The organism is Clostridium sp. AF23-6LB, assembly GCF_003461085.1.
Taxonomy (GTDB): domain Bacteria; phylum Bacillota; class Clostridia; order Lachnospirales; family Lachnospiraceae; genus Coprococcus; species Coprococcus ammoniilyticus.
The window spans coordinates 174314-231984 of record NZ_QTWK01000002.1 but is presented as its reverse complement, the minus strand read 5'-3'; the positions used below and the strand labels follow the sequence as shown (position 1 = coordinate 231984).

The 57671-nt window shown below is 39.9% G+C and carries 56 protein-coding genes and 3 tRNA genes (2 of these 59 running past the window's edge); 50 read left to right on the top strand and 9 right to left on the bottom strand.

Annotated features, from left to right (window positions below; translation table 11 throughout):
• The 7 genes from mnmG to rpmH form a co-directional block, all read right to left on the bottom strand.
• Window positions 1-1521, bottom strand: the 5' portion of a protein-coding gene (mnmG, locus tag DWY07_RS05565; protein WP_117822439.1) for a tRNA uridine-5-carboxymethylaminomethyl(34) synthesis enzyme MnmG. The gene continues 378 nt to the left of window position 1, outside the view; the window shows 1521 of its 1899 coding nt (coding positions 1-1521); it begins with the start codon at window positions 1519-1521; the stop codon falls past the left edge of the window.
• 12 nt (window positions 1522-1533) lie between these two features.
• On the bottom strand, window positions 1534-2913 hold the full coding sequence (gene mnmE, locus DWY07_RS05560; protein WP_117822438.1) for a tRNA uridine-5-carboxymethylaminomethyl(34) synthesis GTPase MnmE: 1380 nt from the start codon (window positions 2911-2913) through the stop codon (window positions 1534-1536).
• Between the two features lie 275 nt (window positions 2914-3188).
• The gene (gene jag, locus DWY07_RS05555; RefSeq protein ID WP_021944268.1) at window positions 3189-3833 is read right to left on the bottom strand and encodes an RNA-binding cell elongation regulator Jag/EloR; all 645 of its coding nucleotides are present in this window, start codon (window positions 3831-3833) and stop codon (window positions 3189-3191) included.
• Window positions 3833-5230 carry a YidC/Oxa1 family membrane protein insertase gene (locus tag DWY07_RS05550; protein WP_117784571.1) on the bottom strand — a complete coding sequence of 466 codons (1398 nt, stop codon included), beginning with the start codon at window positions 5228-5230 and terminating at the stop codon, window positions 3833-3835. Before DWY07_RS05550 ends, jag begins: the two co-directional genes overlap by 1 nt.
• An 11-nt stretch (window positions 5231-5241) precedes the next feature.
• Window positions 5242-5454, bottom strand: a complete 213-nt coding sequence (gene yidD / locus DWY07_RS05545; RefSeq protein ID WP_084770674.1) for a membrane protein insertion efficiency factor YidD — start codon at window positions 5452-5454, stop codon at window positions 5242-5244.
• Window positions 5455-5456: 2 nt separating this feature from the next.
• Window positions 5457-5810, bottom strand: a complete 354-nt coding sequence (gene rnpA, locus DWY07_RS05540) for a ribonuclease P protein component (RefSeq protein ID WP_021944266.1) — start codon at window positions 5808-5810, stop codon at window positions 5457-5459.
• Window positions 5811-5873: 63 nt separating this feature from the next.
• Window positions 5874-6008, bottom strand: a complete 135-nt coding sequence (rpmH, locus tag DWY07_RS05535) for a 50S ribosomal protein L34 (RefSeq protein ID WP_004852723.1) — start codon at window positions 6006-6008, stop codon at window positions 5874-5876.
• A 690-nt stretch (window positions 6009-6698) separates the two neighbouring features.
• Here rpmH and dnaA point away from each other — a divergent pair.
• From dnaA to DWY07_RS05415, 24 genes are all read left to right on the top strand, one after another.
• Complete coding sequence (dnaA, locus tag DWY07_RS05530) at window positions 6699-8063, top strand: chromosomal replication initiator protein DnaA (RefSeq protein ID WP_021944265.1); 1365 nt, start codon at window positions 6699-6701, stop codon at window positions 8061-8063.
• A gap of 272 nt (window positions 8064-8335) precedes the next feature.
• Entirely contained in the window at window positions 8336-9442 is a 1107-nt protein-coding gene (gene dnaN / locus DWY07_RS05525) for a DNA polymerase III subunit beta (protein WP_021944264.1), read from the top strand.
• 23 nt (window positions 9443-9465) lie between these two features.
• Entirely contained in the window at window positions 9466-9675 is a 210-nt protein-coding gene (locus DWY07_RS05520; RefSeq protein WP_117822437.1) for an RNA-binding S4 domain-containing protein, read from the top strand.
• 26 nt (window positions 9676-9701) lie between these two features.
• A complete protein-coding gene (recF, locus tag DWY07_RS05515; RefSeq protein WP_117822550.1) occupies window positions 9702-10784 on the top strand; it encodes a DNA replication/repair protein RecF in 1083 nt (360 codons plus the stop codon).
• Between the two features lie 35 nt (window positions 10785-10819).
• Window positions 10820-12736: a DNA topoisomerase (ATP-hydrolyzing) subunit B gene (gyrB, locus tag DWY07_RS05510; RefSeq protein ID WP_117822436.1), complete on the top strand. Its 1917-nt coding sequence runs from the start codon at window positions 10820-10822 to the stop codon at window positions 12734-12736.
• A 17-nt stretch (window positions 12737-12753) separates the two neighbouring features.
• Window positions 12754-15312, top strand: a complete 2559-nt coding sequence (gene gyrA, locus DWY07_RS05505) for a DNA gyrase subunit A (protein WP_117822435.1) — start codon at window positions 12754-12756, stop codon at window positions 15310-15312.
• 78 nt (window positions 15313-15390) lie between these two features.
• Complete coding sequence (locus DWY07_RS05500; RefSeq protein ID WP_021944260.1) at window positions 15391-15696, top strand: hypothetical protein; 306 nt, start codon at window positions 15391-15393, stop codon at window positions 15694-15696.
• Window positions 15697-15713: 17 nt separating this feature from the next.
• Window positions 15714-16556: a fumarate hydratase gene (locus tag DWY07_RS05495; RefSeq protein ID WP_021944259.1), complete on the top strand. Its 843-nt coding sequence runs from the start codon at window positions 15714-15716 to the stop codon at window positions 16554-16556.
• Between the two features lie 93 nt (window positions 16557-16649).
• Window positions 16650-17219 carry a Fe-S-containing hydro-lyase gene (locus tag DWY07_RS05490; protein ID WP_117822434.1) on the top strand — a complete coding sequence of 190 codons (570 nt, stop codon included), beginning with the start codon at window positions 16650-16652 and terminating at the stop codon, window positions 17217-17219.
• Between the two features lie 206 nt (window positions 17220-17425).
• Window positions 17426-19087, top strand: a complete 1662-nt coding sequence (locus DWY07_RS05485) for a hypothetical protein (protein WP_117822433.1) — start codon at window positions 17426-17428, stop codon at window positions 19085-19087.
• A gap of 243 nt (window positions 19088-19330) precedes the next feature.
• Window positions 19331-20641, top strand: coding sequence for a fibronectin type III domain-containing protein (locus DWY07_RS05480; protein ID WP_117822432.1), 1311 nt, complete (start codon window positions 19331-19333; stop codon window positions 20639-20641).
• A gap of 238 nt (window positions 20642-20879) precedes the next feature.
• On the top strand, window positions 20880-22127 hold the full coding sequence (locus DWY07_RS05475) for a fibronectin type III domain-containing protein (RefSeq protein WP_021944255.1): 1248 nt from the start codon (window positions 20880-20882) through the stop codon (window positions 22125-22127).
• Between the two features lie 90 nt (window positions 22128-22217).
• Window positions 22218-22305, top strand: a tRNA-Ser gene (locus tag DWY07_RS05470).
• 77 nt (window positions 22306-22382) lie between these two features.
• Window positions 22383-22454: transfer RNA gene (locus DWY07_RS05465), tRNA-Asn, on the top strand.
• Window positions 22455-22485: 31 nt separating this feature from the next.
• Window positions 22486-22556, top strand: a tRNA-Cys gene (locus DWY07_RS05460).
• A gap of 147 nt (window positions 22557-22703) precedes the next feature.
• Entirely contained in the window at window positions 22704-24230 is a 1527-nt protein-coding gene (locus DWY07_RS05455; RefSeq protein WP_021944254.1) for an FHA domain-containing protein, read from the top strand.
• Between the two features lie 12 nt (window positions 24231-24242).
• Entirely contained in the window at window positions 24243-26219 is a 1977-nt protein-coding gene (locus DWY07_RS05450; RefSeq protein ID WP_117822431.1) for a hypothetical protein, read from the top strand.
• Window positions 26220-26249: 30 nt separating this feature from the next.
• Complete coding sequence (locus tag DWY07_RS05445; RefSeq protein WP_117807976.1) at window positions 26250-27485, top strand: FtsW/RodA/SpoVE family cell cycle protein; 1236 nt, start codon at window positions 26250-26252, stop codon at window positions 27483-27485.
• 14 nt (window positions 27486-27499) lie between these two features.
• Window positions 27500-29434: a L,D-transpeptidase family protein gene (locus DWY07_RS05440; protein WP_181983887.1), complete on the top strand. Its 1935-nt coding sequence runs from the start codon at window positions 27500-27502 to the stop codon at window positions 29432-29434.
• A gap of 11 nt (window positions 29435-29445) precedes the next feature.
• A complete protein-coding gene (locus tag DWY07_RS05435; protein WP_117807980.1) occupies window positions 29446-30300 on the top strand; it encodes a hypothetical protein in 855 nt (284 codons plus the stop codon).
• Between the two features lie 221 nt (window positions 30301-30521).
• A complete protein-coding gene (locus tag DWY07_RS05430) occupies window positions 30522-31154 on the top strand; it encodes a helix-turn-helix domain-containing protein (RefSeq protein WP_021944249.1) in 633 nt (210 codons plus the stop codon).
• Between the two features lie 473 nt (window positions 31155-31627).
• On the top strand, window positions 31628-33238 hold the full coding sequence (locus DWY07_RS05425; protein ID WP_117784730.1) for a HAMP domain-containing sensor histidine kinase: 1611 nt from the start codon (window positions 31628-31630) through the stop codon (window positions 33236-33238).
• Window positions 33216-33905, top strand: coding sequence for a response regulator transcription factor (locus DWY07_RS05420; protein ID WP_008399752.1), 690 nt, complete (start codon window positions 33216-33218; stop codon window positions 33903-33905). Before DWY07_RS05425 ends, DWY07_RS05420 begins: the two co-directional genes overlap by 23 nt.
• 88 nt (window positions 33906-33993) lie before the next feature.
• Window positions 33994-34695 (top strand): RluA family pseudouridine synthase, encoded by a 702-nt coding sequence (locus tag DWY07_RS05415; RefSeq protein ID WP_021944247.1) that lies wholly within the window; start codon window positions 33994-33996, stop codon window positions 34693-34695.
• A 2-nt stretch (window positions 34696-34697) separates the two neighbouring features.
• Here DWY07_RS05415 and DWY07_RS05410 read toward each other — a convergent pair whose 3' ends face one another.
• Window positions 34698-35393, bottom strand: coding sequence for a hypothetical protein (locus DWY07_RS05410; RefSeq protein ID WP_021944246.1), 696 nt, complete (start codon window positions 35391-35393; stop codon window positions 34698-34700).
• Window positions 35394-35692: 299 nt separating this feature from the next.
• Between DWY07_RS05410 and proS the strand changes: the two genes are divergently transcribed.
• From proS to DWY07_RS05305, 19 genes are all read left to right on the top strand, one after another.
• Window positions 35693-37129, top strand: coding sequence for a proline--tRNA ligase (gene proS, locus DWY07_RS05405; protein WP_117784559.1), 1437 nt, complete (start codon window positions 35693-35695; stop codon window positions 37127-37129).
• A 429-nt stretch (window positions 37130-37558) separates the two neighbouring features.
• The gene (locus tag DWY07_RS05400; RefSeq protein WP_117822429.1) at window positions 37559-38899 is read left to right on the top strand and encodes a CCA tRNA nucleotidyltransferase; all 1341 of its coding nucleotides are present in this window, start codon (window positions 37559-37561) and stop codon (window positions 38897-38899) included.
• Window positions 38900-39081: 182 nt separating this feature from the next.
• Complete coding sequence (locus DWY07_RS05395; protein ID WP_021944243.1) at window positions 39082-39444, top strand: VOC family protein; 363 nt, start codon at window positions 39082-39084, stop codon at window positions 39442-39444.
• A 130-nt stretch (window positions 39445-39574) separates the two neighbouring features.
• A complete protein-coding gene (locus DWY07_RS05390; protein ID WP_117822428.1) occupies window positions 39575-40720 on the top strand; it encodes a hypothetical protein in 1146 nt (381 codons plus the stop codon).
• Window positions 40721-40833: 113 nt separating this feature from the next.
• The gene (locus DWY07_RS05385; RefSeq protein ID WP_117822427.1) at window positions 40834-41481 is read left to right on the top strand and encodes an esterase; all 648 of its coding nucleotides are present in this window, start codon (window positions 40834-40836) and stop codon (window positions 41479-41481) included.
• 6 nt (window positions 41482-41487) lie between these two features.
• Window positions 41488-42288, top strand: coding sequence for an MBL fold metallo-hydrolase (locus DWY07_RS05380; RefSeq protein ID WP_021944240.1), 801 nt, complete (start codon window positions 41488-41490; stop codon window positions 42286-42288).
• A gap of 112 nt (window positions 42289-42400) precedes the next feature.
• On the top strand, window positions 42401-42670 hold the full coding sequence (locus DWY07_RS05375) for a DUF6796 family protein (RefSeq protein WP_117822426.1): 270 nt from the start codon (window positions 42401-42403) through the stop codon (window positions 42668-42670).
• 251 nt (window positions 42671-42921) lie between these two features.
• Complete coding sequence (locus DWY07_RS05370) at window positions 42922-43878, top strand: hypothetical protein (RefSeq protein WP_021944239.1); 957 nt, start codon at window positions 42922-42924, stop codon at window positions 43876-43878.
• Window positions 43879-43950: 72 nt separating this feature from the next.
• Window positions 43951-44220 carry a nucleotidyltransferase domain-containing protein gene (locus DWY07_RS05365; RefSeq protein ID WP_173783762.1) on the top strand — a complete coding sequence of 90 codons (270 nt, stop codon included), beginning with the start codon at window positions 43951-43953 and terminating at the stop codon, window positions 44218-44220.
• Window positions 44204-44605: an HI0074 family nucleotidyltransferase substrate-binding subunit gene (locus DWY07_RS05360; protein WP_021944237.1), complete on the top strand. Its 402-nt coding sequence runs from the start codon at window positions 44204-44206 to the stop codon at window positions 44603-44605. The genes DWY07_RS05365 and DWY07_RS05360 overlap by 17 nt, the downstream gene beginning before the upstream one ends.
• 145 nt (window positions 44606-44750) lie before the next feature.
• Window positions 44751-45431 carry a DUF3990 domain-containing protein gene (locus tag DWY07_RS05355; RefSeq protein ID WP_021944236.1) on the top strand — a complete coding sequence of 227 codons (681 nt, stop codon included), beginning with the start codon at window positions 44751-44753 and terminating at the stop codon, window positions 45429-45431.
• Window positions 45406-46047 (top strand): helix-turn-helix transcriptional regulator, encoded by a 642-nt coding sequence (locus DWY07_RS05350; protein ID WP_021944235.1) that lies wholly within the window; start codon window positions 45406-45408, stop codon window positions 46045-46047. Before DWY07_RS05355 ends, DWY07_RS05350 begins: the two co-directional genes overlap by 26 nt.
• A gap of 233 nt (window positions 46048-46280) precedes the next feature.
• Window positions 46281-47648: an MATE family efflux transporter gene (locus tag DWY07_RS05345; protein ID WP_117822425.1), complete on the top strand. Its 1368-nt coding sequence runs from the start codon at window positions 46281-46283 to the stop codon at window positions 47646-47648.
• A gap of 280 nt (window positions 47649-47928) precedes the next feature.
• Entirely contained in the window at window positions 47929-48528 is a 600-nt protein-coding gene (locus DWY07_RS05335) for a YitT family protein (RefSeq protein ID WP_021944233.1), read from the top strand.
• 378 nt (window positions 48529-48906) lie between these two features.
• Window positions 48907-49101, top strand: a complete 195-nt coding sequence (gene thiS / locus DWY07_RS05325) for a sulfur carrier protein ThiS (RefSeq protein ID WP_118482982.1) — start codon at window positions 48907-48909, stop codon at window positions 49099-49101.
• A 3-nt stretch (window positions 49102-49104) separates the two neighbouring features.
• A complete protein-coding gene (gene thiF, locus DWY07_RS05320; protein ID WP_117822421.1) occupies window positions 49105-49758 on the top strand; it encodes a sulfur carrier protein ThiS adenylyltransferase ThiF in 654 nt (217 codons plus the stop codon).
• 11 nt (window positions 49759-49769) lie between these two features.
• Complete coding sequence (locus DWY07_RS05315; RefSeq protein ID WP_117822420.1) at window positions 49770-50534, top strand: thiazole synthase; 765 nt, start codon at window positions 49770-49772, stop codon at window positions 50532-50534.
• Between the two features lie 13 nt (window positions 50535-50547).
• Window positions 50548-51807 (top strand): 2-iminoacetate synthase ThiH, encoded by a 1260-nt coding sequence (thiH, locus tag DWY07_RS05310; protein ID WP_117822419.1) that lies wholly within the window; start codon window positions 50548-50550, stop codon window positions 51805-51807.
• 19 nt (window positions 51808-51826) lie between these two features.
• Entirely contained in the window at window positions 51827-52381 is a 555-nt protein-coding gene (locus DWY07_RS05305) for a thiamine phosphate synthase (RefSeq protein ID WP_242997309.1), read from the top strand.
• Here DWY07_RS05305 and DWY07_RS05300 read toward each other — a convergent pair.
• Window positions 52368-52955 carry a GNAT family N-acetyltransferase gene (locus DWY07_RS05300; protein WP_117822417.1) on the bottom strand — a complete coding sequence of 196 codons (588 nt, stop codon included), beginning with the start codon at window positions 52953-52955 and terminating at the stop codon, window positions 52368-52370. The two genes, DWY07_RS05305 and DWY07_RS05300, sit on opposite strands and share 14 nt — an antisense overlap.
• Before the next feature lie 330 nt (window positions 52956-53285).
• Between DWY07_RS05300 and DWY07_RS05295 the strand changes: the two genes are divergently transcribed.
• From DWY07_RS05295 to DWY07_RS05265, 7 genes are all read left to right on the top strand, one after another.
• Complete coding sequence (locus tag DWY07_RS05295; RefSeq protein ID WP_117822416.1) at window positions 53286-53906, top strand: TetR/AcrR family transcriptional regulator; 621 nt, start codon at window positions 53286-53288, stop codon at window positions 53904-53906.
• 86 nt (window positions 53907-53992) lie between these two features.
• Complete coding sequence (locus tag DWY07_RS05290; RefSeq protein ID WP_117822415.1) at window positions 53993-54922, top strand: acyl-CoA thioester hydrolase/BAAT C-terminal domain-containing protein; 930 nt, start codon at window positions 53993-53995, stop codon at window positions 54920-54922.
• 349 nt (window positions 54923-55271) lie between these two features.
• Window positions 55272-55664 (top strand): hypothetical protein, encoded by a 393-nt coding sequence (locus DWY07_RS05285; protein ID WP_117822414.1) that lies wholly within the window; start codon window positions 55272-55274, stop codon window positions 55662-55664.
• A gap of 31 nt (window positions 55665-55695) precedes the next feature.
• A complete protein-coding gene (locus DWY07_RS05280) occupies window positions 55696-55974 on the top strand; it encodes a type II toxin-antitoxin system Phd/YefM family antitoxin (protein ID WP_008399788.1) in 279 nt (92 codons plus the stop codon).
• Window positions 55975-55976: 2 nt separating this feature from the next.
• Complete coding sequence (locus tag DWY07_RS05275) at window positions 55977-56294, top strand: type II toxin-antitoxin system RelE/ParE family toxin (protein WP_021944224.1); 318 nt, start codon at window positions 55977-55979, stop codon at window positions 56292-56294.
• A 118-nt stretch (window positions 56295-56412) separates the two neighbouring features.
• Window positions 56413-57399 (top strand): hypothetical protein, encoded by a 987-nt coding sequence (locus DWY07_RS05270; RefSeq protein ID WP_242997308.1) that lies wholly within the window; start codon window positions 56413-56415, stop codon window positions 57397-57399.
• Between the two features lie 103 nt (window positions 57400-57502).
• A protein-coding gene (locus DWY07_RS05265) for a phospho-sugar mutase (RefSeq protein WP_021944177.1) crosses the window boundary here: on the top strand, window positions 57503-57671 show its start. 1583 nt of this gene lie beyond the right edge of the window; 169 of the gene's 1752 nt are visible here — the first part of the coding sequence; it begins with the start codon at window positions 57503-57505; its stop codon lies beyond the right edge, outside the window.

The following is a 57671-nucleotide window of genomic DNA, read 5'->3' as shown; positions in this document are numbered from 1 at the left end:
TGTCTTTAACTCCGTTGTCTCCATAGAACGTAAGAATTCCTGAATCTTACTGTTTCCGCCAACCATCGTTTCATTTAAACGCTTTGTTTCTTCTTCGATCATTGTACGTTTCTGACAGAATTTCTCATATCTCTCATCGTCGATCAGACCGATTTCATGACCGATATCGGTCAGTCGAAGATCCGCATTATCCTGTCTTAACAGCAGACGATATTCTGCTCTGGAAGTCATCATACGGTATGGTTCTTTTGTCTCCTTTGTAACCAGATCATCGATCAATACACCGATATAAGCCTGTGAACGATCCAATACAACAGGCTCCTTTCCAAGTACCTTTCTGGCTGCATTGATACCTGCCATAAGACCCTGCGCTGCTGCTTCCTCATAACCGGAGCTTCCATTTAACTGACCTGCGCCAAATAAACCTTCCACATCCTTAAATTCCAGTGAATGTTTCAAATTGATCGCACTGATACAATCATACTCGATCGCATAAGCATTTCTTACAATCCTGACATTCTCAAGTCCTTTCATGCTCCGTATCATCTTATACTGAACATCCTCCGGAAGAGAGCTAGACATTCCACCCATATACATCTCATTTGTAAATTCACCTTCCGGCTCTATAAAAATCTGATGTCTCGTCTTATCCGGAAACTTCATAACCTTGTCTTCGATTGAAGGACAGTATCTTGGTCCTGTACCCTCAATCACACCGGAAAACAATGGAGAACGGTTGATATTCTCACGAATTATCTCATGTGTCTCCTCATTTGTATAACAAAGCCAGCAGGATACCTGATCCCGCTTGATATCTTCTTCTGTATTTGTAAAGGAAAATGGAATGATATGCTCATCACCCTTTTGTTCCTCCATCTGAGAGAAATCGATTGTCCTCTTATCCAGTCTTGCAGGTGTACCTGTCTTAAACCGGCGGATACCGATTCCGGCTTCTTTCATGGAATCAGACAAATAATTGGCTGCCATAAGTCCATTTGGTCCTGTATGATTTACGACATCTCCATAGATACATCTTGCTTTCAAATAAGTACCTGTACAGAGAACAACTGCCTTTGCATAATAAGTTGCACCGGAAAATGTCTTAACACCCTTAACAACGCCATCTGTTACCATCAGCTCTGTTACCTCAGCCTGACGTAATACCAGATGATCGGTATTCTCTAATGTATGTTTCATTGTACGGGAATAATTTGACTTATCTGCCTGTGCACGAAGAGAATGAACAGCAGGTCCTTTTGATGCATTTAACATTTTGGACTGAATATAAGTCTTATCAATATTCTTACCCATCTCTCCACCAAGTGCATCCAGTTCTCTTACCAGATGTCCTTTTGAGCTTCCTCCTACATTTGGATTGCAGGGCATCATGGCAACACTGTCCATACTCACTGTAAACAGAATTGTTTCAAGTCCAAGACGGGCAGAAGCAAGTGCAGCTTCACATCCTGCATGACCGGCACCCACAACTACCACATCATAATTTTCTTCAACCACTGGCATTTATCCATCCTCCTATTTACCCATGCAGAATTCTTCAAATATCTTATCTGCAAGATCATCTCTGTTCGTTTCTCCTATAATAAGCCCCAGATGTTCATAAGCATCCATCAGGTCGATTGAGAAGAAATCCTCCTCCATACCCATATCAATGCTTTCTCTTACCTTTAAAAGGCTTTCTCTAGTCTTCATCAGTTCTTCTTTATGTCTCGCATTTGTAATGTACAACTGGTCATTATACTCCAATTCGCCGGAAAAAAATTTGTCATCTAACAGATCATATAATTTTTCTTTTCCATCTCCTGTAGAAGCAGATAACTCTACAATATCACAACCAAGCTCGCATGTTATCCACATTTTATCCACAACTGTTTGTAAGTCATTTTTATTCATAATGGCAATAACATTTTTGCCCTTAATCTCTGATATTATCTGCTTATCGTTGTCATCTAACGGTACAGATCCATCGATCACATATAAGATCAGATCTGCCTGTGATGCAAATTCCAGTGCCTTATCCACACCCATCTTTTCCACAATATCTTCGGTATCCCGGATACCTGCTGTATCCACAATGTTCAGTATAATACCATTTATGTTGACAACTTCCTCTAAGGTATCTCTTGTCGTTCCTGCAATATCCGTAACGATTGCTCTGTTTTCTCCCAGAAACATGTTGAGAAGTGAGGATTTTCCTGCATTTGGCTTACCTACGATAACCGTCTTGATTCCCTCTTTTAAGATCCTTCCATTATCAAAAGTTTGAAGTAATTTATCCACATTATCACCCAACTTATCCACAATTGTCTGTAGTTTCTGTGGGTAACCATCCAGACTGTAATGTTCCGGATCATCAAGTGCTGATTCTATAAACGCTACATTATATAAAATCTGTTCTCTCATATCTATGATCTGATTCTTCAGATCACCACGAAGCTGCATAAGAGAAGATTTCACCGCAAAATCATTCTTGGCACTGATCAGATCCATGACGGATTCTGCCTGTGACAGATCGATCCTTCCATTTAAGAATGCCCGCTTGGTAAATTCTCCCGGTTCTGCGAGTCTTGCACCATTTTTAATTACTGCAGCAAGTACATTTCTTAATACAACCATTCCGCCATGACATTGTAACTCACATACATCTTCACAAGTATAAGTATGTGGAGCACGCATCAGAAGCAGAATACCCTCGTCCAGCTCTTTATCGCCATCATATACCTGTCCAAATGCTGCTGTGTAGCTTTTCATGATTTCTATTTTTTTCTCTTCATTTGCCGGCCTGAACACCTTTGAAGCGACTTCAACTGCATTCTTACCACTGATCCTTATAATACCAACCCCGGCATTTCCCATACCGGTTGCGATTGCTGCGATCGTATCATTTACAAGCATATGATTTCTCCTGTTTCTATCTGATCAATATTCTATATATCATTCACTGACATAACAAATAACATATATTATCATATCACTTTATTTATACTAACATACTTTTAGATAATACACCTATACATACTTTTTTTCTATCCCTAAAAAAAATTTCCGGAAGCCGATTCATCAGAGCCGTTACCCTGATTCTTCATTTTCCGGAAATCATATTTTTCAGAAATTCATATTTACATATGTTTTTCTGTTTTTATACAAGTATCTGTTAGCAAAATACTTTATTATTTGTTATTTCTGTCGTATTTCTTTAAATATACAATAACCTTACGATATGGTTCTTCACCCTCGCTTCTTGTAGATACATACTTATCATTCTGTAAAGTAGCGTGGATAATTCTTCTCTCATAAGGATTCATTGGTTCAAGTGCAAATGAACGCTTTGTTCTCTTTACCTTGAATGCAATGTTCTTGGCAAGATTTTCAAGAGTTTCTTTTCTTCTTGCTCTGTAATTCTCTGTATCAAGCTTTACTCTGATATAAGAGTCGCTCTTCTTGTTTACTGCGAGGCTGATCAGATACTGAAGTGCATCTAATGTCTGACCTCTCTTACCGATCAGAATACCCATCTCAGGACCTTCTACATCGATATCAAGAAGATTTTCTGTCTCGTTAAACTCGATCTTGATGTCAGCCTGAATATCCATAGCCTTGAATAATGTTTCAAGATATTCTCTTACATCATCCACAAATGTTTTCTTCTTTCTGGCACTGATGACAAATGGCTTTGAACCGATCAGTCCAAGAAAACCTGTGCTTCCCTCACTGACTACATTATATTCCAGGTCTGTACTGGCACATCCAAGCTCAACGCTTGCCTGCATAAGTGCCTCATCTAAAGTTTTACCTTTAAATTCTACAAACTCCATTATTTATTTCCTCCCTTATCATTACTCTTATTCTGATACTGAAGCATGATATTTGCTTTGGAACCAATGCTTCCAGATTTGTAATGAACATTGTTTTCTGACTGTTTCACTTCATCAACTGTCGGATTCGTATAACTTTTCAGTCTTGAAGATGCCATTTTGTTAATACTTTCAGACTGGGTGCTATCTGAACTTACATTACCATTCTGAGCGTCCATCATTTTCTCATAAAATGACTTCTTACCGGGATGCTTTGCTTCTTTCTTTGCCTGCTTCTTAGCTGCTTTTACTCTACATTTCTCAAGAACTGCTTCTTTATCACACTTCTTATAATAATTGTTGATAATAAGCTGTGTAATAATCGTGATAACAGAACCTATGATCCAGTAAAGACCAATAGCGATTGGCAGATTAATACAGATAAATAATGACATAAGCGGCATACCGTAAGTCATCATATTCATCATACTGTTTGCCTGTGCTGCTGTAGGATCATTTGAATTTGTGTTAGAAGCACTCATGCTGATCTTTGAAGATACAAACTGCAATACTGCTGACAGGATTGGAACGATCAGTGCTGCTGAAAGCTTCAGTCCGGGAGCATCTGCGATATTCAGATTAAATAAAAATCTGTTCATATTTTCAAAGTTATGAATATAATCTGCTTCTTTTCCACTTGTAAATCCAAAAATATCCTGTAACTGCGACCAGTCATGTGTGGATATCTTATCCAGTACATCGATAACTTTATTATCTGTAAGATTACCTTTTGATACTGCATCCATCATCTGATTGGAAGCTGTAACAGCTGTAGATACCCTGCCATCTGAATCACTTGCTACTGCATTGATGATATCATAATAATTTGCACTAGAATCAAGCTTAATTGAACTTAATTTAGAAGCATCAATCTTATCAATAGCCACTTTCTGCATACTTTCTACAATATACTGGTACTTATCCTTCATATCTCCTACATAAGCAGGGATATTCTGGATAACACGGTACAAACCATAGAATACAGGAAGCTGGATCAGAGTTGGCAGACATCCGGATGTAAGACTTACACCATACTTCTTCTGGATTTTCTGTGTCTCCTGCTGCTTCTTCATCAGGGATTCCTGATCTGTTTTATTGTTATACTTCTTTGTTGCCTTATTAATCTCCGGCTGGATAAAACTCATAATCTTAGAAGATTTCTGCTGCTTGAAATTCAATGGAAACAAACAAGCTCTTATGAAAAACGTAAATAAGATAACGCAGATACTAAGATTAACATATCCTATTCCCATGCTGTTACTGATAATCTCGATCAATTTATACATCAGATCGAAAATCTTACCGAATAACCAACATATCGGTCCTAAGATCATACCGTCTTCTACTGTTAGAAACATCTTGTCCTCCTTTATGGAACGGGATCATATCCTCCTTTAGAAAAAGGATTACATCTAAGTATTCTCCATACAGCCAGGAGGCCACCTTTTATCACTCCATACTTTTCCAAAGCTTCGATCGCATATTGTGAACAGGTTGGAAAATACTTGCAGGTAGGATGTCCTTTTAACATGGACAAATACCTCTGATAAAATCTGATTAAACCAATTAACATTCTTTTCATTTTTAATTTTCACCATCTCTGACTATCGTCAGCTTCTTCAGCCTGAACAGATGCATCATAGCACTTTCTATCTCATGATACCCCTTGTCCTTCGCTGTTACTCTGGCAACGAACACAATGTCATAACCACTGCAAATACAGTCTTTGTTTAATCGATAAGCTTCTCTAATCAATCTGGTTACCCTGTGTCTTACCACACTGTTACCAACTTTTTTACTAACAGAGATTCCAAGTCTATTGTATTCCAAGCTGTTGGCTCTCAGATACATAACTAAATATTTATTGGCCACCGAATCCTTTGTGTTATAAACACTGCCAAACTCTCTGCTGTTTTTTAACGTAATAAAATTACTCATAACATAACCACCAAATCATTGATTGAAAATTAGAAAAACTAAAAAAGGCCACAACCTTGTGACCTATGCTGATAATTTCTTTCTACCCTTAGCTCGTCTAGCGGCCAATACCTTTCTGCCATTAGCAGTGCTCATTCTCTTTCTGAAACCATGAACCTTTGATCTCTGTCTCTTTTTAGGCTGGAAAGTCATCTTCATATCTACACACCTCCTTTATTTATTATGACCATTATTTATCCACATCCATTCGTTTCCTCTGTTTATAACAGACTCAAACGAACACATACAGATACCTACAAAGTCCTTGCATATTATAAATAAATAACCCCATACAGTCAAGTTTTTTTTGAATTTTTCCTTTAAAATCAAGGGTTTTCATATCATAAAACACTTAGTTAGAAAAATGTGATTTTATATTTTTCAAAAATTGGTGTCTATATAATTTTCAAATACAAAATCTAGTGGTTTTTCTTTTTCTCCACATTTATCCATTGATATGAACTTTACCATAATCAATTTACATAATGTTATCCACAAATTGTGAATAACTTGTGGATAACATCTTGATTCATTGTTTTCTTTCTTCCATAAATCCATATTTTATCTTATTTTTTGATGTTCACAATTTATAAGGTAACATTTTTTTTACTTAACATAACAATACTTTTTCATAATTATTATGTAACTTATACACCTTCTTTTTCAAAACAGTTTTTTAACATATATCAAAATGAGTTTCTTCCTATTATATAAAAAATTTTTCTCATATGTCTGTCAGAGGGTAATAAAACTTGAAAAAATGGTCATTTTGTTATAAGATATAAATACGTGGTTCTATGCCTATAACTCCATAGACACAACGACTGGACGGAAAGGATTTTCGGAAGAATGGAAGAATTAATTTTATCAAAATGGGACGAGATACTCTCTCTTCTCGAGACAGAACATGGATTATCCCCTATTGTTGTTAAAACATGGATCAAACCTTTGAAGTTATATTCTGTCGAAGGAAAAAAACTGTATTTTGCAGTTGATGATAGTATGGGTTCAAGAGCCATCGATTTTATTAATAAAAAAATGTACGATATGTTCCTGGTTACTTCTATAAAAGAAGTGCTGGATGACGATTCTATCGAGATTGTAATTGACGTAGAAAGTAATCTGAACAAAACCTCCAAAGAAGAGGTTACCAAAGAAGAATACAACGAAGCGATCACCAAGAGCAATCTCTATCCAAAATATACATTTGATACATTCGTTGTAGGTGAGAGCAATAAGCTCGCTCATGCAACATGTCTTGCTGTCGCAGATTCACCGGGACTGGACAAATTCAACCCACTGTTTTTATATGGTGGAGCAGGTCTTGGCAAAACACATCTGATGCAGTCTATTGCACATTATATTTTACAGCATAATAAGAATATGAAGGTTCTCTATGTACCTTCCAATAAATTTACAAATGAAATCGTAGAAGCGATCAAGAAAAACAAAACCGACGAGTTCCGGGAAAAGTATAGAACCGTTGATGTATTACTGATCGATGATATTCAATATCTTATCGGTAAAGAGAGTACCCAGCAGGAGTTCTTTGATACCTTCAATGCACTTCACGATGAAGGAAAGCAGATCATTCTGTCATCGGATAAGCCTCCTAAAGAAATTAAAACTCTGGAAGAGCGTTTCCGTTCCAGATTTGAATGGGGAGTGCCGATCGATATTCATGCTCCTGATTATGAAACCAGAATGGCAATTCTCAAAAATAAAGTTGAGATGAACGGATACAAGAATATCAGTGACAACATTCTGGAATATATTGCAAATAACGTTACCTATAATGTAAGAGAACTGGAAGGAGCATTAAACAAGATCAGTGTATATGCCGAACTTGGAAATGTTACGATCACAGAGGATCTTGCAAAGAACATATTAAAAGATATGATATCCAAGGAAACCAACGTTACGATCACACCTGATCTTATCATTAATACCGTTTCCGAACACTTAAATATCAGTGTTGATGATATCAAATCTTCAAAACGTAGTCAGGATGTAGCCAATGCAAGACAGATATCCATGTATCTATGCCGTAAGTTTACAACAAAGGGATTAAAGAGCATCGGAGATGTATTTGGCGGTAAAGACCATTCGACTGTTTTAAGTAATATCAACAAAGTAGATAAGAGGATTGAAAGTGATCCTGAATATGCAGAGACGATTGATGTCATTATCAAAAAGCTCAGTCCTCACAGCTAATGTTATTTATATGTGGATGAATGTCTGTACTATTGTTATGAAATGTTAGTATCTGACAATTCAATCAATTCAGACGATTTTCAAATGTTTATAAGTCCACTTACAATAACATTGAATATCAGGAAAATTAACATAGACACATAATTGATTTCATAAGAATTAATAAGGATATTTTGAAGTTTCAACAAATCCACACCTACTACTACTGTTATTACTACTTTTATTATTAAATATATATCTACAGACAACCGGGAAAGGAGTTTATAAACAAAATGAAGATTTCGTGTATGAAGGGAAAATTGATGCAGGGAATTAGTAATGTATCAAAAGCTGTATCTACAAAAACCACACATCCAATTCTCTCATGTATTTTCATTGAAGCTGAAAATGGAAATATAAAACTCACAGCAAATGATATGGAAATTGGAATAGAATCTTATGTTGAAGGAACTGTTATCGAAGAAGGAAAGGTTGCGATCGAAGCAAAGCTTTTATCGGATATCGTAAGAAAGCTTCCGGATAGTGAGATACATATGGAAACAAATGAAGATTTCAAGACAACTATCAAATGTGAGAAATCATTATTTACCATTGCAGGAAAATCAGGAGAGGATTTCTCCAGTCTTCCGGTTGTTGAAAAATCCAAATATATTACAATTTCACAGTTTACATTAAGAGAGATTATCAACCAGACGATCTTTTCAATTTCAGACAGCGAATACAATAACGTTATGACAGGTGAATTATTTGAGGTTTCTAATAACAGACTTCGTGTTGTAGCTATTGACGGACATCGTATCGCTATCCGTAATGTAGAATTAAAGGATGAGAGTCAGGATGTGAAGGTTATCGTTCCTGGCAAGGCACTCAGTTATATTAGTAAGATTGTAAATGGTGGAGTAGATGATGATGTAAATATCTACTTTGCAGATAATAATATATTATTTGAATTTGACAGAACAAAGGTTGTATCTCGTCTGGTAGAAGGTGAATTCTTTAGAATTGATAATATGTTAAATGTTGATTATCAGATCAAGTTCACTATCAACAAGAGAGAATTTCTTGACTGTCTGGATCGTTCATCTCTTCTAATCAAAGAATCAGATAAGAAACCGATCAAGCTCACGATAGAAGATAACATGTTATATCTGAAGATAGATTCTCTGATCGGTTCAATGAATGAAGAGATAGAGATTCATAAAGAGGGAAGCAATATCATCATTGGATTCAATCCAAAATTCTTAATGGATGCGATCCGTGCAATTGACGATGATGATATTACTATATACATGAATAATACAAAATCACCTTGTGTAATCAAGGATGAAGAAGAGAATTATATTTATCTGATCCTTCCAATGGGTATCGGAAGCAGATAATCCAGGATTGGAGATAAGAAAAAATGGAAATAATCAAGCTGAGAGATGAATTTATAAAACTAGGTCAGGCATTAAAGGCAGCCGGTTTTGTAGAGTCAGGAGTAGAATCAAAAGAGGTTATATCTCAGGGTCTTGTTATCGTAAATGGTGAGATTGAGACCAGAAGAGGAAAAAAACTGTATGATGGAGATGAAGTAGAATTTGATGGAGATAAGATCAGTATCCAGAAATAATTCTATACATGTGGCTGGTAGATAGTATGTATGTTGAATCACTGAATATTAACAACTATAGAAATTATGATGAGTTATTCATTATGTTTGATAAGAATACCAATATTTTATATGGCGATAATGCACAGGGAAAAACAAATATACTGGAATCTATTTATATGGCAGCTACAACTAAGTCCCACCGTGGAAGTAAGGATCGGGAAATCATAAAAATAGGTGAAGAAGAGTCACATATACGTCTTTGCATCAAAAAAAGTGATATAAGTCATCGGATTGATATGCATTTGCGTAAAAGCAAGAATAAAGGAGTTGCTATAGATGGACTGCCTATCAGACGTACAACTGAACTTTTTGGTTTATTAAATGTGATATTTTTTTCGCCGGAGGATTTATCTATCATAAAAAACGGTCCTTCTGAGAGAAGAAGATTTCTGGATCTGGAGTTGTGTCAGTTAAGCAGATTGTATTATCAGAATCTGTCTTCCTATTCCAAGATATTGAATCAGAGAAATAATCTGTTAAAGCAGATTGCTTATAATAAAAGTCTGATGGATACTTTAGATGTATGGAACATGCAGCTTGTGGATTACGGAAGAAAGGTTATAAAAGAAAGACAGAATTTTATAACGATGTTAAATGATCTGATCGGAGAGATCCATTTGAAGCTGACTTCCGGAAAAGAAAAGCTGGAGATCATCTATGATAAGAATGTTGGTGAAGATGAATTTGAACAGGTGTTGTCAGATAAGGTTCATGTAGATATGAATTATATGAGCACCCAGACAGGACCTCACAGAGATGACATCATGTTTATGATAAACGGAATCGATGCAAGAAGATTTGGATCACAGGGACAGCAGAGAACAGTCGCTCTTTCTTTGAAAATCGCAGAGATAAAGTTGGTAAAGAATATTATAAATGATAATCCGATACTTCTCCTGGATGATGTTATGTCAGAGCTTGACAGCAGCAGAAGAGAAGCGTTGTTAGAGGAGATCAAAGATATACAAACAATTATAACCTGTACAGGTTATGATGATTTTATAAAAGAACAAGTAGTGATCAATAATGTGTATCATGTTACAAACGGAACCGTTACGAAGATATAAGTTTTGTTTGTTATGGAATATTAAGGAGGAAAAAAATGTCAAATAATTATGATGCTGAACAGATACAGGTTCTGGAAGGACTTGAAGCTGTCAGAAAAAGACCGGGAATGTACATAGGAAGTACGTCTACAAGAGGATTGCATCATCTTGTTTATGAGATTGTTGATAATTCTGTAGATGAAGCTCTGGCTGGTTATTGTAATCACATAGAAGTTTTTATTAACTCTGATAATTCCATAACGGTTGTTGATAATGGACGTGGTATACCTGTAGGTATTCAGGAGAAGACAGGAAAATCAGCACTGGAAGTAGTATTTACCGTTCTTCATGCCGGTGGTAAGTTTGGCGGTGGAGGATATAAGGTATCCGGTGGTCTTCATGGTGTAGGTGCTTCTGTTGTAAATGCTCTTTCTGAATGGTTAGAGGTCGAAGTTACAAGAGATGGTCATATATATAAGCAGACTTATAAGCGTGGTAATGTAGACAGTGCATTGCAGATCATTGCCGATGCACCGGAAGATAAATCAGGAACAAAGGTAACATTTCTTCCGGATAAGACGATATTTGATGACTGGATCTATGATTATGATACATTACGGACAAGACTTCGTGAGACAGCATTCCTTACAAAGGGTCTGAAGATTACATTAACAGATCTTCGTGTAGATCCTCCAAAGGAGAGACATTTTCATTATGAGGGCGGTATCAAAGAGTTTGTTGAATACATGAACAGACACAGAGAAGCGCTCTATGACAAGGTAATCTACTGTGAGGGAATCAAGGATGGTGTATATGTAGAAGTTGCTATGCAGCATAATGATTCCTATAACGAAATGATACACAGTTATGTAAATAATATTAATACACCGGAAGGTGGTACACATTTAACAGGTTTTAAGGCAGCCATTACCAAGATTTTCAATGACTACGCAAGAAGGAATAATCTGTTAAAAGAAAAAGAGGATAATCTGTCCGGTGAAGATCTGAGGGAAGGTATGTCTGCGATCGTATCTGTAAAGATCGGTGAACCTCAGTTTGAAGGTCAGACAAAGCAGAAGCTTGGAAATTCAGAAGTAAGACCTGTTGTAGAAAGTATCGTAAGTGAACAGCTTACTTATTTCTTAGAGCAGAATCCGAATATAGCAAAAATAATTATAAATAAATCTGTAATGGCTCAGCGTGCGAGAATTGCAGCAAGAAGAGCCAGAGATGTAGCAAGAAAAGCAAATCTTGCAGATAATATGGCACTTCCCGGAAAGCTTGCAGATTGTTCCGATAAAGATCCGAAGAATTGTGAGATCTACATCGTAGAGGGAGATTCCGCCGGTGGTTCTGCAAAGAAAGCAAGATCCCGTGCAACACAGGCTATCCTTCCACTCCGTGGTAAGATATTAAACGTAGAAAAAGCAAGAATCGACAGAATCCTTGAGAATGCCGAGATCAAAGCAATGATCACAGCATTTGGTACAGGTATTCATGAGAATTTTGATATTGATAAGCTCAGATATAATAAGATCATTATTATGACGGATGCCGATGTAGATGGTGCTCATATCGCAACCCTGCTTCTGACATTTTTCTATCGGTTCATGCCGGATCTGATCCGAAAAGGACATGTATATTTGGCACAGCCACCACTTTATAAGTTGGAGAAGAATAAAAAAATCTGGTATGCCTACAGTGATGATGAACTGAACAGTATCTTGAATGAAGTTGGACGAGATCAGTCAAATAAGATCCAGCGATACAAAGGTCTTGGTGAAATGGATGCAGAACAGTTATGGGAGACAACCATGGATCCGGAAAAGAGAATTTTATTAAAAGTTGCGATTGATGATGATGATGAATCAGAGATTGATATGACCTTCAATGTACTGATGGGAGATAAAGTTGAACCTAGAAGACAGTTCATAGAGACAAATGCCAAGTTCGTTAAGAATCTTGACATTTAAACGAAAGGGAGAAGAACATGGATGACGATAAGATTTTTGACAAAATAAGTGAAGTCGGGCTCAAGAAGACCATGGAGCGGTCTTATATAGATTATGCCATGAGTGTTATTGCAGCACGAGCACTTCCTGATGTAAGAGATGGTTTGAAGCCTGTTCAGAGAAGAATCCTTCACTCAATGATAGAACTGAACAACGGTCCGGATAAGCCACATCGTAAATGTGCCCGTATTGTCGGTGATACCATGGGTAAATATCATCCACATGGAGATAGTTCCATCTATGATGCTCTCGTAAAACTGGCTCAGGACTGGAATACAAGATATCCATTGGTAGATGGTCATGGTAACTTCGGTTCAGAAGATGGTGATGGCGCTGCTGCGATGCGATACACAGAGGCAAGGTTATCAAAGATAAGTATGGAAATGTTAGCTGATATCAATAAAGATACAGTAGATTTTGTACCAAACTTTGATGAGACAGAAAAAGAGCCAACGGTACTTCCATCACGTTTTCCTAATCTATTGGTAAATGGTACAACCGGTATTGCGGTTGGTATGGCTACCAATATTCCACCACATAATTTAAAGGAAGTAATCGGTGCAACCGTAAAAATCATTGATAATCGTATAGAAGAAGACAGAGAAACCTCCATTGATGAGATCATGCAGATTATAAAAGGACCTGATTTTCCTATGGGAGCAGAAATCCTTGGACGTCGTGGAATTGAAGAAGCATACAGAACCGGTCGTGGTAAGATCAAGGTTCGTGCCGTTACAGATATTGAAGCAATGCCAAATGGCAAGCATAAGATTGTAGTAACGGAGCTTCCATACATGGTAAATAAAGCTTTACTGATCCAGAAAATCGTAGAGCTGGTAAAGACCAAGCGTGTAGAAGGAATCACGGATGTAAGAGATGAATCCTCCAGAGAAGGTATCCGTGTTGTCATCGAATTAAAGAAAGATACAAATGCAAATGTACTTCTGAATCAGTTATATAAGCATACACAGCTTCAGGATACATTTGGTGTTAATATGCTGGCACTTGTAGATGGTGTTCCAAAGATCTTAAATATTAGCCAGATGCTTGGATATTATCTGAAGCATCAGGAGGATGTAGTAACCAGACGTACAAAGTATGACCTGAATAAGGCAGAGGAACGGGCACATATTTTAAAGGGATTGTTGATCGCACTCGATAATATCGATGAAGTTATCAACATTATCCGTAGTTCTAAGAGTGTACAGGATGCGAAGAATTCATTGATCGAAAGATTCGGACTGACAGAGATTCAGGCACAGGCAATTGTAGATATGAGACTTCGTGCTCTGACAGGTCTGGAACGTGAGAAATTAGAGGCAGAATATAAAGAACTGATGGATAAGATCAGTTATCTGAAAGCAATTCTTGCAGATGAAAAGAAATTACTTGGAGTTATCAAAGATGAGCTTCTTGTTATTTCTCAGAAATATGGTGATGAGAGAAGAACCGCTCTTGGCAGAGATGTTGACGAAGTAACAGACGAAGAACTGATCGAGAGAGAAAATATTGTCATAGCCATGACAAAGCTCGGTTATATCAAGCGTATGCCGGAAGACCTCTTCAAGGCACAGAATCGTGGTGGTAAGGGTATCCGTGGTATGCAGACGATCGATGAAGATTACATTGAGAATCTGATCGTAACAACGACACATAATTATCTGATGTTCTTTACAAATACCGGTAGAGTATACCGTCTGAAGGGATATGAGATACCGGAAGCAGGAAGAACAGCCAGAGGTGTTGCAATCGTAAACCTTCTTCAGCTTCAGGCAGGTGAGAAGATCACAGCAGTCATTCCGTTAAAGAGCTACGAGGATGGTAAATATCTGTTCATGGCAACCAGAAATGGTATGGTAAAGAAAACAGATATCTTAGAATATCAGAATGTGAGAAAGACAGGACTTACAGCTATTGTTTTGCGTGATAATGATGAATTGATCGAAGTGAAAGCAACAAATGGAGATGATGATATCTTCCTGATTACAAAGAAGGGTATGTCGATTCGTTTTAATGAAAAAGACGTCAGACAGACCGGAAGAACTTCCATGGGTGTAAAGGGTATCCATCTTGGAAAAGATGATATCGTAATTTCCATGCAGATGAGTTCACAGGGAGAAAAAATCCTGCTTGTTACCGAAAATGGTATGGGTAAGAGGACATTAATCTCAGAATTTAATGCCCAGAATCGTGGTGGTAAAGGTGTAAAATGCTACAAGATCACAGAAAAAACAGGTGATCTTGTAGGTGCGAAGATCGTTACCGATGAAAATGATGTTATGATCATCACCACAGAAGGAATCATTATTCGTACAAGTTGTGATGGAATATCTACACTTGGACGAGTAACCTCCGGTGTAAAGGTTATCAACCTGAACTATGATAATAATGTCAAGGTAGCATCCATGACAGAAGTACAAAAAGAAGAATTTGACGATGAGGATCCGGAAGGAGAAAATCCGGAAGAAACAGAAGAAACAGAAGATACAGAAGTATCAGAAGAACAGTCATCGGAAGAAGATTCAACAGAAGAATAATATAAAGGATACCGGCTGAATAAGATCAGCCGGTATTCATAAAGAAGGTAAAAAGTTACTAAAAATTGGAGGTGGGATATGCCAGCTAAAATATATTTGGGGTTATATAATGCTATCAACGGCATTGTATTTAAAACAGCAACAACAGAGGCAACAACGGAAGCACAGAATATTATTACCAAAAATGACAGATTAAGTAAATTTTTGGAATCATCCAATAATACGGCAGGTCTTTCCAGTTATATTATGGATATCCTGTATATAATGATCGTACTGGTCATTGCACTGGCATTTTTGACACTGATGGCTCATATATACAGATATATGAAACGAAGAAAAGATCCATATTACAAAAAGAATGATGATGATTTTCTGGATAACTAAAAAAAGAGGATAAGAAAATGCGTACAATTAATACAGATGAGATTATTCAGACTGTAAAAGAAATGTGTATTGAGGCAAATCTGAAGCTGTCAGAGGATATGGAACAGGCAGTCAGAAATGCTGCAGAAGAAGAGGACAGTGTACTTGGAAGACAGATTCTTTCGCAGTTATGTGAAAATTTGGATATAGCAGCAGAGGATCAGATACCAATCTGTCAGGATACAGGAATGGCGGTATTTTTCATTAATGTCGGACAGGATGTTCATGTAGAAGGCATGAATCTGACTGATGCAGTGAACGAAGGAGTCAGACAGGGATATACAGAAGGATATCTTCGTAAATCTGTTGTAAGAGATCCGCTGATCCGTGAAAATACAAAGGACAATACACCGGCAATCATACATTATGATATTGTACCGGGCGAAAATATAGAGATTACGATCGCACCAAAGGGATTCGGAAGCGAGAATATGAGCCGTGTGTTCATGTTAAAGCCTGCTGATGGAGAAGAAGGCGTAAAAGCAGCCGTTCTTCAGGCAGTCAAGGATGCAGGTCCCAATGCATGTCCTCCGATGTTTGTAGGTGTAGGTCTGGGCGGAGATTTTGAAATGGCTGCAAAGCTTGCAAAGAAAGCTCTTACCAGAAAAGCCGGAGAACATTCACCATATGAGCATATTGCAAGAATTGAGAGTGAGATTCTGGATGCCGTTAATCATACAGGAATCGGACCGGGTGGTCTGGGCGGTAAGACAACAGCACTTGCAGTTAATATCGAGACTTATGCAACACATATCGCAGGTATGCCGCTTGCAGTAAATATGTGCTGTCATGTCAACAGACATGTAACGAGGATTCTGTAATGAATCTCAAAAGCTGTCATTAAGGTCAATATATGGCAGATATGAATTACAGAATTTATTTTATAGAAGAATAAAAAGAGAGAGATGAGAAAAATGGATAAGCATATTACAGCACCATTTGATAAAAAACAGGTTGAAGACCTTCATGCAGGAGATTATGTATATATATCAGGTGTGATCTACAGTGCCAGAGATGCTGCACATAAGAGAATGTATGATACATTGATCGAGAATGAAAATGATGAATCAAAGCTTCCAATCCAGTTGGATGGAAATGTGATCTATTACCTGGGACCAACACCTGCAAGAAAAGGTCAGGTCATCGGATCGGCAGGACCAACAACCAGCAGTCGTATGGACAAATACACACCACTCATTCTTTCAAAAGGTTTGAATGGAATGATCGGAAAAGGAAAGAGAAGTCAGGCAGTTATTGATGCCATCGTAGAAAATAAGGCAGTATATTTTGCTGCGGTAGGCGGTGCAGGTGCACTCCTTTCCAAATGTATCAAGAAATCAGAGGTCGTTGCATATGATGATCTGGGAACAGAAGCCATCCGTAAGATGACAGTTGAAAATCTGCCTGTTATTGTAGTAATTGACAGCAAAGGAAATAATCTGTACGAAACAGCGGTTGCAGATTATCTGAAACAGCAGGAATAATATAGAATAAAGCTGTTTTCGTTCTATTATATCAAAATTGATATATTAAAGAATTATAATAGGGATATTCACAGCTATACATAATTATGTGCATCAGGTTACAATAGCATTGTGATGTTCAAAGCCATTTAAATAGTAAATGTTTAAGAGAGATGCGCTGGGATGTTCCTGGCGCATTTTTTCCGTAAAAAAGGAGAGTGATGGATATGGGTAAGAACAAAAAGAAAAAAGAAAGTTATTATGATGCAGACCAATCCGGCAGAAAATTTGGTAAATGGAATTTTATCATGCTGGCAGTAATCATCGTAATAGAAGCAGTATTATATTATGTATTAACGCCGACAATCAATCTTCACAGTGTTGAATTCTGGATATGGATGATCGTAACAGTTGTTGCACTTTTTATTTGTACATTGAATTTAAAGGCAGAACAGATGGATGATATGCCTGTATCACCAAAACTGACGAAGATATTTGGTATTGTGATCGGAATCATGATTCTGGCAGCACTTGTTGGATGGATCGGATCATCTAAATTATTTGCATCTTCCAAATATGCCGGACTGATACAGATCGAAGATGGTGATTTTGAGACTGATATCGTAGAAAGCAAAGAGATCAATGATATAGCACTGATGGATACAGATACCGCAGTTATTATCGGTGAACGTGCGATCGGTTCTTTATCTGATGTAGTCAGCCAGTACGAAGTAAGCAGTGACTACAGTACGATCGATTACAATGGAAGTCCGATGAAGGTAGCAGCTCTGGAATATGCCGGATTCATCAAATATATGAATAATAAAAAGAGCGGTATACCGGGATATGTACTCGTCGATCCGGTAAAGAATGAAGCAAAATATGTAAAGCTTGAAAAACCAATGATCTATTCACCTTCTGCATATTTTAATCAGAATCTGTACCGTCATGTGCAAATGGCATATCCGACGGCTATGTTTGAAGGCTTTTATCTGGAATTGGATGATAACGGAAATCCATATTATATCTGTCCGGTACTGACAGCAAATGCAGGTCTGTTCGGAGCAAAGGATGTAAAGGGCATCGTAATCTGTGATCCATGTACCGGTGATACTGAATATCATGCAGTCGGTGATGTACCAAAATGGGTAGACCGTGTCTATGACGGAGATCTTGCATGCAGAAAATATGACTGGTACGGAAAATTATCCGGTGGCTACTGGAACAGTGTATTTGGAAATAAGGGATGCAAAACGACAACAGATGATTATGGTTATAAGGTCATGAACGGAGATGTGTGGGTATACACCGGCGTAACTTCCGTAAATGGAGATGAATCCAATATCGGTTTTGTTATGATCAATCTTCGTACCGGAGAGAGTAAATATTATTCAATCGCAGGAGCGGAAGAGCATTCTGCCATGGCATCAGCAGAAGGTCAGGTACAGCACCTTGGATATAAAGCATCCTTCCCTTCATTAATAAATATTGGTGGTATTCCTACTTATATCATGGTATTAAAGGATAACGGTGGTCTTGTCAAAATGTATGCACTGGTTGATGTCGAGAAATACAACATCGTAGCAACCGGAAATACACAGAAGGAAACACTGATATCTTATAATAAACTGCTGGCACAGAATGGATTAAAGACGGGCAAAGATCTGTCCGACGATCTTCCAAACAAGCAGATCACGGTCAAAGACATTCAGTTCATCCAGTTAGAGGATAGTACCTATGTGTATATTACAGATGAAAAACGAAATGTCTACAAGCAGGATTTTGCTGAAAATGAAAGTCTGATCCTCATTCAGCCGGGAGATTCTATCAAAGTATTTTATCAGGAAGGAGAGGATGCAATCAATCAGTTGATCTCGTACGACAAATAAATCATTTAGAAAAAAATACTGTATAAAAAGGAAATGCTTTGAATGCGTACACTTATATAAAGTATATGCAAGATGTATTTAAAATCTGTGTAAATGTGTACAAACTGCATAAATAAAATTGGCAGTATTCACTAATCAAAACAAATTGACACGAGATCAAATATATCGTAAATTATTATTATAGGCTGATTCTTGGGCTGAATCAGCCAGAGCAAAAAGTTTTAAAAAGTAAAGGAGAGTTCTATGGAAAAGAAAAGAGTATTCAGTAAATCATTACTTTTACTGGCAATTACAAGTATTATGCTGTTTGCGATGAGTATTACATCTATGGCAGCGACAAATGTTACAAATATCAGGCAGACAGAAGTAGGGCAGAATAGAGCCAAGATAGAATTTAATGGTGCTGATGGCGCAAAAGGATATTACATCTATTATTCATCAAATAATGGTGCTAAATGGAAAAGAGTAGATGATGATATTTATCCAGATAGTTATAAACCAGAGTATACTTATACTGGCTTAAGTGTGGGATGTACATATAAAGTAAAAGCCGTGCCTGTATATGAAACATATGTAAGTGGCACTGGTTATGTTTATAATGCAAAAGAGAATTTGGCAGCTACAGGTGAAATTGTTACAGCACCGTCATCAGACGCACTGGGCACAGTTAAACAGATTGGTGCAACATATAATTCAGTAACAATACAGTGGTCACCTTCTTATGGTACTACAAAATATGTTATATATCGTGATAATAATATGACAAATGGTGTAAAAGTAGCAGAAGTTAAGGGCTCACAGACTTCTGTAAAGCTTAAAGCCGAAGCAGGAACACAAAGCACATACTATGTATATCCTGTAAGAGTATCTTCAACAGGATATGAAGCAATCTATAGTTATAATTATGAATCGATATCTGGTGTTAAAACTGCACCTAAGGCTCCTGTTAAAGTTGCAAGTTTAGCCTATCATAATATAAGTTGGGATAAATATAGCAAAACTAAAGTAACAGTTGGTTGGGATAGAAATGATAATAATGAGTTCTATGAACAGGGATATAGAATTGCTGTTTATTCAGTTGATGGTAAGAAAAAGCTGAAAACATATAATATTACCAATTCATATACAAGAAGCAAGACATTTAGCTTGAAGGCAATAAAGAATAAAGGATTCAGAGTAAAGGTTTCAAGTTATGTTGTAGTAAATGGTAAGAAGTGTTACAGCAAATGGTCAAAAACTAAGGTTGTAATTCCTCAGGCAGATGTTAAACTTACAAGAAAGTCAAAGACTTCTGTAAAATTATCATGGAAGAAAGTTTCAAATGCTACAGGCTATACTATCTATGCATGCAAGAATGCAGGTTCATTTACCAGCAATAAAAAATGGTATAAGGTTGCAAAAGTAGGAAAGAAAACAACATCATATACTGTTAAAAAGCTGAAAACCGGTAAGTATGCAGGATTTTATGTTATACCAACTGTAAAGATCGGTAAGAAGTCATATAAGGCAGATGCCACATGGTATATGAGTATGTACATGAGCAAGTATTATTAAAATTTTACTTTAATAATCATAAAAGTATTTAGTTGAAAAAACACTGGAGAAATCATAAGTTTTGATGGTTTTTCCAGTGTTTTTTATAATTTCAATCTTATAATCAGGGACTAGGATTCAAGACCAGAATGATATATAATAAAGACCATAAAAAAGACTAAAATGAAATAAATATTGACTATGTATCAGAAATTTGATATTTTTGTAATATAATTTTAACAAAAAGGAAATGATTGGCATGAAAAACAGAAACTTATCAATATTAAAGGCATTTATATTTGTTATGATGGCAGTATGTTTTTTTTCAAACGGAACATTGAAGGCATCTGCAGCAAGCGAAGTAAAGGGACTCACACAGACCCGGTCAGAAGAGGATTCGGTTACGGTGAGCTGGAAGAGCCTGAAAAATGCATATGGTTATGATGTGTTTATTTCATCAGGAAATGGAAAATATAAGCGCCTGACAAATAAAACATGTGATGTTGTAGGAAGTAAAAATACAAAGAAAAAAATTAGTAACCTTACGTCAAGCAGAACATATTATGTAGTTGTAAAGGCTGTTTATAAAAAAGAAAATGGAAAATATAAGATCGGACCTGCAGGAAAGAGATTAGAAGTAGTAACTTCGCCATCTAAGACAGCAAAATCTACGATCAAGCAGATCAAGGCGACTCCTCATTATATCAGATTTAAGTGGGATAAGGTGAGAGGTGCAAACCGTTATATTGTATATGTAAATGATAAGAAAAAAGCGGTTGTAAAGAAAAATGCGGTATCGATCCGTGTCAGAACCGGATCTGTTAATAATGTCCGTGTTGTACCTGTAAAGCGTTCCAGCTCCGGCTTTATGGCAAAGGGTGGAAATATCGAAGCATATGATTTCTATTCATCACCAAAAAGACCAAAGAGAGTAGCGGCATTCCGGTATAACAATTTATTGTGGCAGCCAACAGAAAGCAATACTGTAACAATTGGATGGACAAAAGCGGCTGGTGATAAGTATGATCCAACCGGATATCAGATGGAAGTATATTCACTGGAAGGAAGAAGATTGAATTTGTATTATTCTACAAAAACAAAGCTCAGTATCAACATTCCTTCCGTTGAAAATAAAGGCTTCAAGGTTCGTGTCAGAGCCTATGTCAAGATCAATGGCAAGAAGTATTTTGGTAAATGGACAGATATGCAGACTGTGATCCCACAGGCAAAGATCAGTATGAAGCGTACCGGAAGAAATTCTGTAGAGATCAACTGGGAAAGTGTAAAGAATGTAACAAAATATCATGTATATGCATGTAATGATATCAAGGCAGAAAAGCCGGAATGGTATGAGGTTGCAACGGTTGGTGCCGGAACAAATTCCTATGAATATAATAATTGTATTGAGGGAAAATATACAGCAATGTATGTTATTCCAGAGGTTCAGGTTGGCAGGAACACATATAAGGCATCCTATACATGGCATTTATATATGAATATTGAGTAAAAAAAACTTGACAAACAATATATCCTTTGTTATCATGTACTAGCGTCAAAATTTAATATCCCTGGTGGGAACATTTCATTTAGGCATTTTGCAGAAGTACTCAAGTGGCTGAAGAGGCGCCCCTGCTAAGGGTGTAGGCCGTTCGCGCGGCGCGAGGGTTCAAATCCCTCCTTCTGCGTATTTTATCTAAATGATAGAATTTGTAGGGAGATGGCATTGCAGGAGCCCTGCTGGATGGATTTTGACGAAGGATATTCCTCGATAGCTCAATGGTAGAGCACTCGGCTGTTAACCGAGGGGTTGTAGGTTCGAGCCCTACTCGGGGAGCTTAAAGCGAAAGCTTTAAAATTTAATAAATGGCGCGATAGCCAAGTGGTAAGGCCCCGGTCTGCAACACCGTCATCGCCGGTTCAAATCCGGCTCGCGCCTCTTGAAAAGAGATTGGAATGTTTCCAGTCTCTTTTTTGTTGTGCATTTACTTTTACAAAGTGGTTTGTTATAATAACTCTGGGAGTTTGTCCCATTTTCTGAAACTATTTTTGAGTAACAGAAAAGGGGCGTTCAGGAGACATATAAATGAAAGATTCCTTTGTGGAGGAGGGCTTTATGACGCAAAAGAGCAGGGAACAGAGAGTTCGTTACAAATTAGATGAATCAATGACACTGAACCAGGAAGAGATAAAGATATATAATGTGCCTTTTGCGGGAAATACAAATACCTGTAAAGAAACATTTGTAAAAGGTGAAAGAATACTGGAATACTGTATTGAAGGTGATCTGACGATGGAACAGTTGATCGGGAAGCCGATATTCCGGGATGAACTGGTAGAGTATTTGTACAGTATCAGCAGACAGATGGTGTCTATGGTACATAACGGTCTGAAATTGGGAAAGATCGTATTTGACCTGAAATATATGTATGTAAGATTGAATGATTTCAGTGTACAGTTGATATTTCTCCCATTTGATAATCCATCAGATATGACAGGTGTAGAAGAGTTTATCAGAAGTTTTCTGTCAGTGCTTGTCTATGCACATACACCGGCGATCGAATGTGCAAATCAGATCATAGAGTATCTGAATGGACACAAGGAATTCAATGCGATCCAGTTCAATTTGTTTATCCGGGAGTTACGGGCGCAGAGCCAGTTGCTGGTAAATACGGAGAAAACATCATCAAAGACCAAAGAGATTGCAGCAAATCATGCGAAGATGGAGATTAATATTCTTCGTGCCGAGGAAGCTGCCAGAAATGCCGAGATCGCAAGGCTCCACGCCGAGAGTGAGGCAAAACGGCTGGCAGAGTATGCAAAACAGCAGGCAAATGTTGCCAGATCTGCAGAGGAGATGCGGATGCTCGCTGAAGCTGCCAGAATACAGGCAGAGATTGACAAACAGGCCGCAGAAAAAGAATATAATAACAAATCACAGACCGCAGTTTTATATGCATGTAAGATGCGGGAAGCGGAGGATGAGAATTCTAAAAAAGAGATAAATACAGCCAGATTACTGGCAGAGGAACAGGCAAGTCAGGCGGAAGAAGAATTCCGGAGAGCTTCGGCAGAAGCAGAAAGACTGGCAGAAGAAGTTCGGTTGGCACGGGAAGAAGAGATGCGCGCAGAGGAAGCCAGAATGCGTGCAGAATATGAAGCCAGAAAGAACAATGAAGAAGCCAGAAAACTGGCGATGGAGGTTCGAAGAAGAAACGAAGAGATTGGCAGACTGTCCGAGGACAGACAAACCAGAAAGCCGGATGACAGCGAGGATGAGACAACAGTATTGTCGAAATCATTAAGTGATGGTCTGAAGCGTCCAATTCTTGTCAGAAAAAGAACCGGAGAGAAGATTTATATTAATAAGCAGGTATTCTGTATGGGTAAGGCAGACCAGGGTGTTGATTTCAAGATTACAGACAATAAATCTGTCAGCAGAAGACATGCTTATATCACAAATATAAATGGTGTTTATTATTTAAGGGATAATAATTCAACCAATCACACATACCTGAATGGGGAGATGCTTTACAGCAATATTGAGGTTGTGATCCCGGATAATAGTACGATACAGCTTTCAAATGAAGAATTTTTCTTCAAGATTAAATAAGGAGGAACTGTCATGTATTGTGATAATTGTGGTTGCGAACTTGGACCGGATATGAAGGTTTGTCCTGTTTGCGGGAAAAAAGTTGAGGATATGGCAGCTGACAACGGTAACAGTGTCGGAATGGAGGATGTAGCTTCCCAGGTAGCAGATGTATCAAAAAATGAGGATATAGGAAAGGAATTGCCGGACATCAGCAAAGAGGCAAATGCTGCTGTTGTTGATACAGATGAAATGGAAGAAGAAGGGACGACTGTATTAAAGGCAGTTGATCTGGATAAGAAGGTTGAAGAAAATGAGGATGAAGAAGGTACAACGGTTCTGTCAGCCGATATGCTGAAGAATCAGGGAATGCCGATGCCGGGACCAAACGGCCGCCCAATGCCGGGACCAAATGGCCGTCCGATGCCGGGACCAAATGGGATGGTTCCGCCATTCCAGCCAAGACCAATGCAGGGTCAGCCGGGTGCAGCACCACAGAATGGGATCCCGCCATTTCAGCCAAGACCAATCCCTGGCCAGCCAGGTGCTATGGGTGGTATGCCTGTAAATGAAAAGGATGAAAAAAAGAAAGATAAAAAGTCAAAAAAGGAAAAGGCTCCGAAACAGCCGAAAGCTCCAAAGGCTTCAAAAGAACCAAAGGCACCAAAGCAGCCAAAAGAGAAAAAAGGCAAGGGTGGAAAAGTAGCACTGATCATTATTCTGATCGTAGTTGTTCTTGCTCTTGGCGGTGGAGCTGCTTATGTTGTTCCAAAGTATCTGAATTATAACAAGGCAGAAGAGGCTTATAAGGATGGACGGATCGATGATGCAGTTGAACTGTATAAGAAAGCCGGCTGGATGAAGGATGCAGAGACTAAGGTAAATGGCGGCGTATATTATGAGTATGCAGCAAGTCTTGCAGAAGAAGGCAATTATATTGATGCGGCGGCATCTTATGAGAAAGTAATTGCATTGGAAACAGTTGCAGATGAATATAAGGATGCAGCAGATAAGGCAAAAGAGTGTTATTTCAATCAGGCAGAGAAGCTCTACGGTGAGAAGAAATATACAGAAGCTGCTGAGTATTATACAAAGGCAGGAGATTATACCGGAGCGGCAGAAAAAGTAAAAGAGTGTTCTTACATGAATGGTGAGACACTTGCAGAGCAGAAGAAATATGATGAGGCAGTCAAGGCATACGAGACAGCCGGAGATTATAAGGATGCCGCAGATAAGATCAAGGAATGTTACTACAATAATGCATCTGACAAAATGGAAGCTAAAGAGTATGCGGCAGCAAAAGAGCTGTTCCTGAAATCAGAATATTCCGATTATTCCGATAAGGCAAATGAGTGTCTGATCAAGCAGGCAGAGACATATCTGGCAGATAAGAAGTTTGAGGATGCGATCAAGACTTACGGTGAGGTGGATTCCAAGTATAAAGATTGCACAAAGAAGATTGACAGTGCTTATACAAAATGGGGAAGCTCTCTTTACAAGAGCAAGGATTACAAGGGTGCTGTTGAGAAATACGAGCAGGTTACAAAGAAAGATGTAACGGATAAGATCAACAAGGCAAAAGCAGCTTATGTAAAGGATCATAAGGATCGCAGTGATGAGACAACGATGAGTTATCTCTGTGATCTTCGTTATGCAGATTATGGTTCGGCAGAAGATGATTATACAAAGTTGATCGGATGGACAGTAGAATCATTTGTAAATGATAAACTGGATGATTACAAAAATAAGAAGACATCTGCGGATTCCAGCAAGACGATCTATGTACATACTATGTATCTGAATGAAAATGATGCATCTATGAGTCTGAAAGGGTATGTAATATATTCAGATGGTACAAAGAGTAATGACATTACATTTGGAGAGGTAAAGAATCGTTATACAACATGGATGAGCATTGATCCGTCATCTGCGATCAAGGGAGATGCAACCTTATATGTATATGATGATACCGATAAGCTGGTTGAGAAATTTACATTTACTATTAAATAAAAAATTCGTTAAAGTGAGAAAGGGGTAACCATGGTTTCAAACGGACAGGATATGAGTGTTCGGGGAAAAGTGGAACAGAACGGACAGACAGAGAAAAAAGGATATACCTATACCCCAGGAGTAGAGATCAAGATCATAGTTGCAGTTGTGTTCCTTATGGCATTTGGACTTATTATGATCTTCAGTGCGTCCAGTTATACATCGTCGATCAGCCGCGTCACGAATTACGATTCGGCATATTACTTTAAAAAGCAGTTGAAGGTAATGGCACTTGGAGTTATTATTGCTGCATTCCTTAACTGGGTTCCGTATAAGCTGATCAAGAAATGTGGAATCCTGGCGTATGTTATATCTCTGGTTTTGATCGTTATGTTAAAGACACCACTTGGTATTAATTCCGGTGGTGCGACCAGATGGCTGAATCTGGGATTTATGCAGCTTCAGGTTGCGGATGCAACAAAGGTCTGTATGATCGTTTTTATGGGCTGGTATGTGAACCGTTTCTGGAAGGAATTTGATAAATTCAGATATACCTTGATCTTATGGCTGTTAGTTGCACTTCAGGCGGGACTGATATTGAAGATATCATCCAATCTGAGCAGTTGCCTGATCCTTATGCTCATGGTATTTATTCTGACATTTATTGTTGGAAAACATCCAAAAATGCATCTGATCATTGCAGCGGTTGGTATTGTAATGATTGTTATCTTTATCATGTGGTTAAAGGCGAATATGCCGCTTGACAGTGAGATGGACAAATACCCATATCAGATTCGGAGATTCTTCGGATGGCTGGATCCGGAACGGTATGCAGGTACGCTTGGCTATCAGCCATTACAGTCTCTGTATGCGATCGGAAGCGGCGGATTGCTTGGCAAGGGACTTGGAAATGGTACACAGAAGCTGAGCAACATTCCGGAAGCACAGAATGATATGATTTTTGCTATCATCTGTGAGGAGCTTGGACTGATCGGTGTTATTATTATGTTTTTGATGTTTGGATATCTTTTGTATCAGATGGTTATTGTTGTGAAAGAGTCCAGAAATATATATGCAAGTGTGGTTGTGATCGGGGTGATCTTACATATCATTTTCCAGATTATAGTCAATGTCTGTGTGGCTGTGAATTTCTTTCCGAATACAGGTGTATCGCTGCCATTTATCAGTGCAGGTGGTTCTGCCATCATATGTACATTAATGGAGATTGGACTTGTGATCGGAATACGGAGACAGCAGGTGAATCGAAAATATTCAAGAATATCTTAGATGAGGAGAGAACAATGAAAAAGATACTTAGAGGTTTACTGGCGGTGATGGCATTTGCCGTATGTATGGCAGGAGCAATATCAATACCATCCAGAGCGGAAGAGGCTTATACATCTGAAAATGAGGCAGAGGCTACGGATGCAGAATTACAGACAACAGCCGGTGCAGAACTGGCAACAGTGAAAAACGGCTGGGTAAATGTAAAAGGCGGACGGAAGTATTACGAGAATGGAAAGGCAGTAAAGGGCTGGAAGGTTCTTTCCGGAAAGACCTATTATTTCAGTAAGAAAAATGGTCAGGCAGTTACCGGTAAAAAGAAAATCGGTGATGCCAGATATTTCTTTGATAAGTATGGCAGAATGCAGAAGAAGGTCTGGAAAGTAGTCAATGGTAAGAAATTCTTCTTTGGCTATAACGGACAGGCAAAAACGGGATTCTGTACGATTAATGGCAACCGGTATTACTTTAATGATAAGGGTGAGCTGCAGAAGAGCAAATTTTTCAAGGTAAATGGAAAGACTTTTTTTGTTGGATATAAGGGACATACGTTTTCCGGCCTGAAGAAGGTAAAGGGAACTTATTATTACTTCAGCAAAAAGGGCAGAATGGCAGTTAAGACCTGGAAAACGATCAACGGCAAAAAGTTCTACTTTGGCTATGATGGAAAGGCAAAGACAGGTTTCTGTACGATTGACGGACATCGTTATTTCTTTAATAAGAATGGCGTACTTCAGAAAAGCAAGTTCTTTACAGTAAATGGAAATATTTATTTTGTTGGATATAAGGGATATACATTCTCCGGTCTGAAAAAGGTAAAGGGAACGTATTATTATTTTACAAAATATGGAAGAATGATCCAGAATGAATGGCGCACGATCAATGGCAAGAAGTTTTATTTTGGCAGTAACGGAAAGGCAACAACCGGACTTGCAACTGTCGATGGACATACCTGTTATTTCAATAAGAATGGTGTGCTCTACAGAAATCAGTTCATAACATATAATGGAAAGCTTTATTATATGGAGGATACCGGATATGCGGCAACCGGACTGAAACAGATCAATGGCAAGTATTATTATTTTGAATCTGATGGTGCGGCTGTGAAGGAAGCATGGAAGACCGTTGACAAGAATACATATTATTTTGACAGGACCGGAACTGCATATACAGGTCCACATACGATCAGCGGTAAGATCTATATTTTCCGGACAAATGGAAAACTTGCAAATGCGACAGGGCTTGTCACTATAGATGGAAATACATACTATTGCGATAATAACGGACATCCGCAGACAGGTTATAAGAAGATCAAGGATGCCTATTATTATTTCGGTACGGATGGTGTGATGTATCGCAAGAAATGGGCATATGTGGATGGTTATAAGTTCTATTTCTGCTCAAACGGAAAACGTGCGGTAGAAGTGGATGATGTTATTGGCAAGCAGGATTCTTATGAGATCATTGTAAATAAGTATTCAAATGTTGTTACGGTATATGCGAAGGATGGAGATAAGGGTTATATCATTCCGGTCCGTTCCTTTATTTGTTCTACAGGTCAGAGCACACCGCTTGGAACCTTCCATACACAGAGTCACTACAGATGGCATGAACTGATGGGACCTTGCTGGGGACAGTGGTGTACCGGTATCTATGAAGGATATCTGTTCCATTCCGTATATTATAATGATGTAAATAATAATAACGCACTCAGTGTATATGCATATAACAAGCTGGGGACAACCTGCTCTCACGGATGTGTCCGACTGACCGCCGGAGATGCAAAATGGTTATATGATAATTGTGAGGTCGGAACAAAGGTTACGATCATAAATAAAAAGGGCAGTGATCCATTTCCAAAGCCAACTGCATATAAGCTGCCATCCTGGCACACATGGGATCCAACCGATCCAAATATGCAGTATAAGTGCAAGCAGAATGGCTGCCATTAGGAGGAAATAACGTGCAGAAGTTCAGAAAATGGATTTATAGTCTGTGCATTTTAACAGGATTACTTGCGGTCTGTACTGCTTGTGGAAAAGCCGACAGTCAGCCAAAAGAAGAGACAACAGAGGTTGTAACTGACGGCCCGGTCAGTGGTCCGGAGGATTTTAAGCGGCTTGGCATGATCATTGATGTTGCTTCTTCAAATATGGTTAAGGATGTTTCATACGAGATCAAAAATAAAGAGATCGCCTGTATAAAATTTGTTTATAACGGAATTGATTGTCAGTTCCTTGCGTCTGCGGTATACAGTGATTTTGATCTGGCAGGGGTAACGAATACCGGTACCGGAGATATGCTGGTATCAGGGGTTCAGGGATACAATGCAACGTATTATAAGCTGAATCCGGGCAGGGTTGTTTTCTGGAGTGATACGAATATTCATTATTGTCTGTACATCTATGTAACAGCAGAGGATTCAGTTGTAGACAGTATCCTTCCGTTGCTTTCATTTGAGGATCATTATGATGAGAGAGAAGATGTAATTGAGCATGCAGAGGCGGAAAGTAAAGCATTTGCACAACAGATCATAACGGTGTTCCAGAATAAGGATGTCAATGGCTTGTCTGAGATCCTGAACTATCCGCAGGAACTTGGAAGCGGAGAGTCCATTGCAAATATAGATGAGCTGATGGCGATCCCGGCTGATCAGATCTTCACAGATAAGCTGTTGGAGGCAGTAGGAACCGATGCAATCGATAACCTGCGGAAGAGTAGGGATGGTGATGCATGGCTGATCGGTTCAGCAAGTAAGAATATTTATTTTCGCATGACATCGGATGGGGTTTATAAGATTGTAAAGATCAATAATTAGCCTGCAAATATATGATATTACATCCCGGTTGGAGATGTTGCCCGGAAGCTGAAAAGGAATCCGGATAACGTTCTGACCGGGATGTTTTTTTATGTAGAAAGCTGTAAAAAGAATGCTCACGATAAGAATTGTAGAGAGGGGAAGATAAATGTAGAATTATTTTGTGAAGTGGACAGGCCTTCTGGGAGGTTCACAAAAAATATCAGGAGGGTGCTATTCAAATGGGAAATAAATATCTGATAAAAGAGGCGGCAAAAATGGTGGATGTTGAACCACATGTGCTTCGCTACTGGGAAGAAGAACTGGATATGAGGATCAAGCGAAATGATATGGGACATCGGTACTATGATGAGCAGGATATCAGAATTTTGAAGAAGATAAAGGAGCTGAAGGATCGGGGGATCCAGTTAAAGGCGATCCATGAACTGGTGCAGAAAATGTATGATATTCTGGAAAATGGAGTTCCGGTTGAAACGGCATCGAAGGAGGTTGAAACAGATTTCACCTCGGAACTGGTCAATACAGTTACCCAGATCACGGAGGAGCCGGGTGAGGATCAGGAGCGGATTGTTGATTTTAAGCTGGTACAGTTCCAGTCGATGATGACGAAGATTGTGGGAAATTCGATAAAGGAGAATATCAAGCCGATCAGTCAGGCAGTAACTGCGGAAGCAACAGAGCAGATCGCAAAGCAGATGGATGTTATTATGAAGGAACAGGATGAGCGGGCAGAGGAACGGTATCAGAGATTGGATACCGTGATCCGGGAAATGCAGCAGACCAGACGGGAGATCGCGGCAGCAGAAGCCGGAGGAAAAAAGAAAAAACGATTATTTGGTAAGAAGAATAAATAAGAACAGATGCCAGCTTCATCCATCTGCTAGTCTTTCTTTATAAAAACTTCATATAAGAGAAATTGAATCCGTGATATAATGAGCGTATGCCGAGCAATGCCAGATCATAAAAATAAACCAGGTTGTGCTTGCACAAGACCTGATTTATTTTTATGATCTGATAGTGCGAAGCACGGACATCGAGTAATCTGAAAGATTACGAGATGAGCATTGCGAGAGTAATCCGAAGGATTACGAGATGAGCATTGCGAGAGCAATCCGAAGGATTACGAGATGAGCATTGCGAGAGCAATCCGAAAGATTACGAGATGAGCATTGCGAGAGTAATCCGAAGGATTACGAGATGAGCATTGCGAGAGTAATCCGAAGGATTACGAGATGAGCATTGCGAGAGTAATCTGAAAGATTACGAGATGAGCGATGCGAGAGAAATCTGGAGCAATGCGAGGAAAAACAATTATAAAGGAAAACATATGAAGATCATAAAAAAAGTTAAATGGGCGTTGGTTTCCGTCTGGATCTTTATCGTGCTGATCATGTTGGTAGGTACGATCGTGATTGGACGAAGTTATTTGTCAGAAATGTTTGGTGACGGTTACAGTATACAGTCATTATATTCGATCAGCGATCCGATTAAGGAAACATATCGGAATCTGTCGATCATCATGTCGGATGTGCAGGAGGATCTGCAGACAGATCCGGGCAAATTCTATGATAAGAAATATCTGGACAGTCTGAACCAGAAAGCCGGAAATTACAGGACATCGGTGCTTGTCTATATTGATGGTGAATTTACATATTCCGGTATAAAAGATGAAGTAGAAAAACTGGAAGCGTCTTTACTTACCAAACGTGCAATCTATATAAATGGTGAGAAGGGAATCAAGCAGGAGGAAGTAGAAAACAGTTCATCAGAGTCCGGTTCCGGGGAAATGGGTGATCAGGGTTCATATGCATTTGGAAAATATGGAAAAACTTATGAATATATGCTGACATCTCCACAGGCATATCTGTGTAATGAGATCGATTATCAGATCAATGGCAAATCGATCAGTATTTTCCTGGTTACATATTATGGTAATTACGTCAGCCAGTTTAAGAGTGCGCTGGTTGGATTTATCCTTATGATGTTCTTGATCATGCTGGTTCTGACAACTGCTTTGTCGACACTGGTATATGTACAGTTCATCCGTCCGCTGGTTCGTCTGAAGGAGGCAGCAGAGGAGATTGGTACCGGGAATCTGGGAGAGCCGGTAGAGGTCAGTGATGGAAGAAAAGATGAGATTGGAGAATTGTGCCGGTCATTTAACGACATGAGAGAGCGCCTGAATGAATCGGTTGAGCTTAAGATGCAGTATGAGGAAGAAAACAGGGAGCTGATCAGTAACATTTCTCATGATCTGAAAACTCCGATCACAACGATCAAAGGATACGTTGAGGGTCTGATGGATGGTGTGGCAGACACACCGGAGAAGCAGGATCGTTATCTGAAGATGATCTATAATAAGGCAAATGAATTGGATGCGCTGATCAACGAATTGTCGCTATATACCAATATCACGAACAATGCGATTCCGTATGAATTCCACAGAGTATCGGTAAAAGACTATTTTAATGACTGTATGGAAGAGGTTCGGGCAGATCTGTTATCACATAATATGACACTGAACTATAACAATTATTGTGCGGAAGATGTAAAGGTTGTTGTTGATCCGGATCAGTTGAAGCGTGTTATCAACAATATTGTGACAAATGCGATCAAGTATACAGATAAAGAGGAAGGTCATATTGACATTTCTATAGAAGAAAGTGAGAAAATGATCAAGGTATCGATCAATGATGATGGACGGGGGATCGACAAAGAGAGCCTGCCGCATATATTTGACCGAACGTATCGTGCAGACAGTGCAAGACGTTCCAGAGGTGGAAGCGGACTGGGGCTTGCTATCTGCAAGAAGATCGTGGAAGAACATGGTGGAAAGATCTGGGCGACCAGTAAGAAAGGTGAAGGTACAACGATCTATTTCACATTGAAGAAATACATCAAGGAGGAAAATAAAGATGAGCAGAATACTGATAATTGAAGATGAACTTAGCATAGCAGAGCTGGAGCGGGATTATCTGGAGTTGAATGATTTTGAGGTTGAGATAGAGACAAATGGAGCAAAGGGTCTGGATAAGGCATTAGAGAATGATTACAGCCTGATCCTGCTTGATCTGATGCTTCCGGATCTGGATGGATTTGAAATCTGTCGTCAGATTCGTGAGAAGAAGGATATTCCGATCATCATGGTTACAGCAAAGAAGAATGATATTGATAAGATCCGTGGACTTGGACTTGGTGTTGATGATTATGTAACAAAGCCATTCAGTCCAAGTGAGCTGGTTGCCAGAGTAAAGGCACATATTTCCAGATATGAGCGTCTGATCGGTTCAACCGCATTGCAGAATGATGTCATTGAGATCCGTGGATTAAAGATTGACAAGACCGATCGTCGTGTCTATGTGGATGGAGAAGAGAAGGTATTTACAAATAAGGAATTCGATCTTCTGACTTTCCTTGCAAGCAATCCGAATAAGGTATTTTCAAAGGATGAACTGTTTAACAAGATCTGGAATATGGAGAGTATCGGAGATATCGCAACCGTTACGGTTCATATCAAGAAGATCCGTGAGAAGATCGAATTTGATACATCTAAGCCACAGTACATCGAAACTGTATGGGGCGTTGGATACCGATTCAGAATGTAGTGAAAAAGTGTGAGGACAGAGCCTGCACAGATGGGAGAGTGTGCATCAGAGCTTTGGATTTTGATAGGTTCTGATAAGGAGATAACAGATGAAGATAGAAGTATTATATGAAGATAATGATATATTGGTTGCGGTGAAGCCGTATGGGCTGCCATCCCAGCCGGACAAGAAGAATTCTGAAAATATGGTCAGTATGTTGAAGCTTCGCATTTTTGAGAAAGAGCATCGGACAGAGGAACCATATCTGGCTCCGATCCATAGACTGGATCGTCCGGTTGGTGGCATTATGTTATTTGCCAAGAACAAGGAGGCTGCTTCGAAGCTGTCAAAGCAGAGTGAAGATGGCGAGATGGTCAAATATTATCAGGCAATCTTAACCGGAGAACTTCCGAATGATGCCGGAACGATTACGAATTATCTGATTCACGATAACAAGACAAATGTCACAAGAATTGTGGATAAAGATACGCCGGGAGCCAAATTAGCGGAGCTGGATTATGAAGTGTTAGATGTCATGGAGACAGATGATGGAATCTTAAGTTATGTTCTGATCAATCTTATCACAGGCAGAACCCATCAGATCCGTGTACAGATGGCTGGTAAAAAAGCCGGAATCTGGGGCGATACAAAGTATAATCCAAAGTTCCAGAAAACAAAGAAATCTTATAAGCAGATCGGTCTGCATGCATCCAGACTGGAATTCGAGCACCCGGTGACGGGTGAGCATATGATCTTTAAGAATGAGCCGGAGGGCAAAGCCTTTGAGATCATCGAGCTGGATGAATTTTAATATTATTTTGTAATTGGAATGGTATTCGGAATAATGACTTCTTCAAAGCCATTATAGCTGTGTACCCATTTTACGGTTCCATCTGAACTGGTTTCCAACAGATAACTCAGATCTTCTTTTTTGAAATGCATGATCAAAATGTCGTCATCTGTTACTTCATAGGTTCCAGTTTCGGTGGAGCCTTTCTTTTTGATCACTTTGTTGTCTTCTGTGAATGTGAAACTGCCAAGATCTTCTATTGTCCATTTTGATTCACAGAGAAGCTCCTGCATGGATTTGTCATCGTGTGGCTTCAGATTCCGGAGATGTGTGGACAGGAAGTAGATACCGGCAACCAGGATCGCAAAGATTACAACAAGTGTTATGGTTTTCCGGACGATTGCAAAGGTATGGCGGTTCTTGCGATGCCTTGTCAGAGATGCCTGTTGTTCCCGAACTGCCTCGTGGTAGGAGGTGCTGATGCTGTGCGTGGCACCGGAGATACCATTTGACTTATTTGCAAAAGTTTGCTCCGCTTTTAAACGAAGAATGGCTGTCTCGGTCAGACCTTCTGTTGATATATCTGTCTGATTTTTTAATTGTTCTGTCTGATCCTGGATTTCCTTATCTTCCAGATATTGTTCAGAGACCGGAAGTTTTCCGGTTTTTGTTGATTTGTCTTTCAAATGGAAAGATGTATTTGACTCCTGTTTATTCATTATTTTACCCTCATTATTTGTTTGGAATATGGAAAGATCATTCGTTGCAGACAAATGATTTTTCATTCCTGTGTTTAGTGCTTTTCATCATGGATAATATATACAGAAACAGTGCAAATTGCAAGAAAAAATGTTTTACATTCTGGCAGAACCGGCAAAAATCCCTTGAAAATATCAGGTTATATCTATATAATGACAGAAGGTATGTAACTTTTTAAAGGACAGGTATAGATGTCAGACACATTTAAAAGGCTGCACGATAGAATTATTTTTATAAGTATATAAAGGAGAAAATTGAGATGGCTAATGAAAAGAAATTAGTAGAGGCTATTACTTCCATGGACGAAGATTTTGCCCAGTGGTACACAGATGTTGTAAAGAAAGCAGAGCTTACAGATTATTCAAGTGTAAGAGGATGCATGATTTTACGACCGGCCGGTTATGCCATCTGGGAAAATATACAGAAGGAACTCGACAGAAGATTCAAGGAAATAGGCGTAGAAAATGTATATATGCCATTGTTCATTCCTGAAAGTCTTCTTCAGAAGGAGAAGGATCACGTAGAAGGATTTGCACCTGAAGTTGCATGGGTAACACAGGGTGGTTTGGATCCACTTCCGGAGCGTTTATGTGTAAGACCTACATCAGAGACTCTGTTCTGTGATCTGTATTCGAATATCATTCATTCATATAGAGATCTTCCAAAGGTTTATAACCAGTGGTGTTCAGTTGTTCGTTGGGAAAAGACAACCAGACCTTTCCTTCGTTCGATGGAATTCTTATGGCAGGAAGGTCATACGGCACATGCTACAGCAGAAGAAGCAGAGGAAAGAACCATCCAGATGTTAAATGTCTATGCTGATTTCTGTGAGCAGGTTCTGGCTATTCCTATGATCAAGGGACGTAAGACAGATAAAGAGAAGTTTGCGGGTGCAGAGGCTACTTATACGATCGAAGCTCTGATGCATGATGGTAAGGCACTTCAGTCCGGTACAAGCCATAATTTCGGAGATGGATTTGCCAAGGCATTTGGCGTTCAGTATACAGACGCAAATAATAAATTACAGTATGTACACCAGACTTCATGGGGTATGTCAACCAGAATTATCGGCGCGATCATCATGGTTCATGGTGATGACAGCGGCCTGGTGCTTCCACCAAGAATCGCTCCTACACAGGTTATGATCATTCCGATCAACCAGAAGAAGGAAGGCGTTCTTGAAAAGGCACAGGAGATCAAGGCAGCTCTTTCTGAGAAGTTCACAGTTAAGCTGGATGATTCTAATAAGAACCCAGGCTGGAAATTCTCTGAGCAGGAGATGCGCGGCATTCCGGTTCGTATCGAGATCGGACCAAAGGATATCGAAGCTGGTCAGGCAGTTATCGTACGTCGTGATAACAGAGAAAAGACAGTTGTGTCATTAGATAATATTACAGAAGCAGTTGGAGAGATCCTTGAGAAGATGCAGGCAGACATGCTTGCAAAGGCAACTGCTCACAGAGATGCCAATACACATGAGGCTCATAACTGGGAAGAATTCACTGACATTCTGACAAGAAAGCAGGGATTCATCAAAGCTATGTGGTGTGGCGACAGAGCCTGTGAGGAAGCGATCAAGGATGAGACCGGTGCAACAACCAGATGTATGCCGTTTGAGCAGGAGCATTTGTCCGATGTCTGTGTACATTGCGGTAAGCCAGCAAAGACTATGGTATACTTTGGCAAGGCATACTAAGAGGAACATCGGCTATTAGCAGATGATAGATAAGTAGTGTATTTGATTTTGCGGAATTTATGATACTTGCAATAGGTGATAACAAACATATTAATAGATTGTTATCACCTATTTTAATGTAATATATATTTGGAATGGAATATGCTGTTTTCAATTGATATCATGAAATATATGGCATAGATGGTGGCGCAATCATGAAATATGGCATAGATGGTGGCGCTTAAGGGTATATTGGATGAAAAATCTTGTTAATACCCCGCCGAAGGGTAGGCGCGTGGGTATGACAGCTAGAAAACAGAAGTGATACCCAAGTGAAGGATAGATCATAGGGTATAATAGAAGAGAAGATGAGAGATACCCTATCAAAAAAATAAAGTAATGGTATTGTGTACAGAAAGGCATAGAAATACCCAAGGAGGAGGTTGTGATATGGAGATCAGGATGCCGGAGAATGCGAAAAAGGTAATAGAGACACTGGAAGCTGCCGGGTATGAAGCCTATATTGTTGGTGGATGCGTGAGAGACAGTATTCTTGGCAGAGAACCGGGAGACTGGGATATTACGACAGCAGCAAGACCGGAACAGGTAAAGGCGTTATTCAGACGGACGATCGATACCGGAATTAAGCATGGTACGGTTACGGTTATGTTTGGTAAAGAGGCATATGAAGTAACTACCTACCGGGTGGATGGAGAATATTCCGATCACAGAAGACCGGATTCTGTGGAATTTACTGCGAATTTAGAAGAAGACTTGAAGCGTAGGGATTTTACGATCAACGCTATGGCATACAGTCCTTCAGCAGGTGTGATCGATCTGTTTGGTGGAATGGATGATCTGGACAATAAGGTCATCAAGGCGGTCGGTGATCCGCTGGCACGATTTGATGAAGATGCTCTGAGAATCCTTCGGGCGATCCGGTTTGCAGGACAGCTTGATTTCACGATCGAGAGGGATACCAGAAAGGCGATGATCCTGCGGGCACAGTTCTTACAGGATATCAGTGCCGAACGTATCCGCGTGGAGATTGACAAATTGCTGACTTCAGCGCATCCGGAGAAATTGATGGAAGCATATGTGACAGGTATAACAGCATATATCCTGCCGGAATTTGACCGAATGATGGAACAGCCGCAGAACAATCCATACCACAAATATAACGTAGGAGTTCATTCGATGGAAGCAGTTAAGGTTATTGAGCCAACTACAGTATGCAGATGGGCTGCGCTGCTTCATGATGTGGGAAAGCCGGAATGTCATACTGTGGATGAAAATGGTATCGACCATTTCTATGGACATAATGAGAAGGGGGCAGAGATTGCCCGTAAGGTGCTTCGCAGACTGCGGTTTGACAATGAAACGATAGATCTGGTATGCAAGATGGTGCTGTGGCATGATTATGGTTTAGGGGAGATGTTGAAAAAGACAACCTTCCGAAAAGCACTCAGCAGGATGGGAGCAGATTTCTTCCCTTATTATATCAAGATCCGCCGGGCGGATATGGCGGCACAGAGTGATTATAAGTTAGAAGAACGGAGAGGCAGCATCGAGCATCTGGAGAAATTGTATCAGGAGATCACGGATGCGAAAGATTGTCTGACGATTAAACAGCTTGCCATCAATGGAAAGGATTTGATCGCACTTGGCGTAAAGCCGGGAAAAGAGATCGGCGATATCCTGCAGGAGCTTCTGAATCAGGTGCTTGGCAGTCCTGAGTTGAACAACAGAGAAACGCTGCTGTCTATGGCAGAGTCATATATTAGAAAATAGAAAAAATAAAGGTGGAGTTATAACTGCATCCGGTTAATTATATATTGACATTACCAAAGATTTCGTAATGAGATGCATAGTGCCGGTAAATACAAGTGCCTGTTTGAGTCCGAAGGTAAATGTGACTTTTTATGTGAAAGACCGGAAATCATTTAAAACAGATAAAAATATGGAGGTGTGGAATGAGACTGAGGAATGTGTTAATTGTTGTGAAAGATATTGAACGGTCAAAGCAATTTTACCATGATCTGTTTGGACTCGAACCAATATTAGATAATGACGGAAATCTGATCCTGACGGAAGGACTTGTATTGCAGGATGAGAGGATATGGAAAGATTTTCTAAAAAGAGATGTGATATCCCACAATAATTCCGCCGAGCTATATTTTGAGGAGCGGGATATCGAAGCTTTTGTTGAAAAGCTGGAGCGGTTATATCCATCGATTGAATATGTAAATCCACTTATGGTTCACAGTTGGGGACAGAAGGTGGTTCGTTTCTATGATCTGGATGGAAATCTGATCGAGGTTGGGACGCTGACGTAACCGGAAACAGACAAGGAAGCATTTGCAGATGCCGCATATGGAGATGTTAAAGCAGATAAAAGAAAAATATGTCCTTGATACGGCAGTAACAAAAAGATAGGGTTTATATAATGGGGAAGGGGAAATTACTATGTGGAAAATATTTATAATTATATTCGGAGTGCTTTTCGGCATATTTATGCCAAGATCAATATATGAGAATTATACAGATGCAGATCTGGAAGACAGTACTTATGAAGAAGATTCGTATGTAAATTCAGAAGATAGTACTTATGAAGAATATCCATATGTAAATTCGGAAGACGGTTCTTATGAAGATTATCCATATCCGTATCCAGATCCGGAATATGCTGCCGGACGAGGTAACTTGAAAACCTATAACAACAAGGACTATGATCCGACAAAAACAGACTGGGAAAATTATGGGGATACCGGCTCGATCATGGAGATTGCGGACACGGACTGGGCATTAGAAAATGCTCCCGTGTTTCATGTAGAAACAAAGGAACAACTGGCTGGAGTTGTGTATTATGTCAATGCAGTCAAAGGGTATAATGATTCCGTGGAACTCTACCTTGAGGCGGATATAGATCTTGACGGTCTGGAATGGGTTCCGATGGGCGGATGGTACAGACCAGACAGATATCTTGAGCACACTACATTTGTGGGGATTATAGATGGACAAAATCATATAATAAAAAATATGCATATAGATACAAAATACGGTGGACATTGCGGATTTGTAGGATATTCTTATTCCTTGCAGATGAAGAATATCACTTTTGAAAAGGCATATGTGTCCGGAGGAACGTATGTAGGAATTGCAGGCGGAGAAATTTATGGTTCTGAAGACTGGATAAATGTAAATGTATCAGGTATGGTTGGAACACCCGGACCTGAAACCGGCTCGATCGTTGGCAGGGAAGCCGGTATTAATTTCAGAGACTGCGATGCGACGGTTGTGTATAAAAAGGAAAACGGAAGATTTGGAAGTATCCGGTATTTTTCACACAGATATCAGTTAATTGCAGAAACACCGGTTGTTGAAGCATTTACCCTGACTTATGAAAATGGCGTGATCACAAGAGATGAGGTCGAAGGATATGATAATCTGGGCTGGCATATTGAGCGGGATGGTTCGCTTCTTTTGGACAGAGCAGCAGAAGGTGAATTGCAGCTGCCGGCAGAATATACATATCCGGATACATCGATCTGGCTTGAGGCATATATAAATGGAACGTATATCAGAGTCAGCAATATAATCGAAGTGCCTTGATCAGATAGCGTTATTTTGTCCGGTATTTCAGGAGAAAGGGAAGTATATTATGTGTTTGCGGAGTGGTGATGTTTCAGATATTATAATAATATACTTAAATTTGGAGAGCAAAAATGGTTGTATATAAATATGGTGATCCAGAAGCAAATATTGTATTGATCCAGCCAGTGGGAGATCATGATGTGCATGATATAGAAAATGAGGTTTCAGAGATAATGAAGAGGATTTCTCTGGAATTTCGGATGATTGCAGTTAAGGTGGATAGATGGAATCAGGATCTGTCTCCGTGGAGAGCACCTGCTGTATTTGGAAATGAAGACTTTGGCGAGGGTGCGTCGGCGTTACTGGCACAGATATTGGAATTGTGTAAGGATGAAAGTAAGACTTATTATCTTGGTGGATATTCCCTTGCGGGGCTGTTTGCACTTTGGGCATCCTGCCGGACGGACAGGTTTGCCGGGATAGCGGCAGCATCCCCGTCGGTTTGGTTTCCGGGATTTCTTTCGTATGTGAAAGAATATGGGATTGCAAGCCCTGCTGTTTATCTGAGTCTTGGCAATCGGGAAGAAAGAACGAAGAATCAGGTTATGGCTGCGGTAGGCGATTGTATCCGGGAATTGTATGGATGGCTACAGGAGCAGGAGATTGACAGTATACTGGAATGGAATCAGGGAAATCATTTTAAAGAACCGGGAATCCGGACGGCGAAAGCATTTGCATGGGTGATGGAAAGAACAAAAGGAACGATCAGAGGAAGGTGATACTTTATGAATGTTACGATGCTTGGAACAGGAAGTGCACTTGTTACGGAATGTTATAACACCTGTTTTGTGTTGCAGGAAAATGAGGAATATTTTATGGTGGATGGTGGCGGTGGAAGTGCCATTCTGCATCAGTTAAAGCATGCCGGAATTGACTGGAAAGAGGTTAGAACTATTTTTGTGACACATAAACATATCGATCACATTACGGGTATCATATGGATGATCCGTATGATATGCCAGCATATGAAGCAGGGCGAATATGAAGGCGAAGCTGTGATATATGCACATGATGAAGTCATTGATCTGCTGCTTGATCTGGCCAGAAAACTTCTGCCAAAGAAAGAGACAGATTTTATCGGTAAACGGCTGCATCTGATAGCAGTTAAAAATGGAGAGTCTGTTGAAATTTTGAATAAACGGGTTACATTTTTTGATATCCAATCCACAAAAGCGAAACAGTTCGGTTTCTGCATGGAACTGGGAGATGGAGAGAGATTAACCTGCTGCGGAGATGAACCATACAATCCATGTGAAAAGAAGTATGCAGAGAACAGTACATGGTTGTTGCACGAAGCATTTTGTCTGGATGGTCAGGCGGATATATTCCATCCATACGAGAAGCATCATTCAACAGTGAAAAATGCCTGTGAGTTTGCAGAAGAATTGCATGTGAAAAATCTGCTGCTGTATCATACAGAGGATCGGAATCTTTCACATCGAAAAGAATTGTATTATGAAGAAGGAAGAAAATATTTCAGTGGGAATCTTCTGATCCCGGATGATTTGGAAACGTTTATAATTTAATATGGTGCTCCGGACGGCGAAAGCATTTGCATGGTTGATGAAGAATATGCTAATATAGTTAGCAGAGGCTAACTGCATTGGCATAATTTTTTTATAAAGGAGAATAGATATTATGTTACAGTGGAAAATATTTATGGTGATGGCATTGATCGGGCATATATTGTGTGGGATTTCAGATGGATTTCTGACATATGCTCCAAATGGAAAAGTCGATCTGACAAATTTTAAGGATTATGAAAAATCCAAGGTAGCCTTTCATGGAATGCCACTGAAGAATCTGTCGGTTGCGATGTTGTTGGGCGTGTGTGCAATGACGCTTGAGATATTCGGATACATAGCTCTTTGTGACTGGATGCAGCAGTATTTTTTATTGCTGTTGTGACAGGAAAAACTTCACTTCCGGCATGGGCATGTATTTTTAATCTGCTGCCGCTTGCAATCGTGATCCTGCCAACAAAACTTCCGGCAAAAGCAAATGTAATCGGGGTGATCATGTTTGCCGGGTTGCTTTTTCTTATATAATGGTTACGTTCGAGAGCCGGGAACTATCGGCGTTCTTACTTTATAGAAATTATCTTGTAAAAAAGTATAAAATAAAGGAAAATATAAAAAAAGTATAAAATGAGGTAATATATGCAGAAGCCATTTACAATTACATTTAGTAAAGCACCGAAAAACGCATGTATTCATACAGATAAAACAGCATATTATCATTTGCCGGGACTGTTCGAATTCTATGAGCTGTATCGTATCTTTCTGCCATTGTTCCGTGAGCACAGAGAATATTTCTATGACTGGTGCGAGATCGGTTCGATCTATGGTGCTCCGGCGGACTGCCTGTGGGGTGGCGGACGTGTTGGATATGGTGATTGTGATCCGGAGGATGTTCGGGAATTAATGGACGAGTATGGAATCTCAGCCCGGCTGACCTTCAGTAACTCGCTGCTTTGCGAGGAGCATCTGGCAGATAAGAGATGTAACGAGCTTTGCAGATTATTTGAGAAAAATGGAAAGGCAGAAAATGGGGTGATCGTCCATTCGGATCTATTGTTAGATTACCTAAAAAAGCAGTATCCGGGTTTTTATTTTGTATCATCAACTACAAAGGTTCTGACAGATTTTGAGGAGTTGGTAAAGGAGACAGATCGGGAAGATTTCCGTTATGTTGTGCCGGATTTCCGATTGAATAAGGCATGGGACAAATGGGAAACACTGACACAGTCGCAGAGGGATAAAGTGGAATTCCTGTGTAATGAATGTTGTTCCTTTGGCTGTAAGGACAGACGCAAATGTTATGAAACGGTCAGTCGCAAGAATCTTGGAGAGGACTGCCCGGAGCATGAGTGTACGGCTTCGGATGTCATGGGCGGTTATCGTTTTTCAAAGGCAATGACAAATCCGGGATTTATCGGAATCAATGATATAAAAGAAACATATCTGCCGATGGGATTTTCTCATTTTAAGATTGAGGGGCGGAGTCTTGGCAGTGCGTTGGTCCTGGAATTTTTGCTTTATTATATGACAAAACCGGAATATCAACTGCACGTCCGGGAGGCTGTCTATCTGGATAATATGCTGGATCTTTTTTAGCGAAGTAATTGCGAATCAGAACCTGTAATGTTAATATAAGGCTATATGGGTAAGACAAGGCAGGTGACATTCGTGAGAGCAGAAGAAGTTATGCAGGAAGTTGCAAAGCTGTGCAGAAGTTTTCATGCAAAAGAAATAATATTATATGGTTCAAGGGCAAAAGGTACAGCGATGGAAAGAAGCGATATTGATATTGCTGTTTCGGGTGTGGATAACTTTGAATCACTTGTTGAAAAAGTGGAAGAATTGCCAACACTTTTCAGTGTGGATTTAGTGAATATGGATACCTGTAGGAATCAGTTATTATTGGAGGATATCAGGCAATATGGACGAGAAATTTAACAGACGGTTTTTATCTTTCTGCAATTCACTGGATGCATTGTCGGAGGCAAGGCAGAGAGATCTTTCGGATTCTTTTGTGTTAAGCGGAACCAGTGCAAAGTTTAGTATTACATTTGATCTGGCATGGAAGGTCATGAAAGATATATTAGTGCAGTATTATGCGATCACAGGATTTGTAACAGGTTCACCAAGGGAGGTACTAAGGGAAGCTTATAAGGCAAATCTGATCTCGGATGATGACTGGATGGAAATGCTGAAAGTGAGAAACGAGCTTGCGCATGATTATGATTGTGAGATTGTAAAAACACATTGTGATAAAATTGTAAAGACATACATTGATCTGTTTTATGATTTTGAAAATGTAGTAAAGCAGTTGATCGGGTAAAATATAGAAAAAGAGTGCCAGATGAAATAAATAAAATTTATATTTGTCTGGCACTTTATTTTTTATTATCTTGAAAAACTATCGCTGTAGAGATACAATATATGCAGTCGAAAACGGAGAAATTTAATATAGGGAGATGAAATAGATGTCTGTTAGATTGTATCATGGTTCGGAAAATATAATAGAAAAGCCTGAGTATGGAAAAGGGGCGCGCCATAATGATTACGGAAAAGGATTTTATTGTACGGAAGATATAGAACTTGCAAAAGAGTGGGCATGTGCAAAACAGAAAAATGGATATGCCAATATATATGATCTGGATATGACAGGGCTTAAAGTATTGCACCTAAATGCTCCTGAGTACAATATTCTTAACTGGCTGGCAATACTTGCAGATAATAGGACATACTGGCAAAATGGCAGTATTGCAGAGCAGGCAAAGAATTATATAAAAGAGAACTTTTTACCGGACATTTCAGAATATGATGTGATAGTTGGTTACAGAGCGGATGATTCTTATTTTTCATTTGCACAGGATTTTGTAGCAGGGGTTATTTCTTTACAGAAATTATCAGAAGCCATGCGTTTTGGAAAATTGGGAGAACAGATTGTATTAAAGAGTCAAAACGCATTTGAGCAGATAACATTTGTCGGCTATGAAGATGTGGATGCAGTAAAGTATTATGTCAAAAAGCGTGCGAGAGAGCAGGAAGCGAGAAAGGAATATAGGGCAAGAAAGCAGGATCAGGCAAATGTGAATGATCTGTATATATTGGATATCATGAGGGAGGAGATCAAAGATGGAGATGCGCGCTTATTCGTATGATTATCTGATAACGGCACAGCGGATCATGGGAGATATGCTTGATTTTGCGGTGAATACCTGTGATATGGATGTAGACAGGTATTTTGCTATGTTCCTGGTGTCGGATATTTCTGTGCAGTTTCAGAATGGAAATCCAACCTATATAGCTGGAAAGACAGGATGTGAGATTGTAAAAGAAGTTGTTGAAGAATCGGGAATCCAACCTGTCATTGTTGAAGATGAAATGTATCTGGACAAATCGCCGGAGTATTGGACAGGCTGGGCACTCGCATATTATCAGTGGTTCACCTGCCGACCGTTTATGAAGATTAATGAAGCGGTGCCTATTCATAGGATTGTACAAATGTATGATGTATATCATGAGATGGATATTACACATTTTGTTGATACTATGAATGAATTATGGGATCAGTATTATAAGGAGACGAATCTCAAGAGGATTCGGAAGATTTCCGGTTTATCGCAAAAGGAACTGGCAGAAGCGTCCGGCGTTCCTTTGAGACAGATCCAGTTATTTGAACAGCGGCAGAGAGATATTAACCATACACGGGCGATCGACGTTGTAAAAATGAGTCGTGTGTTAGGATGTAAGGTAGAAGATTTATTACAGATATAAGGCGCGAGAGGTCGCAGCCGTGATGGGGTATGACCAATTTTTCGTTTGACTTTTTCGAAAATGAGAAATATAATAACGTCTTGAACGAGTAGCAAACATGCGTAAATCCAGTTTTGCTGCTCGTTTTTTTAATTATATATTGTCATTAGAAAGTGTGTAGCTTATCAGCGTAAGTCCAACTTATAAGATAAGTACACACTTTTTTTTGTGTGAAAAAGGAGGATTAAATTAAGATGGCAGAAAGTAATAAGATGAGGGAGACGCCGGTAAATAAGCTGATGGTTCAGATGGGAATACCGATGATCTTATCGATGGCATTGCAGGCGGTCTATAATATTGTGGACAGTGCATTTGTAGGCAATATGGAGGTGGGGAGTGAAGCGGCATTAAATGCACTCACACTGGTATTTCCGGTTCAGATGCTTATGGTGGCTGTAGGAATCGGAACAGGTGTAGGAACAAATGCACTTCTTGCCATGACACTTGGGCAGAGAGATATGAAAAAAGCAGCAAAAGTCGCAGGCAACAGCTTATTTCTTGGTGGAATTATTTATGTGGTATGTCTGTTATTTGGTATCTTTGGAGTGAAAGCCTACATCTCATCTCAGACCGTTGATCCGGAAGTTATCTCGATGGGAACAACATATTTGCGGATCTGCTGTGTGTTGTCCTTTGGCATTATCTTCTTTTCATTATTTGAAAAATTATTACAGGCAACAGGACGTTCCCTTTATTCAACAATCGGTCAGGTTGCGGGAGCTGTTATAAATATTATTCTTGACCCGATCATGATCTATGGTATTGGACCTGTTCCGGAAATGGGAGTAGCGGGAGCCGCATATGCTACCGTCATAGGACAGATCGTATCTGCCGGTTTGCTTCTGGTATTTCATCTGAAGTTAAATAAGGAATTTGAACATGGAATAAAACATATGAAGCCGAGTGCCAGAACTATGAAAGAAATCTATTCCATTGGTCTTCCTGCAATCATTGCACAGGCACTTATGTCAATTATGGTTTATGCGATGAATCTTATTTTAAAATTCAATCCTTCCGCCCAGACGGCATATGGATTGTTCTATAAGGTGCAGCAGTTTGTATTGTTCCTTGCCTTTGGACTGAGAGATGCGATCACACCGATCATAGCTTTTGCATATGGCATGGGAAGCAAGAAAAGGATCAAAGATGGAATCCGCTATGGTCTTATTTATACCATAGCATTGATGATCCTGGGCGTTCTCATCACAGAGATTTTTCCAAATGCCTTTGCCTCGCTGTTCAATGCAGGTCAGTCAAGAGCGTATTTTATCGGTGCAATGAGAATTATCTCGATCAGTTTTGTATTTGCCGGAATCAATGTGGCATATCAGGGCATCTATCAGGCATTGAATGGCGGTCTTGAGTCGCTGATAATATCACTTCTCAGACAGCTTGTGATCATATTGCCATTGGAAGCTATTTTTTCTGTTTTTGTAAGAAATGACCAGATGGGTGTTCCGTTGATCTGGTGGGCGTTCCCGATTACAGAATTTGTCTCATGCTTAGCGGGATATGTATTTTTGAAGAAAATACAGAGAAACAAGGTAGAAAAATTAGGTTAAACTATGAATGTGGTATCTGTAAGCTCGGTAAGAGGGAAAACTGTTTTGAATTTGTTCCGTGTCTGTGCAATATGGATGAGCGGAACTCAGGACAGGTGAATGAAAAGTCTAATCCTTCAGCTTTGTAAGATTGACAAAAACAATACAATGCAGTATATATAGAACAATATAAATGCTTGTCTCGGCGTTAAAGAAGACTATAGATTTTGCTGTTTCTGAACACAACAGTATGCTCTATAGTCTTTTTTATTTATGTAATTACAGAAGATGGAGGAAGAACATGATGTCATCAAAGAATTGGTTGAAAAAAATAGTGATAATTATAGTAGGTTCTGTTATTGCAGCTTATGGAATCACACTTGCCTTGTATGCGGGATTTGGAGGCGCAACACTTGCAGTTTTGTGGCAGGGTATTTCAGAAACATTTCATATAAGTATCGGAATGGCTTCGTTTGTTGTAGCTGTTGTGATGATCTTATTTGCGGCTATTTATGACAGGTCGCAGATTCATATAGGAACATTTTTGTATCAGGTTGTGTACAGTGGGTGTGTGGATTTGTTTGCAAAATGCCATATATACAGCAAATATATGTGGATAAATTTCTTCATTATGCTGGCAGGGGTGATCTTATTTGCAGTTGGAACAGGTTTGTATGCATCTGCATCTCTTGGCAGAGGTTCTTATGAAGCAGTAACCTTTGCATTGGCAGAGAAAAATAACTGGCAGGTTAAGATCGTTCGTATGATATTAGATATTTTAATGGTCGTGACAGGCGTGCTTTTGGGAGGAAAGTTTGGAGCATGTACGATCATCACAGTTATAATTTCAGGACCGGTTATACAATTTACAAATGGCAAGGCAAAGCAGATTTTGATCTAGCAGACAGCAATGCTATATATCGAATGGGTGTTACCGTTCAGGTTAATCTGACTTTTGAACTTGCCTGGAAAGTATTGCAGGTTTTACAGATCTTGAGGAGACATTGCAGGAAAAACTTATAGAAGTAGATGAGTGGTAATCGTCTTTAATAAACTCCGGTTTGCAATAGTGAAATGAATAAGTCCTTGCACAAACACCCTGCATAAGGTAAAATGATTTCATATGAATATTTGTGAACTGGGGGCACCACTTTTCACAAGGAAGATAACAGGCGCCGGATCATACGTTATGGTTGTATGATCCGGTGCCTTTTTGTGTTACAGGGCATATGTCCTGTAGTGCAGAAAATGTGTAATTATGAAAGATAGGAGAAGATACATGGTAAAAATCAATGGTGAAGAAAAAGAGATTGCCGGTAAGAATCTTCTGGAATATTTGAAGGAAGCCGGATTTGAGCCGGAACGTGTCGTTGTAGAACGGAATCTCGACATTATTCCAAAAGATGAACTTGGCAATACGATCATTCAGGATGAAGATGTGATCGAAGTATTACGATTTGTTGGCGGAGGTTGAGACATGACAGAGATGCAGAAAAAAATGCAGGAGCTGATCTCACAGGAAGAACTGGATCGTGCATTTGATGCACGATTTCCGAAAGAAATGCAGGTGAAGTTACGTGCGGCGAAGGTGGCTGTTGCAGGTATCGGTGGACTGGGGTCAAATATTGCAGTCATGCTTGCAAGAAGCGGCGTCGGACATTTGCTTCTGGTGGATTTCGATGTGGTGGATGTGACGAATCTCAATCGTCAGATGTACTTTATATCCCAGCTCAGGAAGCCGAAGACGGAAGCCCTGCTCGAAACCCTGTATCAGATCAATCCATATCTGACGTATGAGACAGTGCAGACGAAAGTAACCCCGGACAATGTAAAGGAATTATTCGGTGGATATCCGATCGTGTGCGAAGCATTTGACAAACCGGATCAGAAGGCAATGCTGGTGCGTGAACTACTGATGCAGTGTCCGGATGCAACTGTTGTATCAGGAAATGGCATGGCAGGGTATGCAGATACGAATGCGATAAAAACGCGCCAGATGATGCGCCGCCTGTATGTGTGCGGGGATCAGAGCACTGATGTCGGCGACGGTATAGGACTCATCGCTCCGCGGGTAGCTGCCTGCGCAGCTCATGAAGCAAACAAAGTATTACAGCTGATTATGGAAAATTAAAAGGAGACAACATGGAAGATAAATTCATCTTAGGCGGCAAGGAATTCAAGAGCCGTTTCATTTTAGGATCAGGCAAATACAACCTGAATCTGATCAAGGCAGCAGTCGAACAGGGAGGGGCAGAGATCATCACCCTTGCATTACGACGTGCAAATACACAGGAAAGTGAGAATATTCTGGACTATATTCCGGAAGGAGTTACCCTGCTTCCGAATACTTCCGGTGCAAGAAATGCCGAAGAGGCTGTCCGCATCGCAAGACTTAGCCGGGCAATGGGCTGTGGTAATTTTGTAAAGGTAGAGATCATGCGTGATGCAAAATACCTTTTTCCGGATAATTATGAGACTGTGAAAGCAACCGAGATCCTTGCAAAGGAAGGCTTCGTGGTACTGCCATATATGAATCCGGATTTAAATGTAGCAAGGGATCTTCAGAATGCAGGTGCGGCTGCTGTTATGCCGCTTGCAGCTCCGATTGGAAGTAATAAGGGGCTTGCGACAAAGGCTATGATCCAGGTATTGATCGATGAGATCGACCTGCCGATCATCGTGGATGCCGGCATCGGAAAACCATCTCAGGCATGTGAAGCGATGGAAATGGGTGCGGCTGCGATCATGGCAAATACAGCCATTGCGACAGCAGGTGATATACCGGAGATGGCAGCAGCATTTAAACTTGCGATCGAAGCCGGAAGAAAAGCATACCTGACCGGAATGGGTCGTGTCCTTGCAAGAGGCGGAAGTGCTTCCGATCCTTTGACAGGTTTCTTGCGTTAGGAGGCAGTCGGAAATGAACGAAGAAAATCAAGTATATTTTGTTGACAGTGACAAGCTTCCACAGGAAGCGCTAGCGCGTAAGCATCGTCTGGAACAGGATGCATCGTTCCGGACAAATCATATGGAATATATGGAAGGCATGCAGGTGATCGATTCGGATATCAAGGACAAAGTACTTGCGGCTATGGATGCATATGACTATGATTCCTATACTGCGGCAGATGTAGAACGTGCACTGTCACATGAGAGCTGTACGATCGAGGACTTTAAGGCATTGCTGTCACCGGCAGCAGCACCGTATCTGGAACAGATGGCAAGGAAAGCAGAGGAGATCACGAAGAATCATTTTGGAAATACGGTCTATATCTTCACACCGCTTTATATTGCAAACTATTGCCAGAACTACTGCATTTACTGTGGTTTCAACTGTTATAACAACATTCGCCGGAAGAAGCTGACGATGGAGGAGATCGAGCATGAGATGCAGGTTATTGCGCATACCGGCATGGAAGAAATTCTGATCCTGACAGGCGAGAGCCGGGCATATTCGGATGTTACATATATCGGGGAAGCGGTGAAGATCGCAAGAAAATATTTTAAGAATATCGGAATCGAGATCTACCCGGTAAATGTGGATGAATACAAATATCTGCATGAATGTGGTGTTGATTATGTGACTGTTTTTCAGGAGACATACAACACGGACAAATACGAGACCTTACATCTGATGGGACACAAGCGCGTCTGGCCATATCGTTTTGATGCACAGGAGCGTGCGCTGATGGGCGGCATGCGTGGAGCCGGATTTTCAGCACTTCTGGGACTGGATGATTTCAGAAAGGATGCACTGGCAACGGCACTTCATGTCTATTATATCAATCGCAAATATCCACATGCAGAATTATCATTGAGTTGTCCGCGCCTGCGTCCGATCGTGAATAATGAGAAGATCAATCCAAGGGATGTAGGAGAGAAGGAGCTTTGTCAGGTGCTTTGTGCATATCGGATGTTCCTGCCGTTTGTCGGAATCACGGTATCGAGCCGTGAGAGCGCAACATTCCGAAACGGAATCGCAAAGATCTGTGCAACAAAGGTTTCTGCCGGAGTATCGACCGGAATCGGTGATCATGAGGAGAAATACGAAGGTAAGGAAGATGCGGATGTAGGAGATGAGCAGTTCGAGATCAACGATGATCGTTCCTTTTCATCCATGTATCAGGATATGGAGAAGGGCGGCTTGCAGCCGGTCTTAAACGATTATATCTATGTGTAAATGTTATGAGCACGCGATTGTGATCACCAATCGCGCGCTGGTAAACGGAGATTTTCTGGAACAGCTTCAAAAGGTCGCTCAGGTGCATCCGCATGCATTGATCCTGCGGGAAAAAGACCTGCCGGATACAGAATATGAGAAGCTTGCAGCGAAGGTTTTAGAAATATACAGAACGGCAGGCGTACCTGTCTTTCTGCATTCCAGAATGGAGATTGCAGCACGGCTTGGCTGTGAGAATATTCATTTGTCGATTCCTGTGTTGCAGGATTTGTCAGATGTCTGGCGTGATGCACTGACAACGAATTTTAAAGAGATCAGTGTGTCCTGTCACAGCATGGAGGATGTCGAGCTTGCAGTTAAGAGCGGAGCGACACAGATCGTGCTTGGAACGATATTTGAGACAGAATGTAAGAAAGGGCTGAAGGGCAGAGGGTTGGAATTTGTTCGTGAGATCTGTGCGAATTGTCCGGTCCCGGTATATGCGATCGGTGGTATCAATGAAGAACGCCTGCCGCAGGTGATGGAAGCCGGTGCGGCAGGCGGTTGTATGATGTCCGGATTTATGCGGATGTAGGGAGATATGCCATGGTATACAGCGTGATATCATGTGCCATCTTCTTCTCGGCAGTTTTCGTCATGCCGCAATGTTCGTATTTGACAACCTTTTGGATGTTGTCGGTGTCAAGAATGCAGGGGCAGCCACGTTTGGCGGCTTCTGCAAATGGCAGCTCCAGAACCTTCTTCATGAAGCCCTGTCCCTGGTAAGCCTGTAAGACGACTACCATTGAGACGGCGATATAATCTTTTTCTTTGCGGTATAATTTCTTATATTGCTCGTTTGATCCGGTTGCGATATTTAATAATGATTTAAATGGAATCTCGCACAGCATTCTCCAGATCATATGTAGGGCAGGCCCGAGTGGCTGTCTGGTATTCTTATCCCAGTATGCAAGGAAGCCTTCATATTTTTCGGAGGTTGCATATAATGTACCCATCCGGTAGTAGAATTCAGTAATGATCTCGAAAGATTTGATGAGGTCATCATGTGGTATCGTCTCGGCGATTCCGGGAGATGCGGCAAATGCTTCCCCGATCCGTCTTCCGTATTTTGCTATGTCTTCTGGTGACCGGTTTTCAATCTTTATCATATCTTTTTATACCTCCCCAATTTTTATTCAATATGTTTGAAAAGTCAGCATGATTTTCCATAATCTGAAAGTTTGCTGTTTTTTACTTCACATATCGTTCGTTTAATGTATTCTAAAAAATAATATCTCTGCAAACACATAATATTATATTAATAAAATGTGAGTTATAACTCATATTATGTATGGCTGTAGAATATCACGCCGGGATTTTGCTGTCAATAGAAATGTGAGTATATACTCATGTTTTATTGACTTTATTTTTTTATATGCTTATACTGGAAACAGTAAAACTATATGAACGGAATTGTTTTTTACATAAAGGAGTAACACATGCCGGAAGAAATTCGTATCCCAAAACAGAAAAGAAGTATTGAGAAAAAAGAAGCACTGAAGAAAGCGGCGGTCGAGCTGTTCTCGACAAAAGGGTTTCATAACACCAGCAGCAATGAAATCGCAAAGAAAGCAAATGTGTCGATCGGTACATTTTACAGCTATTTTGTTGATAAAAAGTCGTTATATGAGGAATTGATCACAGATCTTTATAATGAGTCTTTGCAGGAGATTATGGTCATTGATGTGTCCGGGTTCACCTCTCCACGGGAATTTGTCAGAAGATACGTTGCTCTGATCCTACATAATCATGAATACATGACAGCATTCCAGAAGGAGATATCCGCCTTGTCCCTGCAGTATGATGACTTGCACGAACTGGAAGCAAGGGCGCGCGCGGGTGCATTTCGGACATTTTTCTCACTGCTTGAGACGAATAAACAAATGCTCAGAATCTCTGATCTTAAGACCACATCCCTGATTCTTCAATGTGCATTGGAGTCCGTTGTGCATGAGGTGACTTTCTATGAAAATGACTATGATAAAGAAAAAGTCATCGATGCGCTTACGGATCTGATCTGCCGATATTGTATTGCAGATGAATATGATAAGAAAATGTAAGAAAGTGTGGAATCTGGCAGTCATTTAGAGTATACTGTCCATGGACGTTAGAATATACTAACTTGTGTTAGAGACAGGAGAACAACATGAAAAAACAATTTTTTGAAAACGAAAAAGATGGATTTTATGGAACGTGTTACGAAAATCCCAAAGGGGCGGATTGTGCCGTGATCGGATTATTTGGGGATGATCCGAATGATTATATGGCGAAATGTGGAGCAAAATGGCTTCACAGACAGGGTGTAAATGCTATGTGTGTATCTCCGGGCAGAAAAAATTACAGTCATGTCAATAATCCGCTGGAAAGAATTCAGACCGCAATAAAGTGGTTACAGGATCATGGAAACCGGAAAATCGGTATTATGGGGATGAGCACGGCCGGAATGGATGCGATCGTTGCAGCATCTTATTTCCCGGATATTACGATGACGATTGGGCTTACTGCCAGTGATTTTGTATGGCAGGGATTTGAACAGGGAGAAAAGGATGGCTGTAAGGAATGGCCGATACCGAATGCATCCACACTTTCATGGCAGGGAAAGCCGCTGCCTTATATGCCATTTGTCTATGAACATCCGGTGTATTGGCAGAAGATTGAGGAAGAAACAAAAGGCTCCGGTGATATCACACGGTCGACCTGCTTGTTTATAGATTCGGAAAAGGCAAGATCGCATACAGAGGAAGAAATGGTAAAGGTTGAGAATATAAAAGGCCGCTTATTCCTGATCGGTGCGGATGATGACAGCTTCTGGGAGGCTGGCAAATATGTCCGCCGTATGGATCAGCGTTTGAAGGAACATCCACATACATGTGAATACGATGCTCTTGTTTATGAACATGGTACTCACTTTGTATTGCCGGAAACTTTGCTTCGGATCGCACTTCCGGTTGGACTCAAATTTGTATTGAAATTTGTCTTTAAGGCTGCAAAAGATTATCCAAAGGAATGTGAGGCAACCAGAAAAGATATTGACCGCAGACTGTCCGCAGCGTTAAAGGAGTGGACAGCGGATTAATATCCGTATTTGCTCTTGTTTTTTACCAGGAAGGTCACAGTGATAATAAGGGTTACAAGCTGAGATAACACCATTGTTAAGACCAGTGAAGAAGCCCGAACCAAATATATTAAATCCACAGAACAGGAATGAGGTAGAGTAAAGCATCATTCCTGTTTTTGTCATTTCACAGAGTTCTGCCTCGTAGCCGACAAATATCTTTGCGATAAGCAGGGGATGCTTGTCTGATAACACTATACTGGAAATCGTATTTCGTCAAGAGATAAGTGAACAAGATAGTAAGCAAGATAATAACCTGAATGGTTCCCTTCATTTATGCCAGATGCTTTTTGCTGAGGAGAATTTGGATATGTCAGAGACGCAAATGGATGCTTATCTGAATTATGTATATCAGGAAGAAGAAAAAGGTGTGCGTTTTGCAGTTGTGGAAGAATTGGTGGAGGACATATCAGAATTTACAGGCGATGTTGTATTTCCGGGAGATCCGGTCTGGCATGGAGGTGTTCGCTGGATATCGAAAGCGTTATCACTGGTCTTATGGGGAGTGCTGATCATCTGTCCGGTTATCCATGTTGTTGAAGTAATAAATGGAAAGAGATCATTGAGCATTCCGCTCTTATTGATCTACGGATTTATCATTGCTGTATATTCGTATGGGTTTGTTCGATTTCGGAAAACGAAGAAACGAAGAAATCCTGCAGGCAGTAAAACACATTGGACAAATAGACATATTATGATATAATTTGCATATAATATAAACGGAGGTGGTTTTTATGTTAACATTAAAGGAATCAATCAGACCATCGGCTGATTTAAGAAACCATTATAATGATATTTCAAAACAATGTAAGGAAAATAAAGAAGCGGTAATTATTACAGTAAATGGCAGAGGTGATACGGTAGCCCTCTCATATGAAGAATATAAAAATATGAAAGCTCGTATAGAGTTACTTGAAATATTAGCTGAGGCAGAGGATGATATAAAAAATAATCGTGTTGCACCGATAACTGAAACATTTGATGATTTGCGTAGAATGCTTCAGGAGGGCTAAGTATGGAATATGAGGTAATACGAACTGATACTGCGGATGCAGGGATCAGAAAAATAATTTTATATATAGCTCAGAATTTTGGCAATGAAGTAGCTTTGGAACAACTTGATTATATAGAGAAAAAAATTCTTGAACTTGGAAATGATCCATATATTGGAACAGATCCAAGATACCTTGTTCTTAAACGACAAGGATATAAAGTCCTTATACTAAAAAAGGATCTGGTTTTTTATAAAATTAATGAAGAGAAGAAAACGGTTATTGTATATGCGGTAGTGGATGGCAGACAAGACTATTTGAATATAATACGTGGATTATAGAAAGTGCGCAAATTTTCTGGACAGAAATTAAGAATGAATTTGAAGGTTCCCTCATACAATTACTTATCGGGATTTCCGATTCATACAAAGTATGAAGACAATTCAAGGAGGGGATTTTTTGTCTGAGAAAATGAGTGAAGTCTACGAAGCATATGACATGGAAATACTGGGTGCCGTCAGAGGCCGGGGATCTATGATCCTGAAAACGGATCAGGGAATCAGGCAGATATCTCCATTTGACGGCAGCGAGGAGCGGCTGGAGCAGGAACGGGAATTTAAGGAAAATCTGTATGAGACAGGATTTCACCATATTGACCGTTGCGTGCCGAACCGGGAAGGAGAGCTGATCACCTGCGACCGCTACGGGAATCCATATGTGATGCGGGAATATTTTGAGGGACGGGAATGTAATCCCGGAAGTATCTGCGATCTGAATCAGGCGGCTGCAAATCTTGCGATATTTCATATCCGGGGGCGTGAGCTGTATGCAAAAGAGGGGAGAACGTATGCGTACCGTGAGCCGGGCAACTTCAGACGAAAAACGCAGGAAATGAAAAAAATCCGGAGCTTTATCTCAAAGCGTCCGACGAAGAATGATTTTGAGCTCTTATATATAGAAGCGTATGACGCATTTTACAGACAGGCAATCGACTGCCAGGCGATGATGGATGCCTGCGACCGGACAAATATTGCCGGGCATATCGGATATTGCCATGGAGCATATAATTACCATAGTGTGTTATTTTGCGGTGGGTATCTGGCGACTGTGAATTTCGACCGGTTTCATGTCGGATATCAGTTGATCGACTTATATCAGTTCATCCGGAAGGTCATGGAAAAGAATAATTATAACTTCAATATGGCGGTGAAGATCATAGAAGAATACGATCGTATCCTGCCGCTTACCGGAGAAGATTATCGATATATCTACATATTATATAGTTATCCGGAGAAGTTCTGGAAGGTCAGCAATCGTTATATGAACTCCAGAAAATGCTGGATTTCCCCTGCAAATCTTGAAAAACTTAGTAAACTTATAACAGATGAACAAGAAAAGCAGAAATTTTTAAGTGATTTTTGCAATCATTATGGGTTCACAAGTTAGGAATTTGAATGTATAATGTCATGTGTGAGAAAATCTAACTTTGGGATTTAGGAAATATATTAAGTGTAATGTTTTAAAGGAACGCACAGGAGGAAATATTAAAATGAGCGAACGCAATTATATGGAAGTATATGAGCAGTGGGTCAACAATCCGTTATTTGGTCAGGAGACCAAGGATGAACTTCTTTCAATCAAGGATGATCCAAAAGAGATAGAAGAAAGATTCTACTGTGATCTGGTATTTGGTACTGCCGGACTTCGTGGTATTATCG

What these genes read in the sequence shown, in the direction of transcription:
- yidD (WP_084770674.1), bottom strand. Translation starts at nt 5,454, where the DNA reads ATGAAAAGAATGTTAATTGGTTTAATCAGATTTTATCAGAGGTATTTG.
- DWY07_RS05360 (WP_021944237.1), top strand. Translation starts at nt 44,204, where the DNA reads ATGGACGAGAAATTTAACAGACGGTTTTTATCTTTCTGCAATTCACTG.
- dnaN (WP_021944264.1), top strand. Translation starts at nt 8,336, where the DNA reads ATGAAGATTTCGTGTATGAAGGGAAAATTGATGCAGGGAATTAGTAAT.
- DWY07_RS05350 (WP_021944235.1), top strand. Translation starts at nt 45,406, where the DNA reads ATGGAGATGCGCGCTTATTCGTATGATTATCTGATAACGGCACAGCGG.
- mnmE (WP_117822438.1), bottom strand. Translation starts at nt 2,913, where the DNA reads ATGCTTGTAAATGATACGATCGCAGCAATCGCAACCGGTATGGGAAAT.
- DWY07_RS05520 (WP_117822437.1), top strand. Translation starts at nt 9,466, where the DNA reads ATGGAAATAATCAAGCTGAGAGATGAATTTATAAAACTAGGTCAGGCA.
- rnpA (WP_021944266.1), bottom strand. Translation starts at nt 5,810, where the DNA reads ATGAGTAATTTTATTACGTTAAAAAACAGCAGAGAGTTTGGCAGTGTT.
- DWY07_RS05380 (WP_021944240.1), top strand. Translation starts at nt 41,488, where the DNA reads ATGAATGTTACGATGCTTGGAACAGGAAGTGCACTTGTTACGGAATGT.
- DWY07_RS05275 (WP_021944224.1), top strand. Translation starts at nt 55,977, where the DNA reads ATGGAATATGAGGTAATACGAACTGATACTGCGGATGCAGGGATCAGA.
- DWY07_RS05300 (WP_117822417.1), bottom strand. Translation starts at nt 52,955, where the DNA reads ATGATAAAGATTGAAAACCGGTCACCAGAAGACATAGCAAAATACGGA.
- DWY07_RS05445 (WP_117807976.1), top strand. Translation starts at nt 26,250, where the DNA reads ATGGTTTCAAACGGACAGGATATGAGTGTTCGGGGAAAAGTGGAACAG.
- DWY07_RS05285 (WP_117822414.1), top strand. Translation starts at nt 55,272, where the DNA reads ATGTCAGAGACGCAAATGGATGCTTATCTGAATTATGTATATCAGGAA.
- DWY07_RS05430 (WP_021944249.1), top strand. Translation starts at nt 30,522, where the DNA reads ATGGGAAATAAATATCTGATAAAAGAGGCGGCAAAAATGGTGGATGTT.
- DWY07_RS05345 (WP_117822425.1), top strand. Translation starts at nt 46,281, where the DNA reads ATGGCAGAAAGTAATAAGATGAGGGAGACGCCGGTAAATAAGCTGATG.
- gyrA (WP_117822435.1), top strand. Translation starts at nt 12,754, where the DNA reads ATGGATGACGATAAGATTTTTGACAAAATAAGTGAAGTCGGGCTCAAG.
- DWY07_RS05410 (WP_021944246.1), bottom strand. Translation starts at nt 35,393, where the DNA reads ATGAATAAACAGGAGTCAAATACATCTTTCCATTTGAAAGACAAATCA.
- DWY07_RS05355 (WP_021944236.1), top strand. Translation starts at nt 44,751, where the DNA reads ATGTCTGTTAGATTGTATCATGGTTCGGAAAATATAATAGAAAAGCCT.
- DWY07_RS05440 (WP_181983887.1), top strand. Translation starts at nt 27,500, where the DNA reads ATGAAAAAGATACTTAGAGGTTTACTGGCGGTGATGGCATTTGCCGTA.
- DWY07_RS05315 (WP_117822420.1), top strand. Translation starts at nt 49,770, where the DNA reads ATGGAAGATAAATTCATCTTAGGCGGCAAGGAATTCAAGAGCCGTTTC.
- DWY07_RS05400 (WP_117822429.1), top strand. Translation starts at nt 37,559, where the DNA reads ATGGAGATCAGGATGCCGGAGAATGCGAAAAAGGTAATAGAGACACTG.
- DWY07_RS05450 (WP_117822431.1), top strand. Translation starts at nt 24,243, where the DNA reads ATGTATTGTGATAATTGTGGTTGCGAACTTGGACCGGATATGAAGGTT.
- DWY07_RS05290 (WP_117822415.1), top strand. Translation starts at nt 53,993, where the DNA reads ATGAAAAAACAATTTTTTGAAAACGAAAAAGATGGATTTTATGGAACG.
- proS (WP_117784559.1), top strand. Translation starts at nt 35,693, where the DNA reads ATGGCTAATGAAAAGAAATTAGTAGAGGCTATTACTTCCATGGACGAA.
- thiF (WP_117822421.1), top strand. Translation starts at nt 49,105, where the DNA reads ATGACAGAGATGCAGAAAAAAATGCAGGAGCTGATCTCACAGGAAGAA.
- rpmH (WP_004852723.1), bottom strand. Translation starts at nt 6,008, where the DNA reads ATGAAGATGACTTTCCAGCCTAAAAAGAGACAGAGATCAAAGGTTCAT.
- jag (WP_021944268.1), bottom strand. Translation starts at nt 3,833, where the DNA reads ATGGAGTTTGTAGAATTTAAAGGTAAAACTTTAGATGAGGCACTTATG.
- DWY07_RS05420 (WP_008399752.1), top strand. Translation starts at nt 33,216, where the DNA reads ATGAGCAGAATACTGATAATTGAAGATGAACTTAGCATAGCAGAGCTG.
- DWY07_RS05485 (WP_117822433.1), top strand. Translation starts at nt 17,426, where the DNA reads ATGGGTAAGAACAAAAAGAAAAAAGAAAGTTATTATGATGCAGACCAA.
- DWY07_RS05375 (WP_117822426.1), top strand. Translation starts at nt 42,401, where the DNA reads ATGTTACAGTGGAAAATATTTATGGTGATGGCATTGATCGGGCATATA.
- DWY07_RS05415 (WP_021944247.1), top strand. Translation starts at nt 33,994, where the DNA reads ATGAAGATAGAAGTATTATATGAAGATAATGATATATTGGTTGCGGTG.
- DWY07_RS05495 (WP_021944259.1), top strand. Translation starts at nt 15,714, where the DNA reads ATGCGTACAATTAATACAGATGAGATTATTCAGACTGTAAAAGAAATG.
- thiH (WP_117822419.1), top strand. Translation starts at nt 50,548, where the DNA reads ATGAACGAAGAAAATCAAGTATATTTTGTTGACAGTGACAAGCTTCCA.
- DWY07_RS05295 (WP_117822416.1), top strand. Translation starts at nt 53,286, where the DNA reads ATGCCGGAAGAAATTCGTATCCCAAAACAGAAAAGAAGTATTGAGAAA.
- DWY07_RS05480 (WP_117822432.1), top strand. Translation starts at nt 19,331, where the DNA reads ATGGAAAAGAAAAGAGTATTCAGTAAATCATTACTTTTACTGGCAATT.
- DWY07_RS05385 (WP_117822427.1), top strand. Translation starts at nt 40,834, where the DNA reads ATGGTTGTATATAAATATGGTGATCCAGAAGCAAATATTGTATTGATC.
- gyrB (WP_117822436.1), top strand. Translation starts at nt 10,820, where the DNA reads ATGTCAAATAATTATGATGCTGAACAGATACAGGTTCTGGAAGGACTT.
- DWY07_RS05550 (WP_117784571.1), bottom strand. Translation starts at nt 5,230, where the DNA reads ATGTTTCTAACAGTAGAAGACGGTATGATCTTAGGACCGATATGTTGG.
- DWY07_RS05455 (WP_021944254.1), top strand. Translation starts at nt 22,704, where the DNA reads ATGAAAGATTCCTTTGTGGAGGAGGGCTTTATGACGCAAAAGAGCAGG.
- DWY07_RS05335 (WP_021944233.1), top strand. Translation starts at nt 47,929, where the DNA reads ATGATGTCATCAAAGAATTGGTTGAAAAAAATAGTGATAATTATAGTA.
- DWY07_RS05280 (WP_008399788.1), top strand. Translation starts at nt 55,696, where the DNA reads ATGTTAACATTAAAGGAATCAATCAGACCATCGGCTGATTTAAGAAAC.
- DWY07_RS05395 (WP_021944243.1), top strand. Translation starts at nt 39,082, where the DNA reads ATGAGACTGAGGAATGTGTTAATTGTTGTGAAAGATATTGAACGGTCA.
- DWY07_RS05425 (WP_117784730.1), top strand. Translation starts at nt 31,628, where the DNA reads ATGAAGATCATAAAAAAAGTTAAATGGGCGTTGGTTTCCGTCTGGATC.
- DWY07_RS05390 (WP_117822428.1), top strand. Translation starts at nt 39,575, where the DNA reads ATGTGGAAAATATTTATAATTATATTCGGAGTGCTTTTCGGCATATTT.
- recF (WP_117822550.1), top strand. Translation starts at nt 9,702, where the DNA reads ATGTATGTTGAATCACTGAATATTAACAACTATAGAAATTATGATGAG.
- DWY07_RS05490 (WP_117822434.1), top strand. Translation starts at nt 16,650, where the DNA reads ATGGATAAGCATATTACAGCACCATTTGATAAAAAACAGGTTGAAGAC.
- DWY07_RS05500 (WP_021944260.1), top strand. Translation starts at nt 15,391, where the DNA reads ATGCCAGCTAAAATATATTTGGGGTTATATAATGCTATCAACGGCATT.
- DWY07_RS05370 (WP_021944239.1), top strand. Translation starts at nt 42,922, where the DNA reads ATGCAGAAGCCATTTACAATTACATTTAGTAAAGCACCGAAAAACGCA.
- thiS (WP_118482982.1), top strand. Translation starts at nt 48,907, where the DNA reads ATGGTAAAAATCAATGGTGAAGAAAAAGAGATTGCCGGTAAGAATCTT.
- dnaA (WP_021944265.1), top strand. Translation starts at nt 6,699, where the DNA reads ATGGAAGAATTAATTTTATCAAAATGGGACGAGATACTCTCTCTTCTC.
- DWY07_RS05475 (WP_021944255.1), top strand. Translation starts at nt 20,880, where the DNA reads ATGAAAAACAGAAACTTATCAATATTAAAGGCATTTATATTTGTTATG.